Raw genomic sequence first — 44,848 nt, forward strand, 5'->3', positions numbered from 1 at the left:
ACGGGAAGAAATGCTCTGGGGGGCCTCGCCCAAACAGGCGATTGTGGCAGGGTATGATCGAGCCTATAACACCATTCTTGACTCGAACTTAACCACCTTACTGGTTGCGTTTATCTTGTTCGCGATTGGAACAGGTCCGATTAAAGGCTTCGCGGTAACATTGATGATTGGTATTATTTGTTCAATGTTTACGGCCATTACCGTTACTCGTGCCATCGTCCAGCTCATTTATGGCAAACGCCGTAATTTGAAAAAGTTGAGTATTTAAGGAGATTCATATGACTGATCTGACTCAACCAGACTCAAAACAATACGGTCGCCCGGATAACCTGAAAATTATCCCGTTCATGAAGATTGCCAAACCGGCGGCAATCTTGTCGATCCTGCTGACGATTGCGAGTATCTTCTTTATCGTGACCAAAGGCTTGAATCTCGGACTGGATTTTACCGGGGGGATTTCTGCCGAATTGAACTACAAGCAAGGTGTACAGCCTACGCAAGTGGTTCAGGCACTTGACCGTGCTGGCTTTAAAGATGCCGTGGTACAAACCTTGGGCAGTAATACCGACCTGATCGTGCGTATGCCTGTACAAGAAGACCTGAATGTCGAAGACCTCAGCAATAGCATCACCAAAGCGGTTCAATTACCGAATAATACCGTTGAAGTACATAAAGTGGATGCGGTAGGTGGTGCTGTCGGAAATGAGCTTTACGTGCGTTCTGCAGGTGCTGTTGCACTGGCCTTGATCTTGATGCTGATCTACGTCACCATTCGCTTCGAGTTTAAACTCGCGATGGGCGCGGTCATGTCATTATTCCATGACATCGTACTGATTATCGGTGCATTCGCATTGTTCCAGTGGCCTTTCGACTTAACCGTATTGGCTGCAGTCCTTGCGGTGATCGGTTTCTCACTCAACGATAACATCGTTGTCTCGGATCGTATCCGTGAGAACTTCCGCAAGATTCGCGGTGCCACACCACGTGAAATCGTTGATATTGCACTGACAGAAACCTTACGTCGTACCATCCACACCTCGATGACCTTATTACTTGTGGTTCTTGCCATGATGTTCCTGGGTGGTGATGGTTTACACTGGTTCTCTGTTGCCATGTTTGTCGGTGTATTCGTGGGAACTTACTCATCGATCTATATCGGTACAGCATTCGCTTTATGGCGTGGTCTGAACCGTCAGGACTTTATTGTTCAAGTTAAACCTGAATTTGAAGAAGAAGAGATTCCTTAAATCCCTCTCCTCTTTGATTCAAATAAAATGCCAGCAATATGCTGGCATTTTATTTTTTGCATTATCCGCTCTGAAATAACTTAGCAAAAAATAGAAATCTCTTTATCGTGTATTCCCAAATAAAAAAAGAAAAAAATGCTCCTGATATCGCATAAAACCAACTGATCTTATCAATAGCATTTGGGTCATTTAAATAGCTAATGAGTATCGTAAAGCATGTACTCATAATGAGCATGATACATAAAGCTTTTCTAGTTCCCTTGGCTTGCCACACTCGTCCAAACATCATCTCAAAGTCAAGAGAAAATTGATCCCGATTATTTAACTTTGGCGGAATCATATTTTTAAAATTAGGATTTAAAACCAAATTATTCAAATGATTAAAAAAAATTAAAATATCTATAAAAAAGTAAAGAACAAGACAATAAAATAATTTATTTAAACTATAACCTACAGCAACTATATTAATTAAAAAAATAAAAAATGCATTTAACGCTAATACTCTGAAATATATTTTTGGGCTCAAAGTAGTCGCAGTTAACAAAGTAATAGGTAATGCAAAGATACAAATCAATACAAGGAAATAGGCAATCTGATTGATTTTATAAAATACTAAATATAATAAAGAAAAAATTAGAATATTGATCCATGATTTATAAATCAGCGAGTTGGGTTTAAATATTTGATTAACTATGACATCCATTAAAGTAACCTATAAAAAACACCTAATACTGAACAATCTGGATCTGTGGAAACTGAAAACCTCGGCAGGACCGCTCTGCCCGCCATGCAATAGTGACTACGATTTTCTGGTTCAGGATAAAGTTCTGATAGGCAAAAGTGCCAATCAATGGATGCGAACACATGCCACCCTGATTTGTAGGATGAACCTGCGTATTCAAACTATTTAGGTCTAAACGAATACCAAGACCTGAGGCTTTTAAAATCGCTTCTTTGGTGGTCCAGACCCTAAACCAATATTCTGTGTCTTGATCCTGCTGCTGCCAAGTCTGGTATTCCTCCAGATGAAAAGCATGCTGGGCCAAGCCATCAAAACGGACTTTTCGGTCCAGCGCTTCAACATCAATGCCGATATCTTGAACACGTTCGCTCATTGCCAGTGCATAATATTGCTGACTATGCGAATGATTAAAATGTAAGGCATGAGAGCTTAAAAAAGGTTTACCATGCTCATGTTTGGAAAACACCAAATCATCTATAGTGCAATGTAGTTGATGAGCCAGAAGCTGATTACGTCGCGCCTGAATCTGCTGTTTTTGATAATGATTAAAGCCTCTAAAATCAGCAAAATCTGTTTTATCTTTTTGCAGCAGCTGCGCCAATGCCTGAACATGGATGTATATAATACCTGTCGTCATGAGCAACATCTCCCGTGTATAAAAAAGCCCAAAGCAAAGTTTGGGCTTTTAAGCATCGAATACAGCTTAACGCTTGAATTTCTTTTCTGCTTTCTTGAACTTCTGAACATAACGACGCTTACGTGCTGCAACGCGTTCGTCCACTTGGGATTTACGTCCTTCAAATGGGTTCTCTGAGGTTTTAAAGTCAATACGAACTGGCGTACCTTCAAGCTTATAGACTTTACGGAATACGTTTTCGAGATAACGACGATAATCCGCTGGAGTCTTATCTACCTTGTTACCATGAATGACGATGGTGGGTGGATTTTGTCCGCCCATATGCGCATAACGCATTTTAATACGACGACCACTGATCATTGGCGGCTGATGTGCCTCAGTAGCATCACTTAGAATCTGGGTCAGTTTCGCCGGTGAAACTTTTAGGTTTGCTGATTCGTAAGCACGATGGATCGAAGGATAAAGCTCACCCACGCCTGTACCATGTAGCGCTGAAATCAAATGGATTTTTGCCCATGGAATAAAGTCAAAACGACGTTCCACATCAAGTTTACATTGCTTACGATCATACTCGGTCATGTTGTCCCATTTGTTGATCGCAATGACCATGGCACGGCCTGCTTCAAGTGCATAACCAATCAAATGTAAGTCTTGTTCCACAATCCCTTCACGTGCATCGACCACTACAACCACAACATGCGCGTCTTTCATCGCTTGCAGGGTTTTAACGATTGAGAATTTCTCAATCATCTCATCGACTTTACCTTTACGGCGTACACCGGCAGTGTCGATCAAGGTATATTGACGACCATCACGCTCATAAGGGATATAGATCGAGTCACGAGTTGTACCTGGTTGGTCAAACGCAACCACACGCTCTTCCCCGAGTAAACGGTTCACCAACGTCGATTTACCCACGTTTGGACGACCGATAATCGCTAAACGCAAACCAGTATTTTTGTTGTGCTCGTCCGGATTTTCATCTTCAGGGACTTCAGCCAACACTTCTTCAAGCATTTGCTGTACACCACGACCATGGCTGGCCGCAACCTGCATCGGTTCGCCCATACCGAGCTTGTAGAATTCAACTAATGCAGCTTCTGCATGGACACCATCGACCTTGTTGGCCACCAGATGGACTTTTTTGCCTAATGTACGTAGCTCACGGGCAATCTGCTCATCTGAAGCCAATAAGCCAGCACGTGCATCCACCACAAATACAATAATATCTGCTTCATGGATAGCTGTTTTTGACTGCTCAGCCATGTAAGAGTCAATGCCACCTTCATTCTCACCAATACCGCCCGTATCTACGACAATGAATGATTTATTTTGATAAACCGCATCGCCATATTTGCGGTCACGAGTTAAACCAGCGAAGTCAGCAACCAAAGCATCACGACTTTTGGTGATTTGGTTAAATAGCGTTGATTTTCCGACGTTTGGACGACCAATGAGCGCAATAACGGGTTTCATAAATTAACCTTAATTCAGACGAGCCATCGTTGATGACATCGTATCAGAAACAGTATGGAAGATTTTGGTGATCAAGTAATCACAATAAAAATTCGGGGTTTTGTTTAAACAAATACCCCGATCATTCTTTTATTAGCAATAGCTAATTGAGCATTTTAGCACAAGCTAAGGCAAAATTAACGATTCTGCCAAATGGTTAATGCACCTTTTCGTGTTGCAACATAAAGCTGGTTGTCAATCACACGCAATGAACGCACTTCACCACTGGTTTTGGCACGACCGATCAACTTGCCTGAAGCCGGATTAATCAGATGAAGTACCCCATCCAGATCACCCACCACCAGGTTTTGTCCTAACATCACAGGATTACTCAGCTGACGGTTTAACAGTTCTTCATTCTGCCAAACCAACTCGCCAGTCGCCAAGTTATAAGCATTTAACTTGCCATCGGTTGTGGTCACGAATACTTTATCTTCGGCAACCTCGGCAGTGTTGGTACTGCTGGCATCTTCACTCCATACCACACGTTGTGAAGCAAGATCGATTACAGTAACCTGACCCTGGAAGCTTGTGGTGACAAGGAATTGACCTGCAACAACCGGGTCACCAACCACATCAATCAAACGCTGGATGTCTGAACGGCCATCGCTAATCGCCACACGGCGCTGGAAGCGAGGCACACCACTGATAATATCTAGTGCATATACATAAGCATTGGCAGAACCAATCAACACGGTACGCTCATCCAAGCGCACTGGGGCTGGCTGACCACGTAAACTGAACTGTACATTTGGCAGTTTATAGGCCCAGACTTGCTGGCCTGTTACTGCATCATGCGCAAACACAGTGCCATCATTGGCAATGGTAATTACACGACCCGACTGGATCAAGGATGGCGACAGAATGGCACCTGACAGTTTTGCCGTCCACTTTTGCTCACCTGTAGCCTGATCTAAACCAAATAACTGTCCTTTACGATTGCCAATGACCACAATCCCTTCACCGGCTTCTACACCGGCAGTCAGTTCCTGTTTGGTAATCTTGCTTTTCCAAAGGCGTTCTTTGCCTTTGTAAGCAGACACCTGACCATCAGGGTCAATCGCAAAAATCACACCATTGTCTGTATCCAACTGTAAGCGCAAAGCCTCAGCCGCATTGGTAGACGAAACACTTTGTGAAAAAACAAGGTTTAAACTTTGTTCTTGCGTGATTTTTGGCAATGGATTTGGTTTTGCCTCTTTTACTTTATTGCTCGAACATCCAACAAGTAAAGCTGAAGCAATTGCAATTGCCAAAGGAAGTTTTAGTTTATTCTGCATTAAGACTCATCCACTTTGGTATCTAAGATCGGGCGCTCAAACTCAGGATCATCTACTAAAACGCCAACACTTTCGAGTTTAATTTGTAAAAGCTGACGCTCCTGTTTGCGCTCGAGCAGGTTATCCCATGCACTTTGATACGCTTTACGCGCAGAGGCGTTGTCTTTCTTCGCAACAAAAATATCACCGCGAAGCTCATCAGCAGTAGCCTTGAACGCAGGCTCTGTCACAGCAGACAAGGTTTTTAAGGCTTCGTCAAATTTGTTTTGTGCCAATTGCGCATCAGCCAAACGTATTTTTACAACCTGTAGCAAACCCTCGTCTTTTACTTTTGAGTTTTCAACTTTCTTCAAGGCTTTTTCAGCAGCAGCATAGTCCTGCTTGTCATACGCAAGCTTCGCCATAACAAATTGTGTCTGAATTGCCTGAGCAGAATCGGCATCTTCTTTCACAATCTTATCTGCAGCCTCAGACAAGCTTGCAAAGGCATTGGGCTGACCTGTGGCAGCTTTGGCCTCATCCATCAACTTCTGCACCTTCGCCGTCTGGTTCTGGGCTTCGGCAAGATTTTTCTTTTGCCAGTATTCCCATCCGAAAAAGGCAATCAAGGCAATGAGAATTCCGCTAATGATTGCAGAACCATATTTTTTGGCAAACGACTTTAAACTGTCGAGCTGTTCATCATCACTTAAACTCATGTGATTGTCCTTTTCCTAAATTCTTCAACTTATTGTTTAAATTTTTCAATCAAAAACGGCGTCAGTTCAGTCAAAGCAACTTGAGACTGCTCTGCTGTCGCCAATTCTTTAATGAGAAGCTGCTGTGATTCCCACTCGCGCTCACCCAAGATCATCGCAAAAATTGCACCCGACTGATCGGCCTTTTTCATTTGGCTTTTCATGCTGCCTTGTGAACCTGTTTTTAAACGAATCGGGCTATGGGCTGCTTCCAGCTGATCACGAATCTGTTCCGCCAAGACCAAAGCTTTGGCTTGATAAGCAGGTTCTGCCAACAAGAAGATTTCGCAATCACGTACTGTTTTGGCTTGTTCGACTTGCTCGAGCAACAGGAGCAAACGCTCCATCCCCATCGCAAAGCCAACCGCAGGCACAGACTGATCTGCCTTACCTTTTAACTGCCCGACCAGACCGTCATAGCGACCACCTGCACACACTGTGCCTTGTGAACCCAACATGGTGGTGGTCCATTCAAATACGGTTTTGTTGTAGTAATCCAAACCACGGACTAACTTCTGGTTAATCACAAACTCAATACCCGCATCAGTGAGGTATTGCTGTAATTGCTGGAAGTGATTGATTGAATCTTCTTTGAGGAAATCATGCAACTTGGGTGCATTTTCCAGAATCTTTTGGGTCGACTCAATTTTAGAGTCCAGAATACGCAATGGATTGGTGCTTAAACGACGTTGCGAATCTTCATCCAGAGCATCTTTGTGCTGATTTAAAAACTCAACCAATGCGGCACGGTATTCTGCACGTTCGTCGGTTTCCCCGAGTGTATTCAACTCAAGTTGAACCTTGTCCGCAACGCCCATACGCTTCCACAAACGTGCTGTCAGTAAAATCAACTCGGCATCGATATCGGGTGTTGCCACACCAAAGGTTTCTACACCAAACTGATGGAACTGGCGGTAACGGCCCTTTTGCGGTTTTTCATAACGGAACATCGGTCCCATATACCACACACGTGGCGTCGCACCGCGCAACAGGTTATGTTCAAGCAAGGCACGTACACAACCCGCAGTCCCTTCTGGACGTAGCGTCAATGATTCAGGCGGATTCCCCTTGTCAAAAAAGGTATACATTTCTTTTTCAACGATATCGGTCGCATCGCCAATAGCACGTTTGAATAAACCGGTTTGCTCAACGATCGGTAAACGGATCTGTTGATAACCATAAGCATCCATTAAAGATGCAAGTTGTTGTTCCAGACTTCTCCAAGCCGCAGTTTGCGTTGGAAGGATGTCATTAAAACCTTTGATAGCGACGATTGAACTCATGATGAACTACGAATAATTTCTTTAGATTTTGCTTCTTCAAGCTCTTGAACACGTTGACGAACCATTGTTTCAATTTCATCAACCAACTGATTTGTGTCGATTAAATGGCTCTTTTCGCCATTACGGTACACCAGTGAACGCGGAGATGCCCCGACAATCCCGATATCCGCTTCTTTGGCTTCACCCGGACCATTCACCTTACACCCGATCACAGACAAGTCCATCGGCGTACGGATATCTTCTAGACGCTCTTCCAGTGCCTGCATCACCTGAATCACATTGAATTCCTGACGTGAGCAGCTTGGACAAGCAATAAAGTTAATGCCGTTTGAGCGCAGGCCCAGCGATTTTAAAATATCAAAACCGATTTTAATCTCGTCTTCCGGCTCGGCAGCAAGCGAGATACGCATGGTATCGCCAATGCCTTCCATCAATAAACCGCCAAGCGCGATGGCTGATTTCACCGTACCGGTACGATAGATTCCTGCCTCTGTGACACCGAGGTGCAACGGATTATCAATCTGTTGCGACAATAAGCGATACGCATCCATGGTCAGGAACACATTCGAGGCTTTAACGCTGACTTTGAACTCATGGAAGTCCAGACGGTCCAGAATATCGATATGACGCATTGCCGACTCAAGCAAGGCCTGCCCGGTTGGCTCGCCATATTTCGCCTGTAAGTCTTTTTCCAGTGAACCCGCATTCACACCGATACGGATCGAAATACCATGATGTTTTGCCGCAGCAACCACCTCACGTACTTTCTGATCTGAACCGATATTACCCGGGTTAATGCGCAAACAGTCTGCACCATAATCCGCCACAGCCAACGCAATACGATGATCAAAATGAATATCCGCCACCAGAGGCACGGTCACACGTTTACGAATAGCACCAAATGCCTCTGCTGCTTCCATCGAAGGAACAGAAACACGCATGATATCTGCACCGGCATCTGCACAGCGCTGGATTTGCGCGACAGTCGCATCGACATCACAGGTTTCAGTATTCGTCATACTTTGAACACTAATCGGGGCATCACCACCGACATACACCGAACCGACACGGATTTTACGTGTCGGGCGGCGTTTAATGGGGTTCACAATCATCGTATAGCTCTACTCTTTGTCGTTAACGAGACAAACGGAATTCTGCTTTTCCATTGACGGTATAAGGAGACAATGAAATCTGTTCCTGATTCAAAACCAGGGATACAGCGGTCGCATCGTCCAAACGAATCTGGAATGGCGACTGACCACTCAGATTCAAGGTCGATGCCTGACGACCTGTTGCCAATACTTTACCTGTTGCATCCACAATATGCACAGAGGTTGGTCGGCTAAAGTTCAGGACTAATTGGTCACCAGATGTTGCTGCCGTTGTATTTCCACCCATCGGCAGAATTTCAACTTCAGAGTTTTTGATCTTTGGTACATCCGCATCATCCTTATGGCTTGATGTCCAATTCTGTACAGCCACGACCGCTAACCATGCCAATACTGCCACCGCTGCCACAATCGCAATGCGTTTTAACCATTTGCGGTTACGGACGCTTTTCGAACCTGACAATTTCCCCATGATCTTAATCGGAGAGTTATTCAGGGCATGGCTGGCTTTAAGACCGGTATCATTAACATAGATTTCATCAAAACGCTGAATAATCGCGCTGGCATCGGCATTTAAATGCTTGGCATAAGCACGATAATAGCCTTTGATAAAGGTCGCTTCTGGCAATGACTTGTAGTCATCTTGCTCTAATGCCGTCAAGGTTTTGACCGGCATGTTCAATACGTTTGCAATCTCTTCAATTTCTTTCTTTTGTGCAATACGAATTTGACGCAAATACTCACCAGGTCGTTGAATATTTCCTAACGCAGACGATGGCGAGGTTGAGCCAGTTGGCTGATGTGAATTTGGATTTATTTCCATACGGCCTCAGTACTGTACTGTAATTGCAAATAACGTTGATATTCTGGACTATCAGGAAATAAAGCGCGTAACTGATTGACTAACACTTGCATTCCTAACTGATCCGCATTTGCCCGAGCAATGCGTAAACCAATCCAAAGCGCACGGGCACCCTGGTTTTTCTGACCTACATTACGAACATATTGTTCGTATAGTTGCGATGCATCTCTATTATTTTGTTGCAAATAGAAAATTTCCGCCAACTCTAACATTGAAATTGTTGCGTTTCGATTCGCTTGTAGCGCCTGTTTGAATGCTTTTTCAGCATTCGTCACATCGCCGAGTTTTAAATAGATTCGCCCTAGGTTTTCCAGCGACTGAAAACGCTGATCATAACCCAGAGTTGCGCCCGCACGGGTAAATTGCTCAATGGCTTCATTATAGCGTTGCTGCTGGTACAAATATGTACCGTAATTATTACGCGCCTGAGCATTATCTGGTTCGGAGGAAATAGCACGCTTGAAATAAGACTCCGCTTTTTCCATATTGGCTGCGCTGCCTTCCTGTTGCAGCAGGATGCCCATCATCATGTTGGCATTGGCATCCCGGGAATTCAGTTTTAATGCCTGATCAAGCGAACGCTTGGCTGAATCCAGATCACGTGTACGAATATATTCTGCCGCAAGTTGCGTACGCACCTGCACCGCTTTTTCCGGATCTTTTTTTAATGTTGTAGATGGCGTCTGGCAAGCTGTTAAGCCAAGTAAAGTAAACACAACAGCTGTCACTATAATCGTTTTTGATCGAGTTGTATTCAACGCTTTTTCCCCAAGTTTTATCCTTGTGTGCGCAATATTTCTTGCCGTTGCGCCACTTTCTTTTTCCACTGTTCAGCACGACGGGTTCGGTCAGCCACCTGTCCTACCAATTGTCCACATGCCGCATCGATATCATCGCCACGTGTCTGACGAATCGTACACACAAAACCGGCATCCGACAAAGTTTTTTGGAAGGCAATAATGCGGTTACGGCTCGAACGGCCGTACGGCGCATGCGGGAACGGATTAAATGGAATCAGGTTGATTTTACTTGGTAAGTTTTTCAGCAACTTTAACAATTGCTGTGCATGCTCAGGCTGGTCATTGACCCCTTCCAGCATCACATATTCAATGGTGACATGGCGACGAGAGCTTTCATTGCCATCTTTGCCCAAATAACGTTGGCAAGCCGCAATCAGTTGCTGTAACGGATATTTTTTATTGATCGGTACCAGTTCATTACGCAATTCGTCATTCGGTGCGTGTAATGAAATTGCCAAGGCAACATCAATGTCCTGCGCAAGTTGATCGATCTTTGGCACCACACCCGATGTTGATAAGGTGACACGGCGTTTTGACATGCCATAAGCAAAGTCATCCAGCATCAACTGCATCGAACTGAGCACAGCATCGTAATTGAGTAAGGGTTCGCCCATTCCCATCATCACGACATTGGTGACAGTACGTTCACGCTCTGCAACCGGCACTTCTTCCATGTAAGAATAGTTCGCCATCCACAGCTGACCAATAATTTCTGCAGGGGTTAAATCACGCTGAAAACCTTGCTTACCGGTAGAACAGAATGAGCAATCCAGTGCACAGCCCACTTGTGAAGAAATACACAGGGTTTTACGCGCGCCAGTTTTATCATCAGCCGGAATCAGGACCGTTTCAACCAGCGAGCCCTCACCATCACCGACACGGAATACCCACTTACGGGTGCCATCTTTGGAATAGTTACGATGCACCACTTCAGGTGCTTTAATTTCACAGATTTTTTCTAATTTTTCACGTAATTTGCCCGATATATTGGTCATCTCGGCAAAATCTGTCACAAAATATTGATGAATCCATTTCATGACCTGACCGGCGCGAAACTTTTTTTCGCCCAGATCTTCAAAGAATTTTTCCAGTTCAGCTCGAGACATGCCAAGTAAATTGACTTTATGCTCGGCAGCTTGAACGACAGGCGTAGTAACAGACTGTTGTTTTTCATCTAAATTTTCTGATGAAACGACCACTGCAGAACTCATGTATATTTACCTAAACAATATCAGCGCTAAAAAATACTGTGCATTATTTGCACAATACAATCAATAAGAAATAAAAAACCAGATAAGTAGTATACCACTTATCTGGCTCGAATACTTTGGATTAACGAGTGCGTGGGCAAATCTCGTTATCAGCAAAGAAGTAAGCGATTTCGCGCTCAGCAGAAGCAACTGAGTCAGAACCGTGAGCAGCGTTTTCGTCGATGCTTACAGCGAAGTCAGCGCGGATTGTGCCTGGAGCCGCTTCTTTCGGGTTCGTTGCACCCAAGATATCACGGTGAGCAAGAACTGCGTTTTCGCCTTCAAGAACTGAAACAACCACTGGACCAGAAGTCATGAATGCAACGAGGTCAGCAAAGAAACCACGTTCTTTGTGCTCAGCATAGAAACCTTCAGCATCAGCTTGAGAAAGGTGTTTCATTTTAGTAGCAACGATCTTCAAACCTGATTTTTCGAAACGAGCAAAGATGTCGCCGATGTGGTTTTTAGAAACTGCATCTGGTTTTACGATAGATAAAGTACGTTCAATCGCCATGATTGACTCCTATTATGGTCTAAACTAAAAAATTTGCCGCATTATACCGATGTCATCGTTAATAATCAGCTTGAATATGCAAAAGTTCAGCGATTTCTGACGAATTTTTAACGAACTTCATCCAGCCAGGCCATTTGAATGGCTTCAAGCAAACCTTCGGTTGATTTATTCGGATCATCACTAAAGTCTGGTAAAGCACACACCCAGGCATGCAAATCGGTAAATCGCACCCATTGCGGATCGACATCTGGATGTGCTTCGGTAAGTTCAATTGCAATATCAATCGTATCTGTCCAGCGTAAGCCCATATAACAACCTGAATAAATGTATGTAATTGAGCCTACTTTAACAAAACACCGGATTTAAGAGATAGTGTTGAAGTGCTAAATTGTCGCGAAAACACTTGTAAAATGCGTTACAGAACCAGATTAAAGCTCGGTGCCAGCAAAATGATCGCACTTGCCACCGATGCACCAATCATTGCACCGACAATGACATCGCTTGGATAGTGTAGTCCCAGAATCATTCGTGACAATGCGACCAAGATCGTAAACGGTAGCATCAGGATCAATAACAGGGGCTGGATATAACCCAAAGTGATGGTGACCATGACCGCATGTAAGGTATGGCCTGAGGGAAAACTGAAATGATCGAGCGGTCGCTCCCCCAAGACAATGACCTGATGCACCTGATAAGGTCTTGGACGGGTAGTTTTATGTTTTAAAAATTTATAAATCAAGGTGCCTACAGAACCCGCCCCGATCAGATACAAGATCTGCACCCCGTATGCCAAGCCATGCATCGCCCAAACTGACAGCAACATGACATACCAAAATGGCCCATCACCCAATCGGCTGATCGTTTTAAAAAATAAAGCGATACGTTGCGACTGTGAAAGATGGTTGAGATAGACACACCCTTTTAAATCGAGATCCAGCATTTTTATTTTTGCATTTTGAAATTTCATACTTTTTCTCCTCTTCAGGATTTAGGTCGGCGTCATGGGAGACTCCTCACGACCTGATAAAATGCATGTTCTAATTGTTGTACCGGAAACTGCCAGCTGCTGTGTTGTACGCTTTCGCTGGCCAGTAAACCCATTTGTCTCAATTGCGGTAGCGCAGGTAAATGACAAATGGATTGAATAAAATCTGTGGTCTCTCCAAGCTGGCTCAACCAGCCGGTGACCCCATGCCGAACATGTTGATGGGCACAGACATAGTCATAGGCCACCACTGCTAAACCACTGGCAATGGCTTCCAACACCACATTTCCGAAGGTATCTGCCTGACTGGCAAAGGTAAACACATCGGCACTGGCATAAGCCGCCGAAAGCGCTTTCCCGCTCAGGCTCCCCATAAAGATCACATCACTGGATTGCGCCATTTTGCTCAGGCGTGTCTGGTCTGGCCCTTCGCCCACAATCACGAATTTAGTGTTTTTGCCTTGTTGTGCCTGTAAGGCATGGAAACTCTTGATCAGCACATCGACTTCTTTTTCAGGTGACAAACGCCCGACATATAGCATGACACGAGTATCTGCATCAGCGCCCCATTGTTGGCGAAGCTGTTCTGAACGATGTTTCGGTGAAAACTTTTCCGTATCCACACCACGTCCCACCACCACCAAAGGACAGGTTACGCCAAAACCGCGTAAAGCCTGTTCGGTGTATTGACTGGGTACGCAGGTAACATCAGTACTGTTATGAAACCAGGTCAGATAACGTTGAATCGGCTTGACCAGAAAAGCCAGATCAAAGAAACGGCTAAAGTCATGAAAGGCTGAATGGAAGCCACTCGACACTGCAACCTTTCGCGATTTTGCGGCCTGCAAAGCGGTTAGTCCCAAGGGCCCTTCTGTGACGATATGCACCACATCCGGCATAAATTTCTCAAAGGCTTTGGACACCTTGAGATATTGTGGCCATCCGAATTGCACACTCGGATATTTGGGAATCGGCTGAGACATCACCAGACATTCCTGATCGGGATGGAATTCGGTACATACTGTTTTTTGTGTGGGACGTACCAGTAAGATTTTATGTCCAAGTCGCTGTAAACCCTGACATAACTGCATCATGGATAAAGCCACACCATTAATTTCTGGGGGCCAGGTTTCAGTCACAATCGCGATACGGAGACGAGGACGAACCAAATCATGCAGTTCAGACAATTCATCTTGTTTATTTTTGAGTTGTTTCCTTTTAAAGTAAAATTTAAAATTTTCAGGAAACTCTTGCTTGAATAGAGATGTCGCGTATGTACTCTGCATATCGCCATCCATTTGTGTCGTTATTTTCATGCTTTTAGCTTATAAGCATTTTTTGACACTTTAATGATCAGTGTATGACAGTTTTTTGACAGTCTTAAAATAAAAAATGCCCATTTTCCAAGCAAAAATGGGCATCTAAAAATAGCACTGCATCCATCAGGCAAGCGGGTTATCTACCGCAAAAAGCTGCTGATCTTCTAAACGTAAAGCCACCAATTGTTGTCCCCAGACACAGCCACCATCCACATTTTGAATTTGAGGACTAATGGTCTTGCCCTGTAATGCCGCCCAGTGTCCAAAAATCAGCTGATGGGTGTGTGCGGCCTGACTTTCAAACTCAAACCAGGGTTGAAAACCCGCGGGCATTGGCGCATCTAAGGCGTCTTTAAACTCGAATTCCAAACGACCTTCTGCATCGGTTAAGCGCATACGGGTCAGATAATTGGTGATACAACGCAACCGCGCCATACCTGTCAGCTCATCTGACCACAGATCCGGCTGTGAGCCATACATTTCTGCTAGAAAAGCATCCAGCACCGAGAGATCTTCATGCGCAACAACCTGTTGCACTTCGTGCGCCAATGCAACTGTCTTTTCAGCGCTCCAGATACAGGGTACGCCCGCGTGAGTAATCAAGGTGTGTTGATTTGGAGACAGACTTAAAGGCTGTTTACGTAGCCAGTCAATCAGCTCATCGCCATCAATTGCGTCAATCACTTCCTGGGTATGGTCTTTTTCTTTGGCTTTTTTAAAGCCACGCGCACAGGCAATCAAGGTCAGGTCATGATTACCCAATACTGTTGCAGCGGCCCCACGGTCAGCCAACTTTTTAATAAAGCGTAAGGCACCGACCGAGTTTTCACCACGCGCCACCAGATCGCCAGCGAACCATAAAAAGTCTTGGTCCGGATCAAAGCGGATTTCTTTCAGCAACGCTTTTAGTGCTTCAAAACAGCCTTGCACATCACCAATGACATAATTATAGCGCTTAGACATCAGGCCACCATCTGATCGGAAAGCGCCACGAAATCTGCCAGACTTAAGGTTTCTGGACGCGCCATCGGATCAACCCCAGCTTTTTCAAAGCCATCTTCCACTAGCATGCCTTTTAAGCTATTACGCAAGGTTTTACGGCGTTGAGTAAATACATGTCCCACCAAACGCGCTAACGCTTTCTCATTTTTTGCCACAATCGGTTTGGTTTCGTAAGGCTCTAAACGGAATACTGCCGAGGTGACTTTTGGTGGCGGGTTAAATGATCCCGGCGGTACTTCAAACAAGAAAGTTGGCTTGCAGTAATACTGAATCATGACCGACAGACGACCATACTCTTTGGTATTGGGTGTTGCGGTAATACGGTCCACCACTTCTTTTTGCAACATGAAGTGCATGTCTTTAACTTTGTCGCCAAACTCCAAGAGATGGAACAACAGTGGTGTTGAAATGTTATAAGGTAAATTCCCTACTACACGTAGTGGGCGGCCTTCCTGAAACAGCTGGGTAAAGTCGTACTTCAAGGCATCTGCTTCAACAATGGTCAAACGCTCAGGATGTGGCACACGGCCTGGCAAGCCAGCTGCTAGATCACGGTCGAGCTCCACCACCGTCAACGCATCACATTCACCAATTAACGGTGAGGTCAATGCTGCCAGACCAGGGCCAATTTCAACAATGTTTTCGCCCGCACGAGGATTCACTGAGCGTACAATTTTGGCAATCACACGTTGATCATGTAAAAAGTTTTGACCAAAACGTTTTCGAGCCTGATGCCCTTCATCTTTAGGGTTTAGGGCATTAATTTGATACATATATTTATACTCAATATTTGAAACTTAATTCCCCCCTCTTTTATAAAGAGGGGCTGGGGGAGATTCTTGCCAAATCAAGTGCTAAATCCACTGCAACATGCAAGCTCGATGCTTTTGCCTGTCCAGTGCCTGCAAGAGAGAGTGCCGTACCATGATCGACAGAGGTTCGAATAAATGGCAAGCCTAATGTAATATTTACTGCTTCACCAAAGCCCTGTGATTTTAACACAGGTAAGCCCTGATCGTGATACATCGCTAAAACCGCATCTGCATCTTTGAGATTTTCCGGGGTAAACAAGGTATCTGCTGGCAAACTCAGGCTCATGTTCAGGCCCCGCGCTCGATAGCTTTCCAGCACAGGATTAATCACCTCAATTTCTTCACGACCTAAATAGCCGTCCTCGCCCGCATGCGGATTTAAACCACATACCAAGATACGCGGCGCAGAAATTTTAAATTTGGTTTTTAAGTCATGAATCAGGATATCAAGCACCTGATGTAAACGTTCTGGACTAATGGCAGCAGGCACATCTCGCAACGGTAAATGAGTGGTTGCCAAAGCCACCCGTAACGTTTTCGTCGCCAGCATCATCACCACACGATCAACACCAGCAAATTCCTGATAAAACTCGGTATGTCCGCTAAACGCCATACCCGCCTCATTGATAATGGACTTTTGTACAGGCGCCGTGGCCACACCGACACTTTGTCCGGACATGGCATACTCAGCCGAACGGCGCAATTGCTCCAATACATAAGCCGCATTGGCAGAATCTAATTGCCCTAAATTCACCGGTTTTGCCAAAGGCACATGTTCAACAAAGAGTTGCCCCTGCAAACTCGATGCTGCTTGTCCCTGATAAGCAATCAGTTCAACATTTAAACCGAGTAGATTGGCACGTTGCTGCAACATTTCGATATCGGCCAATACCACCAGCGGCCGCTCATCAATCCGTTCCGCCAGACTCAGACAGATATCTGGACCAATTCCAGCGGGTTCACCTGAAGTGACATATAAAGGAAGCATATCTAGCGCCAGTCTTTTTGATTTACTGCTAGTGTAACCAAAATCTAAAAGCAGCTATAGCCCCACCTTTTTATAAATTCTATTGAAAGGACAGCAATAGCCCTTTATTACAGTACATATAGCCAAAAAAGTAATGGCTCTTCGTTAAAATCAACACGGTCTTTGGCTAAACCCTTGCTAAGCTCAGCCTTTATAAAATTCAGAATATGAGTGTTGAAGTATTTAATCTTCCGGTTTTCGTGGCAAATGAAATTCGGCATTTAACCAGCCGAGCACATGCGCAAGTTCTGACAAGCAAATCAAGACCCCAGCAACCCCAATAGCAATAGCCAGCCATTTCCACAGTTGGCGATGGGTCTGGCTAAAATGCTGCGCTGGAATGCAGAAAAAAATCAGTCCACCAGCCAAATAAAGTAGATATGGAAAAGGTGTGAAATGCATAAACATGCTGACTAAGGCCACGCCGACCATCCCGCTAAAACCGTAATAGATTCCAAACCCGGTGATCAGAATGAAATAAGTTGTGATTAGGCCGAACAGACAGCCCAATAGAAATTGTTTTACGCGCAGCATCATGAGTCTTTTTTATTTGGATTTATACTCATAAAACATTATTTTATCCGTTCAATCAAGCTGCTGGATCAGCGTTCAGTTAGCACAGCTTTAGACAGGTTCTGTGGAACAAGATTGGAAGGAACAAATTCAACCTTTCGTGTCCATGGATTCACTTTGGGCTGTGCTTTCTTCTCCGGCTGCGCCAAAGCCATTTCTTCTTTTTTTTCACTCACGGCAACCGTACTTACTGGCTTGTCAGCAAAAGGGTTGTTGATACTGTCTTTTTTTTCTGCTGCTGGCAGCGCCTGCTGAAGTGGAGCTTCTTTTTTCTCAAGTGCTGTGGTGTTCACGACTGTACTGGCTGGACGGGGATAAGCAGCGACCATAGCCCCTTGCTTTACGATGGTCTGGGTGGTCGGTGCGGGTAACTGAGGTGCGGGAGTTGCCAACGTAGTACTTGATGTCCCTTGCAGATTCAGCGGATCTACCGGAATTTCGATGGCTTTCATTTCAGCGGTAACCGCCATTGCAGGATCAATATGATCGTTGCCACGACTTTCCAGCACTTCAAGTTTACGGCTAGTGCCCTCTTTCGGCTGGAATTCAGAATAATTGGTCACACTGGTCTGATCGACCCATTTATACAGTCGTCGTGCATGGGTCTGGGTCGCACAAACACCCACCAGCAAGGTGACTACAACCATTTTTGTAGAAAACGACAACTTCATCAAATTCCCCGAGAGAAGAGGTAAATACTTCTATTTATTTCAAATAATTGGCATAAAAAATAATAGGTTAATCCCGGTGCTGTCTCAAGCGAAATAACAGGCCCTGCAACTCACCGCCGATTAGTTCCCAATTCAGTCACATTACAGCAATTTCTGGCTTCGGTAGCGTTTTTTTCTTGTGCATGGATATAAACTCATGTAGAATTCGGTCTCCTTTTGTTTGGACAGATTCCACCGTCCAAACCAACTATAATAGGTAGTGGTTTAAATGAAAACTCTCAGCGCTAAGCCAGCTGAAGTTCAACACGATTGGTATGTTGTTGATGCTTCTGGCAAAACTTTAGGTCGCCTTGCGACTGAAATCGCTCGTCGTTTACGCGGTAAGCACAAAACTTCTTATACTCCTCACGTTGACACTGGCGATTACATCGTTGTGATCAATGCTGAACAAGTTCAAGTGACTGGTAACAAATCACTTGATAAGAAATACTATCGCCATACTGGTTTCCCTGGTGGTATCCGTGAGACTAACTTCGAGAAGTTAATTGCTCACAAACCTGAAGCTGTTTTAGAAAAAGCGGTTAAAGGTATGTTACCAAAAGGTCCTCTTGGTTATGCAATGATCAAAAAAATGAAAGTGTACGCTGGTAGCGAGCATCCTCATACTGCTCAACAGCCACAAGTTTTGGACATCTAAGGGATACAGCACATGGCTACTAATTATGGTACAGGTCGCCGTAAGACCGCAACTGCACGTGTTTTCTTGTCAGCTGGTACAGGCAAACTCGTAATCAACAATCGTACTTTAGAGCAATATTTCGGTCGTGAAACTGCTCGTATGGTTGTACGTCAGCCTTTAGAACTTTTAGAAGTTACTGAAAAATTTGACCTTTACATCACTGTTAAAGGTGGTGGTATTGGTGGTCAAGCAGGCGCTATCCGTCACGGTATTACTCGTGCATTGATCGCTGCTGACGAAAACTTAAAACCTGCTCTTCGTCAAGCTGGTTTCGTTACTCGTGATGCTCGTGAAGTTGAACGTAAGAAACTTGGTTTACGTAAAGCACGTAAACGTCCTCAATTCTCTAAACGTTAATCGTTTTACGAATTGGACAAAAAACCTCGGATTTTCCGAGGTTTTTTATTGCCTATGATTTATTACTTCTTTTTAGAACAATCCATGACGGTATCGCCCATGCCATCGGCAGCAGCAAATTCGGTGACGGTACAGCCATTTTGCTGATAGCTTCGAGTGCTTTTGGAAAATTGATGATCTTTCGGAATCGGTGCATTACACGGCTGCCCGGTTTTTTCATGTACCATCTGGATCGGTCCATCATTAAAAATGGTCACCTGACAGCCTTTGACCACATACTGCTTTTTAATGCCACCATATTGTTGCCCACTATCATCATCGGCCCCAGCAGCAACCACGGCATCAGCTGCCACCCCACCCTCGATTGAAGATACATTGTGCTGTTCCGAACCATGAGGTGACCCCGCACAACCACCCAGTAACAACACACCACACAATACAATCAGATAATCTCGTTTCATTCTATTTTCTCTCATTGAACTTATTGAATAATAAATCTATTCTGTAAGGCTCATATTATTAATGTTTAAGTGCTTTCCAACGTTAATTTTAGTATTCTAAACAGTCAATCAGAATTTTTTGGATTTATGTCTTTAGAAAATCCCCCAAGCCCTGTGCAAGGCATCACGCTTTATAGTCATGCAGATGATTTCCGCTCACACTGGATTCGTTTTTTACTTGCTGAAAAACAAATCAAATATCAGCTCATTATCACTGACCATGAAGATGAGGACTTGGCAGACCTCAATCCCTACAATCAGCTTCCGATGTTGATTGAACAAAATCTGAAATTATTTTCAGCCAACGTGATTGCCGAATATCTGGATGACCGTTATCGCCAGAATAAACTCTATGCCGATGCACCGATGGCCAGAGCTGAACAGCGACAATATATCTGGCGCTTTGAACAGGACTGGTTCAAACTGGCAGATCATATGCTCAGACATGCCGATAGCCTGGACCTGAAACAAAAACAAAAGGCACAAAAAGAACTCAGGGATACCTTGATCTCACTGACGCCCCTGTTTCAGCATTTTCCATTTTTCATGTCAGAAACCTTCTCGATTCTGGACTGCATGCTAGCTCCAATCTTCTTGCGCCTTAAAAGTATGGGAATCGAATTACCGGCACAGCATTGCCGACCGATTTTCTTGTATTGTCATCGTATCTTTAGCCGCCCATCTTTCATTAAATCAATGACAGCTCAAGAAAAAAACAGCTACAATGAATTGATTTCTACGATTTAATAAGTTTTTCAATTATGTCTGAGCAAATAACTTTTACGCCTACACGCCCATACCTTGCTCGTGCCATTTATGAATGGATTTGCGATAACCAGCTGACGCCTTATTTGTTAGTGGATGCAACCCAACCGCACACTGATGTTCCGCTACAATTTGTAAAAGATGGGCAAATTGTTTTGAACCTCGCGCCGCATGCAGTGCATCAACTGCATATGAGTAATGATGCGATCACTTTCTCCGCCCGTTTTGGCGGTGTTGCCAAAGAAATTTATGTGCCTATCCGTGCCGTACTTGGAATTTACGCCAGAGAAAATGGACAAGGCCTATTCTTTGATCCTTCTGAATATGAAGATATGGAAGAAACTGCTGCACCAGAAACAGAACAAACCAAGCAAGAAGCAGAACCTACGAAAAAGAAACCTTCACTCAGAATTTTAGATTAAGCAAGGAGAGACACAATGGCATTTGACTTGGTTCAGTATTTTGCTGAACAGATTAAAATTCAAAAACCGCAGCTTTTTAGCCAATATTCTCCAAAAGAAAAACAGTCTTATATTGATGAAGTCAATATTTTAACTCTTGGACAATTAATCAGCCTATGGAAACAGAATCCCCAGAAACTTTATCAGGAAGTTCAAACCGCTGATCCGCTTTATATCCAAGAGATTGCTCGTCACCTGACCACCTCCCCGCATAATCAGTCTGAGCTTAAAGCGGCTGAACTCGAAAATAGTGTTTCAGAAGTACTGGCTTTACAACTGGCGGAGTTAAAACAACTTGACCAGACCGGCAGCTTCGGACAAACCGGACTGACTGAACTATTAATGGGTCAAATTGAACATCTATCCGGCCAAGCGGAAGACTGGGTCTGGTCAACCAACCATTTGACAGAGTTACTGGGCTCCAAACCGGTTGTTCAAGAAGAGGTTTCTCTTGAAGCCACCATGCAGGAGTTTAACCAGATGGTAAATCAGGCCAAACCTGAGGCTCATGAGCCGCATGAAGCTGCTGATATTGTCCCGCCAGTGGTACCTGGCTGGGCCTATCTTGTTTCTCCTTTAGTAGCATTGGTCATTCTTATATTTTTGTATTGTTCATATTGCCAGTTAATCTCTGGCTGATTTGAGACATGTCGATAAAGAAAGAATTAAATTCTTTCTTTATCATCCTCTTAATAAAAAATTAATCATTATTAAAATAATAATTCAAACTTTCTAATTAATAAATTTACATTTATTTACAATCCTAATTACATATTTATCTTAATTATTAATGTGAATAAAATCACACTAACAATTAATTATTCATCTTAATTAATATTTTTATTTGTTAATCTGACAAAAAATGTCAATTATTAGCACTCCTTAAATTTCAATTAATCTAAAGCATGATTGATTTAATAAAAGAGTTTCCTATAATAAATTTATCTACTTTTGAAAACTAATCAAAAACAAAAGTAGTGTATATATAAATTCATAAACAAAGATGTATCAGTAGAGATAAAATCATGGCTAAAATTTCATTAGAAAGCTTAACAAATATTGATGGGTTCGTTGCAGCAGCATTAGTAGATACAGAAAGCGGTTTGGCGCTAGCAACACAAGGTGGGGGTTCACTGGATTTAGAATTGGCAGCTGCTGGTAATACCGAAGTTATCCGCGCCAAACGCCGCGTAGCCAACTCATTGAAACTTAACGATGATATTGAAGATATCCTGATCACCTTAGGTAAAGCATATCACTTGATCCGTCCATTAGAAAGCAATGGCAATTTGTTCCTTTATCTTGTTTTAGACCGTACCAAATCAAATCTTGCCATGGCGCGTCACGAACTTAAAACCTTCGAAAAAGAGTTAGATTTTGCTTAATTCTTAATTTAAAAATATTTAATACATTAGGTTTCTTGTATATATTTCCATTTTATTTATTCATTATCATAAAATAGAAATAATACAAGTTTCCTATTATTAGCCTTTAGTATAATGGCTATTTTTTGCAGTCCAATATTTTAAAAACATTAAAGTGATACTATGAATGGACATTGCATTAATATCGCAATTTCAGGTATAAGTTTAAAAGTTTCAGATGAATTAAAAATAGAACTTAGAAAAACCATACCACACGAGTTTGGCATAAACTGGATCAATATTGCCGATCCCAACATCGACTTACTATTAATCAATGAAAATTTCTTCGAGTCCGAAGGCATTCAACGCATTTTAAAACAAAAACAACTACCCTGCTTAAAAGTTGCGAAAGGAGAAGGCTCAGATCATATCGAACAACACAATACCCTGTATTTACCGTTTCAGCATAGCGAGGCATTAAAAAACTGGATTCAGTTTCGTCTACTGAGCTATCTCTCTCATCAACAATCCCAGCAACCCAAAACCGAACGCGTTTCCAGCCACAATGCCATTAATGAAAAATATTTGACGGATATGCTCAATCCCGAGAATGCCAGACTGCATCTTTTTGATGATCACGGCACCTTGGCCATCATCGATACCCGTAGTCAAATTGCCTGGCTGGAGCCGACACGCATTCATAGCAAAACCAATCACAGCTTTAAATACGAATTTGCAACCACCTCCAATTTCACTAAAGTTTCCCGTAAAGTGGAATATAACTTACAGGACTGGGTCTGGAATCTGTTTTGGCACTCGATCGAATTCCAACGTCTGGCACCCAACGAAAATGAATATTATAAAATCGAATACTGGCCGCAGCCTGCTCAAAATGAAGGTCGTAAAACCACCCTACTACTTTCAGCCTGCTTTATACAAGGCGCGCAACTTTATCAGGTCGCCACACAGCTAAAACTTCCCATTCAAACGGTTCAACAGTTTATTGCGGCCTGCATGATTTCGAATAATGGCGGCATTATTCCTGCTTCAGAAAGTCATTACCTAAAAACAGAAGCTGAACAACAAACGATTGAACAAAAAGGTTTTTTAAATAAATTTTTCGGCAAAATCAGACGCCGCTTTGGGCTTTAAGGAATACTATGATTCTCCAACAATATAAAATTGTCTTTGCAGGAAGCATGGGCGCAGGAAAAACCGAAGCGATTAAATCGCTTTCAGAAATTCCTGTGCTTGCGACTGAGGCATTAAACACAGACAGTCAGGCCCATAACAAGATGCAAACCACGGTAGGGATTGATTATGGCGAAATTACGCTGGATGACGGGGTAAAGATCGGCTTATACGGTACACCGGGTCAATCACGTTTTGATTTTATATGGCCGGTGATCTGCCAAGGTGCCTTGGGCGTTATTTTACTGGTTGACCATAACAGCAAAGTGCCGATTGAAGAACTTGAAGCCTATCTGGAAACCTTTAAAGATTACACCCAGAATATTTCAATTGGCATTACCCACGTCGATGAAAACAAAGAACAGCCAACTAAGATCTATCGGGACTGGTTGATTCAGAATGACTATCACTATCCTCTGTTTTTTATCGATGCGCGTAAACAAGAGCATATCTTGCTCATGATTGAATCTCTTATTGCAGCATTAGAAGTCAATTTAAAAGCAACAAATTAATTACTTTATAAAAGAGAAGAATTATGTTCAGTATTCCCAGTCAGCAACGTACCGCACCCAAAGAGCTGATCCAGTTTGCCAAGGCTCAAGCCAATGATATTCTGATGAATATTCGAGGGGTGGATTATATTATGCTCTGCTCAACAGACGGGTTTGAACTCGCGGCAATTTACAAGAAAAACCCGTATAACAGTACCAAGCTGGCTGCTGTCAGTAGTTCAATTCTGGCCATGGTCACGGCTTTTCTGAATGAAATCCAGTTAACCGGATGCCAAAGTATTACACTAGACGCTGAAAATGGTAAGGCGATTCTGACCTCTATCCCGGCCCAGCATCATCCGATGGTTATGGTGACCTTAAGTAACAAGGACGTATTATTAGGCCAGCTTCTTTATAGCCTAAAGCAGGCCAGTACGGCGATTTCCGAAGCAGATCAAGCCTAAACACCTCATAAAATAACTAATCTGACAGGGTGCCATCCTTGTCAGATTTTTTTCATTTTATACATCATAGAAATTGTATTCGCATGTTTATTTTCGTTTATGAACACTTGTATAGTTTTTGCGATCTTAGAAAGATTTTGGACCCCGTTTAGTTTTCTCTAAATATTCATAACTATAAATAAGATAGAGTTTTCAAAACATCAGATGAATGGTCATTAATTTAAATGATTTAGCAATATTTTTTCATTATTATAATTTTCGAACAAATAACGATCATAAATTTTTCATAAATGAATAATTTTAATAACATATCTCGTTTTTGTTCCAACATAATGAGCACGATGGAGAGAAAAATGAAGCTGAAAAGCTTAAAACTCGGCGCAGGGGTTGCGTTATTGATTAGTGGTTTTTCGAGTCAGCAGGCGATGGCTGATTCCTATGTTTTTGTAACCAATACCACACCGCAAACGGTATCGGTACAAGTCAATCAGACGGGAGCGGCCTTACAGCAAGGCAATGAATGGGCACAGGAAGCCACACAAATTGCCCCTTATGAAACCAAACGCATTTTAAGGATCAACCGTTATACCGGGATCAAATCCGGTAAAACCTATAACTTTGATACTGTCGTCAGCAGCGGCAACTCACAAGTGACTTTAAAGCAGACCATGACTGGCACCTGGTCTGGCAGCAACATACAGCATGGCATTCAAACCGCGACGGCAACATCGCCTTGGTATTCAGATCGTAATGTTCATCGGATTGATACCACTTATGCAGGGTTATCCGCTCAGGCTGCGGTAAAAGCCGAATATACCGGCGGTTATGATGACTTCCACTACACCATTCATCAAAACACCGTTCCAGAACCGGTTTCAGCCAGTGCCGATGAACTTAAAGTCCTGACGTATAATATTTATGCCCTGCCTATGGTGGCAAGTAAAATTAGCGAACGTCTGGCTGAATTGCCCAATCATTTAAACGGCTACGATGTGATTATGATGCAGGAAGCCTTTGCCTCTTCACGCACAGACATGTTGAATCAACTGGCACAACAATATCCGTATCAAACCCATATTCCTGTCGGTTCGGGCTATAACCTATTTGACAGTGGTCTGGTGATTATCAGCCGCTATCCGATCGTGAAAACAGCACAATTGATTTATCCAGACTGTACTGGCACCGACTGCTTTGCTGATAAAGGTGTACTGTATGCTGAAATCATTAAGAATGGTAAGGCCTATCATGTGACATCAACCCATACTGCATCTTTCGATACTGATGCCGCACGCGCATTACGCCAGACCCAGTTCAAACAGATTCGCCAATTGGTCAATCAACAAAATATTCCAAGTTTTGATGCCGTGCTGATGGGCGGAGATTTTAATGTCAATAAACTGTTATGGCCGCAAGATTACCAAGACATGCTGACCAACCTGAATGCAACCGCAGCACCAAGCACAGGTTATACCGCTTCGACCTTTGATCCACGTGTGAATAAGCTGGCAGGAGCGGCAGGTTCTGGCGGTTCAAATGTTGAATATCTGGACTATATTGTGGCTTCCAATAACCATCGTCAGCCAACACAGTCGCGTAATGATGTGCGTATTCTGCGCAGCACGGCGGACTCCCTGTTCATGACCTGGGATCTCTCCGATCATTTCCCGGTAATGGGTCAATTTAATTACACGCCATAAACGGAATGCGGTATGAATAAAAGACTATTGCTGACAATATTTATTGTTGTCGTGGTCTTGGTTGCGATTGTAGTCTGGAAGAGCACCGCCTCTTCCGCTGCAGTCCAGCACACCAAATCCACAGCCTCATCTCAAGATTCATCAGCACAGATGAGCGATGACAGCATGCCAAACAAAAGCAAGGATGAAGTTTTTCAGGACTCGCTCTTAAAACAACTCAAGAATTTACAGCAGCACCCCGGCAATATCACTGAATTTCTAAACGAGTTTAAAGCCAGTTGCCCTGTCTCTGACTGTAATGCAGCGCTCGCAAAAGCTTTGGCCAATTATCCCGACCAGAAATTTGCAGCTTTAGTTGCGAATCTGTTGAAACGGATTCCGCAATATGAAAAGCAGATGCAAAATACAGTCTTATCAACATCTTTATCGCCAAAAGAACGCTTTGATGCATTGTGGAAACTCAGGGAGCAGACCTTAGGGCAAGCCGAAGCCATGCTGGGCTTTGGGCAAGAAAGACAGTATGCAAATTATCATTTTGCCTATCATGATCTGGCACAGAAACAGAATCTGAGTGCTGAACAACGTTTAAAAGCCTTTGAACAATTGCAAAAACAGTATCCAGATGCAACTCAGCAGGAAAGCAAGATCGGACAATATCAACAGGCCTTGAATCTGCTTGAGCAAGGCTCACACAACCCGGCGGAAACTGCACGTTTAAAGCAGCAATTACAGCAGCAATATTTGACCGAGCAGCAACGCCAACAGGTTCAGCAAAGAGAACAACAGGAGGCTCAACAACAGCAGCAAGTCAATCAATATCAGCAGGCCTTGCAGCAGTTACAACAAGAAATGCAACCGCTGAAAGCACAACTTTCAGAAGCCGAATGGCAACAGCAGTATCAAAGCCGTTTAGAGAGTTTACGCTTGAAAATGTTTCCTTAAACCGGTTGAACCCAGGCGATGGCGGGTCGCAAGGGTTCAATCAACCGGTAAAATCAAAGCAAAGCAATATTTAATAGTTGCTGACGTTTTTTCACCTGTTGGCCGACCTGACCAATCAATCCCTCGACCACCCCATCGACATCCGATTTGATCTGTTGCTGAATTTTCATGGCTTCAAGTATCAATAAGGTTTGCCCTTTCACCACCTGATCCCCCACATTAACCAGCAGATTCACAATCGCCCCATCCATTGGCGCACGGATTTTGCCATCACCCACCACTTCTGCTGCTTCAGGTACGGCATAGGTAATATTTTCAATCATGACATTACCATTGCCTGCGTCCAGATATAATTGATCTTGATCAAACACATAGGCCAGCTTACGGCGAACACCGTCACAGCTATAAATAATTTCCTCCCTATTGATCCTTACAATCTGGAGGATTGCCTGTTGATCACATAACTCGACTTTGAGCTGCTGCTGATCATGTTGCACATGCAGCAATATCTGCTGATCGGCATATTTCAGTTTCAATGGAAATGGCATAGCAACCCCCGTTTGCCAAGCCACTTGCTGCCGGTTTTGCTGGCTAAACAGTGCTGCTGCCACAGCTAAGGTTTCGAGCGTCAGGCTTTGTTGATGCAGACTCACATCATCCTGAAAATGTTGCTGGATAAAAGCAGTATTGGTGTCTCCAGCCACAATAATCGGATGACGTAATAAATTGCTCAGGAATTGTTTATTACTATTCACCCCCAGTAATACACAATCATCAACGGCACGGGCAAGTAACCGGATGGCATCCTGCCGGGTCTTCCCGTAAGCAATCACTTTGGCCACCATCGGATCATAGAAAGGACTGATTTCACCCTGCTCTAACATGCCGTGGTCAATACGCACATTCGGCATCATCCCATCGCTACCTGCGGGTTGCCAACGCAGTACCTTCCCGGTTTGTGGCAGGAAATCTTGACGTGGATCTTCGGCATATAAACGAACTTCTATGGCATGCCCGTTTAAGCTCAACTCATGTTGCTGTAAAGGCAGAGTTTCGCCATTCGCCACACGCAATTGCCATTCCACCAGATCCAGTCCGGTAATCATTTCCGTCACCGGATGCTCGACCTGTAAACGCGTGTTCATTTCCAAGAAATAGAATTCACCCGATTGATCAAGTAGAAACTCGACCGTACCTGCTCCAACATAATCACAGGCCTTGGCTGCGGCCACTGCCGCCTCCCCCATTTGCTGACGAAGTTCAGGTGTCATCACCGGACAAGGGGCCTCTTCCACTACCTTTTGATGACGGCGTTGAATCGAACAGTCCCGTTCAAACAAGTACACATAATTGCCATGCATATCACCAAAGACCTGTATTTCGACGTGCCTTGGTGCAATCACCGCTTTCTCTAAGATCAGTTCACCTGAACCAAAGGCATTTTCTGCCTCCGACCGCGCTGTTTTTAAGGCTTCTACGATATCAGCAGCCTGCTGGACCAGACGCATGCCTCGTCCACCCCCACCTGCCGAAGCCTTAACCATCAAGGGATAACCTATAGACTCAGCCTGCTCAGCCAGATAATCAATATCCTGCTGATCGCCTTCATAGCCCGGTATACACGGCACGCCAGCCTGAATCATGGCTATTTTTGAAAGACGCTTGCTGCCCATCAGCTCGATCGCAGCCGCAGTTGGCCCAATAAAAGTGATGCCATGCTCAAGACAGGCTTGGGCAAAATCAGTATTTTCAGACAAAAACCCATAGCCCGGATGTACCGCATCTGCCCCGGTTTTTTGGCAGGCGGCAATAATCTGGGCAATCGATAAATAAGATTCGGAAACTTTGGATGCGCCGATATAAACCGCTTCATCCGCTACCTGCACATGACGGGCATTGGCATCGGCATCTGAATAGACCGCAACCGTTTGATAACCCATTGCTTTGGCAGTTTGCATCACCCGTACAGCAATTTCACCACGGTTTGCCACTAAGACTTTTGAAAAACTCATTGTTTCATCTCTACGATTCAATCCCCTCGTTGCTGCTGTTCAAACAGCAGTTGAGGACGATTTCTAGTCAAACCAACTCGGATTACGCTTTTGGATAAAGGCCATGGTGCCTTCCTGTCCTTCGGCACCCGCAACTGCATCTGCAAACTGTTGTGCTGCCTCATCCAGAAGCTGATCTAAAGGTTCATTCAGGGTTCGGTGTAATAAAACCTTGGTCGCACGGGAAGCCAGAGGCGCAGCACGTTTAATCTGTTGAATGGTCTGTTCAAGCTGCTGTTCCAGTTCCGTTTCATTCGATACCACCTGATGAACAACACCTAAATCCAGCGCGGTCTTGCCATCAAAGCGTAAACCTAATAATGCCAAACGGCGGGCTTGAGTTAGTCCAATCCGTTTCACTACAAAAGGCGCAATCTGCGCGGGCAAAATCCCCAAGCCTGTTTCTGGCAAACCAAACTGAGCGGTATCACGGCTGATGGCAATATCTGACACACAGGCTAAGCCGAAGCCGCCACCCAGTACTGCACCTTCCAGCACAGCAACAACAGTTTGAGCAGCCTGATCCACTTGCTCAATCATGGCACCGAAACGGCGATTAAAATCGACATAAGCTTGTAAGCTACCACTATTGGCAACTTCAACACGCAGCCCTGCCATATCCTTGATATCGCCTCCGGCACAAAAATGCCCGCCTTGACCGCGAAAAATAACCGCACGAATCGAGACATCATCGGCAATCTGGCTAAATACCTGCTGAATGGCGGTAACCATCTTCAAACTCATGGCATTACGACTCTCAGGACGATTCAGCCATACGGTTAAAATACTGCCTTGCTGTTCCAGCTGAATGCTGTCATCTATCTCTAAGCCTGCAACAGAAGTTGAAAGTGTCATACGCCAACTCCTAGTTTTTCTGTTTCTTCGGCAGAATGTCAGTGAGCTTGCAGATAATTCCGAGCATGATCTCGTCTGCACCACCGCCAATCGAACCTAAGCGCCCATCACGGAATAATTGTGATGCCGGATTATCCCACATAAAACCATTCCCGCCCCAATATTGCAGGCAGCTATCCGCTACTTCACGGCTTAATCGTCCCGCTTTCAGCTTCGCCATTGACGCCATCAAAGTCACATCCTCACCCGCAACATGTTGCTCACAGGCCTGAAGCGTTAAAGCTTTCAGTGCTGCAACTTCGGTCATCAATTCAGCAAAACGGAAATGAACGTACTGATTATGAATTAAAGGCTGACCAAACGTGGTTCGTTCTCTAGTGTAATCAATGGTTTGCTGAATGACTTTTTCCATCCCACCTACTGCATTGATACAGGCCCACATGCGCTCTTCCTGAAACTGCATCATTTGCATCATGAAGCCCATGCCTTCAACCCCAACCAAGTTGCGTTGCGGTACACGCACATTATCGAAGTAGACTTGTGCAGTCGTGGTTGAACGCATCCCCAATTTATTCAAGGGTTCTGAAAAGCTAATTCCGGGAGTCTTGGCTGGGACAATGATCATGGATTTATTGACGTGTGGCTTGTCGTCAGAGGTATTAGCAAGTAAACAGAAGAAATCAGCTTGTAATGAGTTGGTGATCCACATCTTGCTGCCATTAATCACATAATCATCGCCATCTTTTTTGGCTGTGGTTTTGATCGCTGCCACGTCAGAACCTGCATGTACTTCAGATACCGCAATCGACGCCACATATTCACCGCGAATGGCAGGATTCAAAAACTCGTCGCGCAGCTCTTTGCTGCCAAAACGTGCCAGTGCAGGTGTGGCCATATCGGTTTGCACGCCAATCGCTAGGGGTACACCACCACACGCAGCACGACCTAATTCTTCTGCTACTACAAGGTTATAAGAATAATCAAGACCTAAGCCACCATTTTCCTCTGGCTTGCAAATTCCCAATAAGCCCAAATCCCCCATTTTCTTAAAGACATCATGAATCGGAAAACGCCCCGCTTCTTCCCATTCCGGAATAAACGGATTCAGCTCATTTTCAACAAACTGACGTGTGGTACGGCGTAAAGCATCATGTTCTGCGGTAAATTTCATTGTTTTTGTTCCTTAAAAATTGTTTCTCCCTCTCCCTAACCCTCTCCCATCTGGGGAGAGGGAATCCCTTCTCCCTTTGGGAGAAGGCTAGGATGAGGGGGTTAAAACTAAAATCTCGATACACCAAATCGTGTTGGATTTAATTCACGTTGTTGTGCTTCAAAAATGGTTTGTAATAAAAAGATCAGGACTTTACGGGTGTCTCTTGGATCAATGATGCCATCGTCATGCAGCATGGCCGTATTGAATAACGCCGTCGACTGCTGTTCCAGTTTCATTGCTGTACTTTGTTCCAGAAAATCCAGCATCTGCGGATTCGGTTCCATTCCTGAAGCTTTCTGTTTGCCCTCAGCCACAATCCGTAAGACTTTGCCTGCTTGCGCTGCACCCATCACCGCCACATGTGAGTTTGGCCATGCAAAGATAAATTGCGGCGATAAACTACGGCCACACATGGCATAGTTACCCGCGCCATAAGAGCCTGCTACCACAATCGAAATCTTGGGTACGGTTGCATTAGCCACCGCCTGAATCAGCTTGGAACCATGCTTAATAATGCCGTTCTGCTCGGCATCGGTTCCGACCATAAAACCGGTGGTGTTATGCAGGAATAAAAGTGGGCGTTGGGTCTGCTCACACAGATGAATAAACTGAGCTGCTTTAGCCGCCCCTTGCGGGGTAATCGGACCATTATTGGTAATAATGCCGATATGTAGTCCGCCCACTTTGGCCCAACCACACACGGTTAAGGCATCATATTCCTGCTTGAATTCCAGAAAGTCTGAATCATCAATGATCCGTGCAATGATCTCTTTCATATCAAAGGGTTGCTTTGGATCTTGCGGAATAATCCCTAACAGCTCTTCAGCAGCATAACGCGGTTCTTTATAATTCTGAGTGGATTGCGCAGTCTGTTCTTTCCAGTTCAGGTGCTCGAAAATCTCACGCGCCAAACGAATACCGTCTGCATCGTTTTCAGCCAGATATTCTGCGACACCCGACACTTGGGTATGCATTTCTGCCCCACCCAGTTCTTCCGCAGTCGCCACTTCCCCTGTTGCCGCCAATAACAGTGGTGGGCCAGCCAACAGCATTTCTGTTTGTTTGCGAACCGCAATCACATAGTCAGACAAACCCGGCTGATAAGCACCACCCGCAGTTGCATTGCCATGCACCACCGCCACTTGTGGAATCCCTGCCGCAGATAAACGTGCCTGATTGGCAAAGGTCATTCCACCATAAGTAAATACTTCCGCGGCATAATTCAGGTTTGCACCACCACTTTCGGTCAAGGTCACCATCGGCAATTTTTGTTCCAGGGCAATCTTTTGCAGCCGTAGGGTTTTATGCACGCCCATGGGTGACATGGTACCGCCTTTGATTGCGCTGTTACTGGCAGACACCAGCGCACGGACCCCACTGACAAAACCAATCCCGGCAATCACACCACCGCCTGCTTCGGAACCATCTTTATCATCATGCATGTTGTAGCCAACCAGACCACATAGCTCGACAAAAGGTGAATCCGCATCTAATAGTAAACGAATACGCTCATGTGGCAAGATTTTGCCTTTCTTATCAAACTTGGGTTTTGCCGCATAAGACTTATCAATACTTTTTTGCTGTACAGCACGAACTTCAGCTAACTGGGTTAATAACGCCTCCCGATTTTGTTGGTATTGTTCACTACCCACTACAATTTCAGATTGGAGAATCGTCATACTTATTCTCCATCTGTTTTGAATATGTCAGGAATAAACGCACGATGGAAACCGTTAAAGGCGTCATTATTGGTCGCATCAGCCAATGGATACATGCGTGTGCCTTGTGATGCGGCTCCATCAATACGCAGGGTGACGCCCGATACAAAAGCCGCTGCATCGGAAAGTAGATAACAAATCGCTGAGGAGATCTCTGACTCTGTGCCCATCCGTTTTAACGGAACATTACTCGCTAAACTTGGAATGATCACCTTGGCAAAATCACCACTATAGTTATCCATGCCCGAAGAAATAATCCAGCCCGGTGCAACTGCATTAACACGTACTCCAGATTTGCCCCATTCCACAGAAGCCGTTTTGGTCAGGTTATCCACACCTGAACGTGCTGCACCTGAATGGCCCATGCCCGGCATACCACCCCACATATCTGCGGTCATATTCACGATGCTACCGCCATGTTTTGCCATCCACTGGTTATAGGCTTCACGCATCAGGTAAAAGGTGGAATGCAGGTTATTACGGACCACGGCATCAAAACCATTGGCAGAAATATTCTCTAATGCAGAAGGAAATTGTCCGCCTGCATTATTGACCAATCCATCCAGCTTGCCAAATTTTTCAATAACTTCGGCAATCATGTTTTTAACCTGTTCTTCATCTCGGTTATCACAGACGATGAAATGCACTTTGCCGCCATCTTCCAGAATTTCTTGGCTGACTTTTTCCAGCTTTTCAATTTTTCGACCGGTAATGATGACCTGTGCACCTAAGGATGCCAATTCATGTGCAGTACAACGGCCAATACCAGAACCTCCACCTGTCACAATAATGACTTTGTCAGCAAATGCATCTGCCCTGAAAATTGATTGATAACCCATGTTTACATCCTTAATATTTTTCTAACAGTTGTGCAGGCACTTTCACCGGCATATCCAATAATTGCTGTGCAAACGCCTTACCTTGTGGATCAATCCGCAAGCTGGCGATTCCCCCGCCCCCCAATGCATTTTCCAGCATGAAATTCAGCGCATGCATCTCAGGTAATTCATAACGAATCACTTTTGATTTTTCAGGATCTAAAACATGCTGCATATATGCGGCAACATTGGCCTCGGTCAGAGCTGCACGAATCCACGGTAAATATTCAGCCTTGCGCGCGATCACACCAATATTGCTATGATTGCCCTTATCACCACTACGTGCATGTGCCAACTCAATCAAAGGGACTTCGATCTCATCGCCTTGATAACTTGCCACTTCACCAACGGGTTGTAGCTCGACCTCTGCGACCTTTTGCCCAACAGGAACCTGAACCGGATAACGCTGCCCCGCAAAGTCGACTTCAACTTTTAATTGATCTTTATTAATCAGGAAAGAAAACAGCTTCACTACTGCTGAGGCTTTCGGACGGCCGCCGACAATCCCTGCCAATGCAGGTGCCATCCCTGTTGAAGCTTGAGCAATTTCAGACGCAAAGAACATACAAGCTTCTTTAAACAGATGTTTGACCGCGATTTTGACCACCACTTCACGGCTATCCTTGATTCGGGCATGTGCGCCATAGGTACTTTCAATACCGAGAATTTCAACCGACTTTTCACTAAAAGGAGGAACTGAACGCAGTGCCAAAACGCGTTCACATTTATTCAGAATGGCATCAGCAATCACTTGGGCTTTTTCTGGTGCTTCACGACCTGCAATCAAGAAACTGACCAAGACCCGATAACCATCGGCATAGGTGGCACTGACTTTATATTGCTGGGTTGGTGCCTGACCTGTTGCGCCAGTCACCTTGACCCGATGTTCGCCCACCTGTTCTAAATGGACTTGGCTAAAATCAGCGCTTACATCAGGTAAAAGATAGGCTTGCGGATTGCCTATTTCGTAAACGATCTGCTCTGCTACAGTCGCAGTTGAAACGAGGCCTCCGGTCCCTTTCGGCTTGGTCACAATAAATGAAGCATCAGCACTGACTTCAACAATCGGGAAGCCCATGTTGTCAAAGCCCTCAACCAGACGCCAGTCAGTAAAGTTTCCACCTGTACACTGTGCGCCGCATTCAATCACATGCCCAGCCAGTGAACCTTGCGCCAGCTTGTCATAATCATGCAGTGACCATTTATATTCGTGTAACAAAGGCGCCAGTACAACCGCTGAATCCACCACTCGGCCCGTGATCACAATATCCGCACCCAAGTCCAAGGCATCACGAATCGCAACAGCACCCAGATAGGCGTTGCTACTAGCAACCTGTGCAGGTAAGGCATCGCCATTAAACATTTCCTGAATATTTTGTTTTGATAATTCTGCATGCTTTGGCAATACATCATCACCCAGCACCACTGCAACTTTTAAATCCAACCCTTTTTCATCAATTTTTTTCTGTAAAGCATCACGAAAAGCCAGTGGGTTTCCCCCGCCTGCATTGCTGATCACTTTTATTTTTTTCTCGGCAATTTTATGAATCAGTGGTGACATCACCCGACTGACAAAATCCAGCGCATAGCCATGACTTGAGTCCATCATCATCGCCTTGGCCATAATCGACATGGTAATTTCAGACAGATAGTCAAAGACCAGATAATCAATATCACTCAAATGCACCAACTGAAAGGCAGCAGTGTTGGTATCGCCCCAAAAGCCCGATGCACACCCGATTTTAACTAGCCTCTGATCATCCTGTTTGACAGTTGTCATGCGCTTTCTCATTGTTATTGCTAAAAACGCCTTAACATTACCAAGCAAGTGCTTGGTTTGTAAAGTACATAATGCTATCCTGTATTGGCAAAAATTGTCAAACTCAAGCAACTGCTTGTTATAAAAAGATAAGACAAAGCATCGAATGAATTTTGTTACAATACACTTTAGCTTGAACAGGATAGACGGATAGGCATGATCGCAACTTCAATTGAGCAAATACCCAAGATTGTTTGCTTTGACGATAGTCCACGTGGGCGTTTATTACAGGGCGCAGCCTATCTGTTTTATAAGCAAGGTTATGACAAAACCACGGTTCGTCAACTTGGTGAATTTATTGGCATTCAATCGGGTAGCCTGTTCCATCATTTTAAAAGCAAGGATGAAATTCTGGCGACGGTGATGGAACAAACCATTATCTATAACTTCGCCCGTTTAAAAGAAGCGGCTGAACGCTCAAGCGATCCTGAACAACAATTACGTCATTTGATCAAAGCTGAACTACTTTCCATTGCTGGCGATACTGGTGCGGCTATGGCAGTACTGGTACATGAATGGTTTGCCCTTTCCAAAGAGAAACAAGATTACCTGCTGAAAATGCGCAATGAATATGAGCAAGTGTGGCTAGACGTGATTGAAAAATTACGTGCTCAGGGCAAAGTGAAACATGATGCTTTTATCTGGCGTCGTTTGCTGGGTGGCTCGATTTCCTGGACAGTGACCTGGTACAGACCTGAAGGTAAAGTCAAAATTGATGAGTTGACTGAAATGGTTTGGGAAATGGCGGTGAAATGAGTGCCATCTATCTGCGTAAGCCCCTACTCAGTGATTTAGCCGAAATCAAACAGGCTTACCAGAGTAGTATTCAACTGCATCGGCCGTGGACCTATCCACCTGCTAATTTTGAACACTACCTCGCGCAAGAACACCGTTATTTTGTCTGCTTGAAAGAGAATCATGCCATTGTCGGCACTTTTAACATTTCCAATATCGTTCGAGGTCACTTTCATTCTGCTTACTTGGGTTATGAAGCCTTTTATCCTTATGCAGGACAAGGCTATATGCGACAAGGGCTACAACTGGTTTTACAAGAAGCGTTTCAAACGCTGAATTTACATCGATTAGAAGCCAATATCCAACCCGATAATCTGCCCTCTATTCGCCTTGTGGTACATGCAGGTTTTGTGAAAGAAGGTTTCTCCCGCCAGTACCTGCGTGTCGGTGGAAAAGAATGGAAAGATCATGAACGTTGGGCAATTTTAAAAAGCGATTGGACAGATCAGAAGTATCAAGCCTTTTAATTATTGAAATATCGGCCCCATAACGATAAAAATAAACTGATGCCAATTCTTTAGGCGAAATATATGCAACGTATAATCTTGATTTTACTTTCCAGCCTAATTCTCGGCTGTAGCGATGATAGAGTGACAACCAAGTTTACAGATTTGCAGCATGCGAAAGCTGAACATGCATTTGAACGTGGTTGGCTGCCTCCGATTTTACCACCGAGTACAAAAAATATTATTGAAATAAATGACCTAGATCTAAATAGAGGTCATGGTTCTTTTACCTTTTCCCCCACAGATCTGAACTATTTTAGCGCCCAAGGCGCTACCCCAATTAAAATGAATAATGCAGCTCAAGGTAAAAAGAAAGAAATGCAGGATCAGGGATTTCAATTTTTGCTCTACGCTCAAGGTTCATCACTTTGGTATATCGCAGTTCATCCAGAGGGAAAAGGAGCTTATTGGGTTGAATCCATACAATAAGCTCCTAGAGATCAGTTTAATACCCCAATTGCTTACTGATTAAATCCTTCATAATTTCCTCTGCACCACCGCCAATCATATTCACCTTCACTTCACGATAGATTCGTTCAGACTTGGTACCACGCATAAAGCCCATGCCTCCGAGGGTCTGCACCGCCGCATCTGCACAGAATTGCATGGTTTGAGTGGCAACATTCTTCAACATACAAATCTGGGCAATCAGTTCACTGCCCTGCAATTCGGGCTTACTTAAACGATAAGCTGTATCTTCAAGTAAAGCACGGGTTGCGGTCAATCGAGTCGCCATATCCACCAGCTTATGACGCATCACCTGATGGTCGACCAGACGCTTGCCAAAGGTTTGACGCTGTTGTGCCCAATCCAATGCCTCTTCATAGCAGGTCAGGGCAAAGCCATAACTACTTGCAGCAAGGAAAAAACGCTCCATATTGAAGTTATTCATAATCACCAGAAAGCCCATATTTTCCGGGCCTAATAAATGACTAGCTGGCACTTTGACATTGTCAAAATGCAAATGCGCGGTATCGGATGCCCACCATCCCATCTTATCCAGTTTGGTTTTGCTGATCCCTTCACTATGCGCATCAATCAGCAGCATGGATATACCGTTTGCCCCTTTCGCATTTGGATCAGTACGAACTGCCACCGAGTAATAATCTGCTCGCATCCCCGAAGTGATAAAGGTCTTTTCACCACTGACCAGAAAATAATCACCGTCACGTACAGCCCTGGTTTTGAGTGAAGCGACATCTGAACCACCGCCCGGCTCAGTAATTGCCAGGGCCGAGATTTTTTCACCCGATAAAATCTGAGGCAGCACTTCAGCTTTCACCGCTTCATTGGCAAAGTGCTGGATCGGAGGCGCACCAATGGTATGCGACAGCAAAGAAGCACTAAGACCACCCGACGCACATTTTGCCAGCTCAATCGAAGCTAACAGCGTATAAAATGCATCTGTCCCAGCAATCCCGCCATACTGCTCTTCAAACCCTAATCCCAATAAACCAATATCTGCGGCTTTCTTATACAGCTCTCGCGGAAAAGTTTCATTCTCATCCCATTCATTGATAAAAGGCGAAATCTCCTTCTCAACAAAGCGTCGAATACTCTTGGCAAATTCCAGATGCTGCTCGTTGTAGTACAAAGGATTAAGGTGCATATTCTGCTTCCTAGCAATTATTGATCATTGTTTATTGAATGAGCACTAAATTAGCAAAACCAGAAAAACCAAGCAAGCGCTTGGCAAAATTAAAAGTTAAAAAATAGATCAAACCTGCGATAAAGCATAAAACTATATTTTTAATCGGCCACGAAATCCACGCGTCGCATAATAAGATTGAGCACCATTATGATAAGTAAAAACCCGACCATAACGACTATCACAGAAAATTGCGCCACCTAAAGCTCTTACATCCTCGGGCGTTTTGACCCAACTCGAGGTTTTTAGATCAAAATGTTCCATTGCCTGTAACTGCCTATATTGCTCTTCTGTGAGTAATTCAACTCCCATGGCTTCAGCAACATCAACCGCATTATTTACCGGTTTATGTTCCTTACGTGCGTCTAAAGCGGCACGGTCATAACACAGGCTTCTACGCCCTTTTGGTGTTTCTACTGCACAATCATAAAAGATTATTTCTGGTGACTTTGCATCCAATACAATGATGTCTGGCTCTCCACCCGTTTCTTCCATTTGATGGAGTGACCATAATTTTTCTGGCTGCTGCTGTAATTGATCTTCAATATCAGACCAATTCAGATCCTTGTGACGATGCATATTTTGTTCAAAACGCTTCTTTAATATTTCAAATAGTGCTGCGACTTGTTCAATATCTAACTTTTTATTCTTGGTCATTTTTATACTCTAATTTTTATGGCTATACCGAACGGCCATCAAAGTGATTGATCTTGATACTTTCCAGTTCCAGATCATCAATACAACGTACATTGATCGCACATATAGTATTCCCCTGAGGATCTACACCCATTGCATAGGGATGAATACCACAGACCTTACAGAAATGATGCTCGATCACATGCTTATTGAATTGATAAGTCGCCTGAGCATCGTCTTCCACAGTAATCTCAACTTCACTCTGAGGTAAAAACCAGAGTAAAGAACCTTTTTTCTGGCAAATTGAACAGTTACAAGATAACGCTTCAGTGAGTTCACCCTGCGCAATGAAGGTTAATTTTCCACAATGACAACTTCCTTTATATTGCATCTTTTTTTCCTTTTTGATTTTTTATCTATTTTTACAGGATGCCGTGTATAAGTTCAAATCTGATTCTGTTAATCAATGCTTATGTAAGCTTAACTCCAGAAATGTTGGCATTGTTGACACTTGGTTCCATGTTTATACGAGAATAACGGGAAACCAAGTAATAAGAAAACCAGATAAGCGGGCCGCTTTCCTTCAGTATAAGGCTTTATATCTGTACTTCCGCATTGAGGACAACGCTCACTTAAACCAAACTCTTGTTCTAATTCCTGGCTAAAGTCTTGCGCCAGTAATGCTTGTGCTTGTTCTAAATAACGGTCAGGAACCAATAACCGAACCCCACCCAATGCATTGGAATACAGCCAGTCCATGTTAATGGTATGTTCATTTTCAATACGGGTAGGAATGCTAGCAGCTTCAAGTTGCGTTTTAGCAATTTGGGCTTCATAAGGAAAAGAATACGTTTCAGCGACCACCCATTTCATAGGAATATCTAAATAGCATAAATATAAATTCTAAGCACAATTCATCTCGGTGCACAATGCGTAAATTTGTTGTTATATATTTTGGCCATGGAACTTTTCCCATGCAATCGACTCCAAGTCGCCAGTCAGTTCATTGGATTGCTCATCCAATAGCTTATACATGATCTGATATTGACCAATAGTTGCACTACCATCAAGACCTAGCAAAACCGTATACAACGCATCAGTTAAAGCTTCTGAAACAATTTTTTTCGTTAAATGAATCTGTTCATGATTCATACCAGATTTTTCTAATAGACTGATTCGTGATATTTCAGAATCAACAGTAAAGTAACTCTGGATTAGATCATCTCTTAAAAGTTTAAATTCCTCTACGAATTCTTCTGAAGTCATAGCAAGGTGATTATTGATCATTTAAATTTCATCCTTTTGTTATTTTGATTCAACCTATAAAACAATAACATAATCCTCAAGAGATGCTATTCAATGTATTTTTCTCTACGCAATAAAAAACACCCCTAACGTTAGTTAGGGGTGTTTCGTATTTAAAAGCTGGCGATGACTTACTCTCACATGGCAAGTGCCACACTACCATCAGCGCTAAGAGGTTTCACTTCTGAGTTCGGGAAGGGATCAGGTGGTTCACTCTTGCTATTGTCGCCAGCAAACTGTTTTGGTTTTGGGTGGTCTTACGTTTTTTGCCACTTAGTACCGAAAGAGTTATTAACGGATTAGTTAATTGAGTCGTATTGTAACTAGTTTTGACACTAAATCAAGTTATGTATTGAATTTATCTTGAATACAACAACTGTTTGGGTGTTGTATAGTCAAGCCTCACGAGCAATTAGTATTGGTCAGCTTCACACGTCACCGTGCTTCCACACCCAACCTATCAACGTCCTAGTCTCGAACGGCTCTTTAGAGGAATAAATTCCTAGGGAAATCTTATCTTGAGGTAGGCTTCCCGCTTAGATGCTTTCAGCGGTTATCCCTTCCGAACATAGCTACCCGGCGATGCGACTGGCGTCACAACCGGTACACCAGAGGTTCGTCCACTCTGGTCCTCTCGTACTAGGAGCAGATCCTCTCAAATTTCCAGCGCCCACGGTAGATAGGGACCGAACTGTCTCACGACGTTCTAAACCCAGCTCGCGTACCTCTTTAAATGGCGAACAGCCATACCCTTGGGACCTGCTTCAGCCCCAGGATGAGATGAGCCGACATCGAGGTGCCAAACACCGCCGTCGATATGAACTCTTGGGCGGTATCAGCCTGTTATCCCCAGAGTACCTTTTATCCGTTGAGCGATGGCCCTTCCATACAGAACCACCGGATCACTAAGACCTACTTTCGTACCTGCTCGACTTGTGGGTCTCGCAGTTAAGCGCGCTTTTGCCTTTATACTCTACGCGTGATTTCCGACCACGCTGAGCGCACCTTCGTACTCCTCCGTTACTCTTTAGGAGGAGACCGCCCCAGTCAAACTACCCACCAGACATGGTCCTCGCCCCGGATTACGGGGCAGAGTTAGAACCTCAACATTACCAGGGTGGTATTTCAAGGACGGCTCCATTAGAACTAGCGTTCTAACTTCAAAGCCTCCCACCTATCCTACACAAGTAAGGTCAAAGTTCAATGTCAAGCTGCAGTAAAGGTTCACGGGGTCTTTCCGTCTAGCCGCGGGTACACTGCATCTTCACAGCGATTTCGATTTCACTGAGCCTCTGCTGGAGACAGCGCCGCCATCATTATGCCATTCGTGCAGGTCGGAACTTACCCGACAAGGAATTTCGCTACCTTAGGACCGTTATAGTTACGGCCGCCGTTTACTGGGGCTTCGATCAAGAGCTTCGCTTACGCTAACCCCATCAATTAACCTTCCAGCACCGGGCAGGCATCACACCCTATACGTCCACTTTCGTGTTTGCAGAGTGCTATGTTTTTAATAAACAGTTGCAGCGGCCTGGTTTCTGTGGCTGCCAACAGCTCAGGGAGCAAGTCCCATCACCGTCAGCAGCGTACCTTCTCCCGAAGTTACGGTACCATTTTGCCTAGTTCCTTCAGCAGAGTTCTCTCAAGCGCTTTGGTCTACTCGACCTGACCACCTGTGTCGGTTTCGGGTACGATTCCTGTGTAACTGAAGCTTAGAGACTTTTCCTGGAAGCATGGTATCAGCCACTTCACTGTACAAGTACAGCTTGCTATCAGCTCTCAGCATAGAGCACCCCGGATTTGCCTAAGATGCATGCCTACAGCCTTCCACCTGGACAACCAACGCCAGGCTGACTTAACCTTCTCCGTCCTCTCATCGCATTACACAGAAGTATTGGAATATTAACCAATTTCCCATCGACTACGCCTCTCGGCCTCGCCTTAGGGGTCGACTCACCCAGCCCCGATTAACGTTGGACTGGAACCCTTGGTCTTTCAGCGAACGGGTTTTTCACCCGTTTTGTCGTTACTCACGTCAGCATTCGCACTTCTGATACCTCCAGCATACTTCTCAATACACCTTCATCGGCTTACAGAACGCTCCCCTACCACGTATACTAAAGTATACATCCGCAGCTTCGGCACATAGTTTTAGCCCCGTTACATCTTCCGCGCAGGCCGACTCGACTAGTGAGCTATTACGCTTTCTTTAAAGGGTGGCTGCTTCTAAGCCAACCTCCTAGCTGTCTATGCCTTCCCACATCGTTTCCCACTTAACTATGATTTTGGGGCCTTAGCTGGCGGTCTGGATTGTTTTCCTCTTGACTACGGACGTTAGCACCCGCAGTCTGTCTCCCGGATAGTACTCATTGGTATTCGGAGTTTGCATCGGTTTGGTAAGTCGGGATGACCCCCTAGCCGAAACAGTGCTCTACCCCCAATGGTATTCGTCCGAGGCGCTACCTAAATAGCTTTCGGGGAGAACCAGCTATCACCAGGCTTGATTAGCCTTTCACCCCTATCCACAAGTCATCCCCTGGCTTTTCAACGACAGTGGGTTCGGTCCTCCAGTTAGTGTTACCCAACCTTCAACCTGCTCATGGATAGATCGCCTGGTTTCGGGTCTATACCCAGCAACTAAACGCCCTATTAAGACTCGATTTCTCTACGGCTCCCCTATGCGGTTAACCTTGCTACTGAATATAAGTCGCTGACCCATTATACAAAAGGTACGCAGTCACACCACGAAGGTGCTCCCACTGCTTGTATGCATGCGGTTTCAGGATCTATTTCACTCCCCTCACAGGGGTTCTTTTCGCCTTTCCCTCACGGTACTGGTTCACTATCGGTCAGTCAGGAGTATTTAGCCTTGGAGGATGGTCCCCCCATATTCAGACAAGGTTTCACGTGCCTCGCCCTACTCGTCATCATTATGTGTGCCCTTTCGTGTACGGGAATATCACCCTCTACGTTCGCACTTCCCAGAGCGTTCCACTAGAACACACATAACTTAATGGGCTGCTCCCCGTTCGCTCGCCGCTACTAAGGGAATCTCAATTGATTTCTTTTCCTAAGGGTACTGAGATGTTTCACTTCCCCTCGTTCGCTTCATAAGCCTATGTATTCAGCTTATGATACCCGCCTTTTAGCGGGTGGGTTCCCCCATTCAGAAATCTCCGGATCAAAGGATATTTGCCGCCTCCCCGGAGCTTTTCGCAGGCTATCACGTCTTTCATCGCCTCTGACTGCCAAGGCATCCACCACATGCACTTAATTACTTGACTATACAACCCCAAACAGTCGTTACACCTACAAGTGGGTGTAGCAACAGAATCAATGTAAACATTAATTCATACAGCTTGTTGTTTCGTGAACTTAATCACCGTACAGCTTCAATCTAAATTCATATACCAAAACGCTTGATTCAGTGTTTTTGCTAGTTCTCATTTCATTCAACTTAAACATCGAAATGTTTAAATCAAAGAATGAGTGAACAATTTATTTCAGACTCAATTCTACTAATCTGTTAATGATTAACTACCACCTCGTCGGTGCGTAGTAAACTGTGATAAATCACAGAGATTAATAAACCAGTCAACTTGGACTGTATTCACTAAACTCTATAATCTATTTAGCTCAGAATTACTAAGTAATTCATGGTGGAGACTAGGAGAGTCGAACTCCTGACCTCCTGCGTGCAAAGCAGGCGCTCTACCAACTAAGCTAAGTCCCCAGCTTAAAATCATAATGAACGATATATCTCAATCTCAGCTTCAGCTATCAGATTTGGTGGGTCTGACAAGACTTGAACTTGTGACCCCACGCTTATCAAGCGTGTGCTCTAACCAACTGAGCTACAGACCCTCAGATACATCTTCGAAGAACAACTTGTTGTGGATTCTTACCGGTCACCAATCTTTCGTTAAGGAGGTGATCCAGCCGCAGGTTCCCCTACGGCTACCTTGTTACGACTTCACCCCAGTCATCGGCCACACCGTGGTAACCGCCCTCTTTGCAGTTAGGCTAGCTACTTCTGGTGCAACAAACTCCCATGGTGTGACGGGCGGTGTGTACAAGGCCCGGGAACG

The 44,848-nt window shown here is 44.4% G+C and carries 47 protein-coding genes, 2 tRNA genes and 3 rRNA genes (2 of these 52 only partly in view); 16 read left to right on the forward strand and 36 right to left on the reverse strand.

Annotated elements, in window-relative coordinates:
• A protein-coding gene (gene secD / locus J699_RS05385; RefSeq protein WP_005226800.1) for a protein translocase subunit SecD crosses the window boundary here: on the forward strand, positions 1-268 show its 3' portion. Its footprint begins 1,634 nt before the window's first position; the window shows 268 of its 1,902 coding nt (coding positions 1,635-1,902); its start codon lies off the left edge, out of view; the stop codon is at positions 266-268.
• Between the two features lie 10 nt (positions 269-278).
• Complete coding sequence (gene secF, locus J699_RS05380) at positions 279-1,247, forward strand: protein translocase subunit SecF (protein ID WP_005226798.1); 969 nt, start codon at positions 279-281, stop codon at positions 1,245-1,247.
• 61 nt (positions 1,248-1,308) lie between these two features.
• On the opposite strand, the gene J699_RS05375 is transcribed toward secF, so the two are convergent.
• From J699_RS05375 to J699_RS05285, 19 genes are all read right to left on the reverse strand, one after another.
• Positions 1,309-1,950, reverse strand: a complete 642-nt coding sequence (locus tag J699_RS05375) for a hypothetical protein (RefSeq protein WP_032870137.1) — start codon at positions 1,948-1,950, stop codon at positions 1,309-1,311.
• Positions 1,951-1,972: 22 nt separating this feature from the next.
• Complete coding sequence (locus tag J699_RS05370; protein ID WP_032870139.1) at positions 1,973-2,626, reverse strand: 4'-phosphopantetheinyl transferase family protein; 654 nt, start codon at positions 2,624-2,626, stop codon at positions 1,973-1,975.
• Positions 2,627-2,692: 66 nt separating this feature from the next.
• On the reverse strand, positions 2,693-4,102 hold the full coding sequence (gene der / locus J699_RS05365; RefSeq protein ID WP_005226795.1) for a ribosome biogenesis GTPase Der: 1,410 nt from the start codon (positions 4,100-4,102) through the stop codon (positions 2,693-2,695).
• A 176-nt stretch (positions 4,103-4,278) separates the two neighbouring features.
• A complete protein-coding gene (gene bamB, locus J699_RS05360) occupies positions 4,279-5,421 on the reverse strand; it encodes an outer membrane protein assembly factor BamB (protein ID WP_032870141.1) in 1,143 nt (380 codons plus the stop codon).
• Complete coding sequence (locus J699_RS05355; RefSeq protein WP_005226791.1) at positions 5,421-6,119, reverse strand: YfgM family protein; 699 nt, start codon at positions 6,117-6,119, stop codon at positions 5,421-5,423. Before J699_RS05355 ends, bamB begins: the two co-directional genes overlap by 1 nt.
• A gap of 29 nt (positions 6,120-6,148) precedes the next feature.
• The gene (hisS, locus tag J699_RS05350) at positions 6,149-7,441 is read right to left on the reverse strand and encodes a histidine--tRNA ligase (protein WP_032870143.1); all 1,293 of its coding nucleotides are present in this window, start codon (positions 7,439-7,441) and stop codon (positions 6,149-6,151) included.
• Positions 7,438-8,553, reverse strand: coding sequence for a flavodoxin-dependent (E)-4-hydroxy-3-methylbut-2-enyl-diphosphate synthase (gene ispG / locus J699_RS05345; protein ID WP_005226789.1), 1,116 nt, complete (start codon positions 8,551-8,553; stop codon positions 7,438-7,440). The genes hisS and ispG overlap by 4 nt, the downstream gene beginning before the upstream one ends.
• Before the next feature lie 22 nt (positions 8,554-8,575).
• The gene (locus tag J699_RS05340; protein ID WP_009513036.1) at positions 8,576-9,373 is read right to left on the reverse strand and encodes a helix-turn-helix domain-containing protein; all 798 of its coding nucleotides are present in this window, start codon (positions 9,371-9,373) and stop codon (positions 8,576-8,578) included.
• Positions 9,364-10,170: a type IV pilus biogenesis/stability protein PilW gene (pilW, locus tag J699_RS05335; RefSeq protein ID WP_032870145.1), complete on the reverse strand. Its 807-nt coding sequence runs from the start codon at positions 10,168-10,170 to the stop codon at positions 9,364-9,366. Before pilW ends, J699_RS05340 begins: the two co-directional genes overlap by 10 nt.
• A gap of 17 nt (positions 10,171-10,187) precedes the next feature.
• Positions 10,188-11,423, reverse strand: coding sequence for a 23S rRNA (adenine(2503)-C(2))-methyltransferase RlmN (gene rlmN, locus J699_RS05330; RefSeq protein WP_009513049.1), 1,236 nt, complete (start codon positions 11,421-11,423; stop codon positions 10,188-10,190).
• Positions 11,424-11,544: 121 nt separating this feature from the next.
• The gene (gene ndk, locus J699_RS05325; protein ID WP_004775629.1) at positions 11,545-11,976 is read right to left on the reverse strand and encodes a nucleoside-diphosphate kinase; all 432 of its coding nucleotides are present in this window, start codon (positions 11,974-11,976) and stop codon (positions 11,545-11,547) included.
• A gap of 107 nt (positions 11,977-12,083) precedes the next feature.
• Complete coding sequence (gene iscX / locus J699_RS05320) at positions 12,084-12,284, reverse strand: Fe-S cluster assembly protein IscX (protein WP_005226785.1); 201 nt, start codon at positions 12,282-12,284, stop codon at positions 12,084-12,086.
• A gap of 107 nt (positions 12,285-12,391) precedes the next feature.
• On the reverse strand, positions 12,392-12,943 hold the full coding sequence (locus J699_RS05315) for a phosphatase PAP2 family protein (protein ID WP_009513084.1): 552 nt from the start codon (positions 12,941-12,943) through the stop codon (positions 12,392-12,394).
• Between the two features lie 32 nt (positions 12,944-12,975).
• Positions 12,976-14,247, reverse strand: a complete 1,272-nt coding sequence (locus J699_RS05310; protein WP_032870212.1) for a glycosyltransferase family 4 protein — start codon at positions 14,245-14,247, stop codon at positions 12,976-12,978.
• Positions 14,248-14,403: 156 nt separating this feature from the next.
• Positions 14,404-15,243 carry a symmetrical bis(5'-nucleosyl)-tetraphosphatase gene (locus J699_RS05305; RefSeq protein WP_032870148.1) on the reverse strand — a complete coding sequence of 280 codons (840 nt, stop codon included), beginning with the start codon at positions 15,241-15,243 and terminating at the stop codon, positions 14,404-14,406.
• Positions 15,243-16,055, reverse strand: coding sequence for a 16S rRNA (adenine(1518)-N(6)/adenine(1519)-N(6))-dimethyltransferase RsmA (gene rsmA / locus J699_RS05300; protein ID WP_004775636.1), 813 nt, complete (start codon positions 16,053-16,055; stop codon positions 15,243-15,245). The genes J699_RS05305 and rsmA overlap by 1 nt, the downstream gene beginning before the upstream one ends.
• Positions 16,056-16,095: 40 nt before the next feature.
• Positions 16,096-17,082, reverse strand: a complete 987-nt coding sequence (pdxA, locus tag J699_RS05295) for a 4-hydroxythreonine-4-phosphate dehydrogenase PdxA (protein WP_032870151.1) — start codon at positions 17,080-17,082, stop codon at positions 16,096-16,098.
• A 222-nt stretch (positions 17,083-17,304) separates the two neighbouring features.
• Complete coding sequence (locus J699_RS05290) at positions 17,305-17,658, reverse strand: hypothetical protein (protein WP_032870152.1); 354 nt, start codon at positions 17,656-17,658, stop codon at positions 17,305-17,307.
• Positions 17,659-17,723: 65 nt separating this feature from the next.
• A complete protein-coding gene (locus J699_RS05285) occupies positions 17,724-18,365 on the reverse strand; it encodes a hypothetical protein (protein ID WP_032882908.1) in 642 nt (213 codons plus the stop codon).
• 268 nt (positions 18,366-18,633) lie between these two features.
• Between J699_RS05285 and rplM the strand changes: the two genes are divergently transcribed.
• Together rplM and rpsI are read left to right on the forward strand one after the other, a co-directional pair.
• Positions 18,634-19,062: a 50S ribosomal protein L13 gene (gene rplM, locus J699_RS05280; RefSeq protein WP_005226762.1), complete on the forward strand. Its 429-nt coding sequence runs from the start codon at positions 18,634-18,636 to the stop codon at positions 19,060-19,062.
• A 12-nt stretch (positions 19,063-19,074) separates the two neighbouring features.
• The gene (gene rpsI, locus J699_RS05275; protein ID WP_004775642.1) at positions 19,075-19,461 is read left to right on the forward strand and encodes a 30S ribosomal protein S9; all 387 of its coding nucleotides are present in this window, start codon (positions 19,075-19,077) and stop codon (positions 19,459-19,461) included.
• Between the two features lie 62 nt (positions 19,462-19,523).
• Here rpsI and J699_RS05270 read toward each other — a convergent pair whose 3' ends face one another.
• Positions 19,524-19,922: a hypothetical protein gene (locus J699_RS05270; RefSeq protein ID WP_032870154.1), complete on the reverse strand. Its 399-nt coding sequence runs from the start codon at positions 19,920-19,922 to the stop codon at positions 19,524-19,526.
• Positions 19,923-20,048: 126 nt separating this feature from the next.
• Here J699_RS05270 and J699_RS05265 point away from each other — a divergent pair, with 126 nt between their 5' ends.
• The 9 genes from J699_RS05265 to J699_RS05225 all read left to right on the forward strand — a co-directional run bounded on the left by J699_RS05265 (position 20,049) and on the right by J699_RS05225 (position 27,336).
• Positions 20,049-20,708: a glutathione S-transferase N-terminal domain-containing protein gene (locus tag J699_RS05265; RefSeq protein ID WP_004775645.1), complete on the forward strand. Its 660-nt coding sequence runs from the start codon at positions 20,049-20,051 to the stop codon at positions 20,706-20,708.
• A gap of 14 nt (positions 20,709-20,722) precedes the next feature.
• A complete protein-coding gene (locus tag J699_RS05260; protein WP_005226757.1) occupies positions 20,723-21,148 on the forward strand; it encodes a ClpXP protease specificity-enhancing factor in 426 nt (141 codons plus the stop codon).
• A gap of 15 nt (positions 21,149-21,163) precedes the next feature.
• Positions 21,164-21,826 carry a hypothetical protein gene (locus tag J699_RS05255; protein ID WP_032870156.1) on the forward strand — a complete coding sequence of 221 codons (663 nt, stop codon included), beginning with the start codon at positions 21,164-21,166 and terminating at the stop codon, positions 21,824-21,826.
• A 386-nt stretch (positions 21,827-22,212) separates the two neighbouring features.
• Positions 22,213-22,572 carry a hypothetical protein gene (locus J699_RS05250; RefSeq protein WP_004775651.1) on the forward strand — a complete coding sequence of 120 codons (360 nt, stop codon included), beginning with the start codon at positions 22,213-22,215 and terminating at the stop codon, positions 22,570-22,572.
• 162 nt (positions 22,573-22,734) lie between these two features.
• Complete coding sequence (locus J699_RS05245) at positions 22,735-23,703, forward strand: hypothetical protein (RefSeq protein ID WP_032870158.1); 969 nt, start codon at positions 22,735-22,737, stop codon at positions 23,701-23,703.
• 8 nt (positions 23,704-23,711) lie between these two features.
• The gene (locus J699_RS05240; RefSeq protein ID WP_005289290.1) at positions 23,712-24,254 is read left to right on the forward strand and encodes a GTP-binding protein; all 543 of its coding nucleotides are present in this window, start codon (positions 23,712-23,714) and stop codon (positions 24,252-24,254) included.
• 23 nt (positions 24,255-24,277) lie between these two features.
• Positions 24,278-24,697 carry a roadblock/LC7 domain-containing protein gene (locus tag J699_RS05235; RefSeq protein ID WP_004775657.1) on the forward strand — a complete coding sequence of 140 codons (420 nt, stop codon included), beginning with the start codon at positions 24,278-24,280 and terminating at the stop codon, positions 24,695-24,697.
• A 353-nt stretch (positions 24,698-25,050) separates the two neighbouring features.
• The gene (locus tag J699_RS05230) at positions 25,051-26,394 is read left to right on the forward strand and encodes a sphingomyelin phosphodiesterase (RefSeq protein ID WP_032870160.1); all 1,344 of its coding nucleotides are present in this window, start codon (positions 25,051-25,053) and stop codon (positions 26,392-26,394) included.
• Positions 26,395-26,406: 12 nt separating this feature from the next.
• The gene (locus J699_RS05225) at positions 26,407-27,336 is read left to right on the forward strand and encodes a lipase secretion chaperone (RefSeq protein WP_032870161.1); all 930 of its coding nucleotides are present in this window, start codon (positions 26,407-26,409) and stop codon (positions 27,334-27,336) included.
• Positions 27,337-27,389: 53 nt separating this feature from the next.
• Here the strand turns inward: J699_RS05225 and J699_RS05220 are convergent, their stop codons facing one another.
• The 6 genes from J699_RS05220 to J699_RS05195 all read right to left on the reverse strand — a co-directional run bounded on the left by J699_RS05220 (position 27,390) and on the right by J699_RS05195 (position 35,831).
• Positions 27,390-29,348 carry an acetyl/propionyl/methylcrotonyl-CoA carboxylase subunit alpha gene (locus tag J699_RS05220; protein WP_032870162.1) on the reverse strand — a complete coding sequence of 653 codons (1,959 nt, stop codon included), beginning with the start codon at positions 29,346-29,348 and terminating at the stop codon, positions 27,390-27,392.
• Between the two features lie 63 nt (positions 29,349-29,411).
• Complete coding sequence (locus tag J699_RS05215; protein WP_032870163.1) at positions 29,412-30,242, reverse strand: enoyl-CoA hydratase/isomerase family protein; 831 nt, start codon at positions 30,240-30,242, stop codon at positions 29,412-29,414.
• A gap of 10 nt (positions 30,243-30,252) precedes the next feature.
• Positions 30,253-31,413 (reverse strand): acyl-CoA dehydrogenase family protein, encoded by a 1,161-nt coding sequence (locus J699_RS05210; protein WP_032870164.1) that lies wholly within the window; start codon positions 31,411-31,413, stop codon positions 30,253-30,255.
• 107 nt (positions 31,414-31,520) lie between these two features.
• A complete protein-coding gene (locus J699_RS05205) occupies positions 31,521-33,134 on the reverse strand; it encodes an acyl-CoA carboxylase subunit beta (RefSeq protein WP_032870165.1) in 1,614 nt (537 codons plus the stop codon).
• 2 nt (positions 33,135-33,136) lie between these two features.
• Positions 33,137-34,012: an SDR family oxidoreductase gene (locus tag J699_RS05200; protein ID WP_005226744.1), complete on the reverse strand. Its 876-nt coding sequence runs from the start codon at positions 34,010-34,012 to the stop codon at positions 33,137-33,139.
• Positions 34,013-34,022: 10 nt separating this feature from the next.
• Positions 34,023-35,831: an acyclic terpene utilization AtuA family protein gene (locus J699_RS05195; RefSeq protein ID WP_032882909.1), complete on the reverse strand. Its 1,809-nt coding sequence runs from the start codon at positions 35,829-35,831 to the stop codon at positions 34,023-34,025.
• Between the two features lie 195 nt (positions 35,832-36,026).
• Between J699_RS05195 and J699_RS05190 the strand changes: the two genes are divergently transcribed.
• The 3 genes from J699_RS05190 to J699_RS05180 all read left to right on the forward strand — a co-directional run bounded on the left by J699_RS05190 (position 36,027) and on the right by J699_RS05180 (position 37,600).
• Positions 36,027-36,626 (forward strand): TetR/AcrR family transcriptional regulator, encoded by a 600-nt coding sequence (locus tag J699_RS05190; RefSeq protein WP_032870168.1) that lies wholly within the window; start codon positions 36,027-36,029, stop codon positions 36,624-36,626.
• On the forward strand, positions 36,623-37,132 hold the full coding sequence (locus J699_RS05185) for a GNAT family N-acetyltransferase (RefSeq protein WP_032882910.1): 510 nt from the start codon (positions 36,623-36,625) through the stop codon (positions 37,130-37,132). The genes J699_RS05190 and J699_RS05185 overlap by 4 nt, the downstream gene beginning before the upstream one ends.
• Positions 37,133-37,195: 63 nt before the next feature.
• On the forward strand, positions 37,196-37,600 hold the full coding sequence (locus tag J699_RS05180) for a hypothetical protein (protein ID WP_032870173.1): 405 nt from the start codon (positions 37,196-37,198) through the stop codon (positions 37,598-37,600).
• A 16-nt stretch (positions 37,601-37,616) separates the two neighbouring features.
• Here the strand turns inward: J699_RS05180 and J699_RS05175 are convergent, their stop codons facing one another.
• From J699_RS05175 to J699_RS05130, 10 genes are all read right to left on the reverse strand, one after another.
• Positions 37,617-38,780: an acyl-CoA dehydrogenase family protein gene (locus tag J699_RS05175; RefSeq protein ID WP_032870175.1), complete on the reverse strand. Its 1,164-nt coding sequence runs from the start codon at positions 38,778-38,780 to the stop codon at positions 37,617-37,619.
• A 132-nt stretch (positions 38,781-38,912) separates the two neighbouring features.
• Positions 38,913-39,476 carry a DUF4256 domain-containing protein gene (locus tag J699_RS05170; protein WP_032870177.1) on the reverse strand — a complete coding sequence of 188 codons (564 nt, stop codon included), beginning with the start codon at positions 39,474-39,476 and terminating at the stop codon, positions 38,913-38,915.
• A gap of 22 nt (positions 39,477-39,498) precedes the next feature.
• Positions 39,499-39,846, reverse strand: coding sequence for a GFA family protein (locus J699_RS05165; RefSeq protein WP_032870180.1), 348 nt, complete (start codon positions 39,844-39,846; stop codon positions 39,499-39,501).
• An 89-nt stretch (positions 39,847-39,935) separates the two neighbouring features.
• On the reverse strand, positions 39,936-40,328 hold the full coding sequence (locus tag J699_RS05160; protein WP_032870182.1) for a DUF2007 domain-containing protein: 393 nt from the start codon (positions 40,326-40,328) through the stop codon (positions 39,936-39,938).
• 72 nt (positions 40,329-40,400) lie between these two features.
• The gene (locus tag J699_RS05155; RefSeq protein ID WP_050441703.1) at positions 40,401-40,742 is read right to left on the reverse strand and encodes a hypothetical protein; all 342 of its coding nucleotides are present in this window, start codon (positions 40,740-40,742) and stop codon (positions 40,401-40,403) included.
• 136 nt (positions 40,743-40,878) lie between these two features.
• Positions 40,879-40,993, reverse strand: a 5S ribosomal RNA gene (gene rrf / locus J699_RS05150).
• A 158-nt stretch (positions 40,994-41,151) separates the two neighbouring features.
• Positions 41,152-44,044: ribosomal RNA gene (locus J699_RS05145) — 23S ribosomal RNA — on the reverse strand.
• Between the two features lie 373 nt (positions 44,045-44,417).
• Positions 44,418-44,493 (reverse strand) — tRNA-Ala (locus tag J699_RS05140).
• 54 nt (positions 44,494-44,547) lie between these two features.
• A tRNA-Ile gene (locus tag J699_RS05135) sits at positions 44,548-44,624 on the reverse strand.
• Between the two features lie 59 nt (positions 44,625-44,683).
• A 16S ribosomal RNA gene (locus tag J699_RS05130) occupies positions 44,684-44,848 on the reverse strand (it continues 1,372 nt past the right edge of the window).
• Together the 16S, 23S and 5S rRNA genes with 2 tRNA genes alongside form the textbook arrangement of a ribosomal RNA operon.

The organism is Acinetobacter sp. 1000160, from assembly GCF_000588715.1.
In the GTDB taxonomy this organism is placed as follows: Bacteria; Pseudomonadota; Gammaproteobacteria; order Pseudomonadales; family Moraxellaceae; genus Acinetobacter; species Acinetobacter courvalinii.

Bases quoted from the DNA above. Each gene is read 5' to 3' on its own strand.
- secF (WP_005226798.1), top strand. From the start codon at position 279: ATGACTGATCTGACTCAACCAGACTCAAAACAATACGGTCGCCCGGAT.
- J699_RS05375 (WP_032870137.1), bottom strand. From the start codon at position 1,950: ATGGATGTCATAGTTAATCAAATATTTAAACCCAACTCGCTGATTTAT.
- J699_RS05370 (WP_032870139.1), bottom strand. From the start codon at position 2,626: ATGACGACAGGTATTATATACATCCATGTTCAGGCATTGGCGCAGCTG.
- der (WP_005226795.1), bottom strand. From the start codon at position 4,102: ATGAAACCCGTTATTGCGCTCATTGGTCGTCCAAACGTCGGAAAATCA.
- bamB (WP_032870141.1), bottom strand. From the start codon at position 5,421: ATGCAGAATAAACTAAAACTTCCTTTGGCAATTGCAATTGCTTCAGCT.
- J699_RS05355 (WP_005226791.1), bottom strand. From the start codon at position 6,119: ATGAGTTTAAGTGATGATGAACAGCTCGACAGTTTAAAGTCGTTTGCC.
- hisS (WP_032870143.1), bottom strand. From the start codon at position 7,441: ATGAGTTCAATCGTCGCTATCAAAGGTTTTAATGACATCCTTCCAACG.
- ispG (WP_005226789.1), bottom strand. From the start codon at position 8,553: ATGATTGTGAACCCCATTAAACGCCGCCCGACACGTAAAATCCGTGTC.
- J699_RS05340 (WP_009513036.1), bottom strand. From the start codon at position 9,373: ATGGAAATAAATCCAAATTCACATCAGCCAACTGGCTCAACCTCGCCA.
- rlmN (WP_009513049.1), bottom strand. From the start codon at position 11,423: ATGAGTTCTGCAGTGGTCGTTTCATCAGAAAATTTAGATGAAAAACAA.
- ndk (WP_004775629.1), bottom strand. From the start codon at position 11,976: ATGGCGATTGAACGTACTTTATCTATCGTAAAACCAGATGCAGTTTCT.
- iscX (WP_005226785.1), bottom strand. From the start codon at position 12,284: ATGGGCTTACGCTGGACAGATACGATTGATATTGCAATTGAACTTACC.
- J699_RS05315 (WP_009513084.1), bottom strand. From the start codon at position 12,943: ATGAAATTTCAAAATGCAAAAATAAAAATGCTGGATCTCGATTTAAAA.
- J699_RS05310 (WP_032870212.1), bottom strand. From the start codon at position 14,247: ATGCAGAGTACATACGCGACATCTCTATTCAAGCAAGAGTTTCCTGAA.
- J699_RS05305 (WP_032870148.1), bottom strand. From the start codon at position 15,243: ATGTCTAAGCGCTATAATTATGTCATTGGTGATGTGCAAGGCTGTTTT.
- rsmA (WP_004775636.1), bottom strand. From the start codon at position 16,055: ATGTATCAAATTAATGCCCTAAACCCTAAAGATGAAGGGCATCAGGCT.
- pdxA (WP_032870151.1), bottom strand. From the start codon at position 17,082: ATGCTTCCTTTATATGTCACTTCAGGTGAACCCGCTGGAATTGGTCCA.
- J699_RS05290 (WP_032870152.1), bottom strand. From the start codon at position 17,658: ATGATGCTGCGCGTAAAACAATTTCTATTGGGCTGTCTGTTCGGCCTA.
- J699_RS05285 (WP_032882908.1), bottom strand. From the start codon at position 18,365: ATGAAGTTGTCGTTTTCTACAAAAATGGTTGTAGTCACCTTGCTGGTG.
- rplM (WP_005226762.1), top strand. From the start codon at position 18,634: ATGAAAACTCTCAGCGCTAAGCCAGCTGAAGTTCAACACGATTGGTAT.
- rpsI (WP_004775642.1), top strand. From the start codon at position 19,075: ATGGCTACTAATTATGGTACAGGTCGCCGTAAGACCGCAACTGCACGT.
- J699_RS05270 (WP_032870154.1), bottom strand. From the start codon at position 19,922: ATGAAACGAGATTATCTGATTGTATTGTGTGGTGTGTTGTTACTGGGT.
- J699_RS05265 (WP_004775645.1), top strand. From the start codon at position 20,049: ATGTCTTTAGAAAATCCCCCAAGCCCTGTGCAAGGCATCACGCTTTAT.
- J699_RS05260 (WP_005226757.1), top strand. From the start codon at position 20,723: ATGTCTGAGCAAATAACTTTTACGCCTACACGCCCATACCTTGCTCGT.
- J699_RS05255 (WP_032870156.1), top strand. From the start codon at position 21,164: ATGGCATTTGACTTGGTTCAGTATTTTGCTGAACAGATTAAAATTCAA.
- J699_RS05250 (WP_004775651.1), top strand. From the start codon at position 22,213: ATGGCTAAAATTTCATTAGAAAGCTTAACAAATATTGATGGGTTCGTT.
- J699_RS05245 (WP_032870158.1), top strand. From the start codon at position 22,735: ATGAATGGACATTGCATTAATATCGCAATTTCAGGTATAAGTTTAAAA.
- J699_RS05240 (WP_005289290.1), top strand. From the start codon at position 23,712: ATGATTCTCCAACAATATAAAATTGTCTTTGCAGGAAGCATGGGCGCA.
- J699_RS05235 (WP_004775657.1), top strand. From the start codon at position 24,278: ATGTTCAGTATTCCCAGTCAGCAACGTACCGCACCCAAAGAGCTGATC.
- J699_RS05230 (WP_032870160.1), top strand. From the start codon at position 25,051: ATGAAGCTGAAAAGCTTAAAACTCGGCGCAGGGGTTGCGTTATTGATT.
- J699_RS05225 (WP_032870161.1), top strand. From the start codon at position 26,407: ATGAATAAAAGACTATTGCTGACAATATTTATTGTTGTCGTGGTCTTG.
- J699_RS05220 (WP_032870162.1), bottom strand. From the start codon at position 29,348: ATGAGTTTTTCAAAAGTCTTAGTGGCAAACCGTGGTGAAATTGCTGTA.
- J699_RS05215 (WP_032870163.1), bottom strand. From the start codon at position 30,242: ATGACACTTTCAACTTCTGTTGCAGGCTTAGAGATAGATGACAGCATT.
- J699_RS05210 (WP_032870164.1), bottom strand. From the start codon at position 31,413: ATGAAATTTACCGCAGAACATGATGCTTTACGCCGTACCACACGTCAG.
- J699_RS05205 (WP_032870165.1), bottom strand. From the start codon at position 33,134: ATGACGATTCTCCAATCTGAAATTGTAGTGGGTAGTGAACAATACCAA.
- J699_RS05200 (WP_005226744.1), bottom strand. From the start codon at position 34,012: ATGGGTTATCAATCAATTTTCAGGGCAGATGCATTTGCTGACAAAGTC.
- J699_RS05195 (WP_032882909.1), bottom strand. From the start codon at position 35,831: ATGACAACTGTCAAACAGGATGATCAGAGGCTAGTTAAAATCGGGTGT.
- J699_RS05190 (WP_032870168.1), top strand. From the start codon at position 36,027: ATGATCGCAACTTCAATTGAGCAAATACCCAAGATTGTTTGCTTTGAC.
- J699_RS05185 (WP_032882910.1), top strand. From the start codon at position 36,623: ATGAGTGCCATCTATCTGCGTAAGCCCCTACTCAGTGATTTAGCCGAA.
- J699_RS05180 (WP_032870173.1), top strand. From the start codon at position 37,196: ATGCAACGTATAATCTTGATTTTACTTTCCAGCCTAATTCTCGGCTGT.
- J699_RS05175 (WP_032870175.1), bottom strand. From the start codon at position 38,780: ATGCACCTTAATCCTTTGTACTACAACGAGCAGCATCTGGAATTTGCC.
- J699_RS05170 (WP_032870177.1), bottom strand. From the start codon at position 39,476: ATGACCAAGAATAAAAAGTTAGATATTGAACAAGTCGCAGCACTATTT.
- J699_RS05165 (WP_032870180.1), bottom strand. From the start codon at position 39,846: ATGCAATATAAAGGAAGTTGTCATTGTGGAAAATTAACCTTCATTGCG.
- J699_RS05160 (WP_032870182.1), bottom strand. From the start codon at position 40,328: ATGAAATGGGTGGTCGCTGAAACGTATTCTTTTCCTTATGAAGCCCAA.
- J699_RS05155 (WP_050441703.1), bottom strand. From the start codon at position 40,742: ATGATCAATAATCACCTTGCTATGACTTCAGAAGAATTCGTAGAGGAA.